Annotated in this window: 53 protein-coding genes (2 of these 53 running past the window's edge); 23 read left to right on the forward strand and 30 right to left on the reverse strand. The window is 58.4% G+C overall.

Features of this window, described 5'->3' with window-relative positions:
- The 7 genes from AC5S3R_RS10210 to AC5S3R_RS10240 form a co-directional block, all read left to right on the forward strand.
- Positions 1-1,608, forward strand: partial view of a SpoIVB peptidase S55 gene (locus AC5S3R_RS10210; protein ID WP_494266932.1) — the 3' portion only. Its footprint begins 177 nt before the window's first position; only the last 1,608 of its 1,785 coding nucleotides appear in the window; its start codon lies off the left edge, out of view; it ends in the stop codon at positions 1,606-1,608.
- 153 nt (positions 1,609-1,761) lie between these two features.
- Entirely contained in the window at positions 1,762-2,772 is a 1,011-nt protein-coding gene (locus tag AC5S3R_RS10215; RefSeq protein ID WP_494266933.1) for an NAD(P)-dependent alcohol dehydrogenase, read from the forward strand.
- A gap of 75 nt (positions 2,773-2,847) precedes the next feature.
- Positions 2,848-3,225, forward strand: coding sequence for an RNA-binding S4 domain-containing protein (locus AC5S3R_RS10220; RefSeq protein ID WP_494266934.1), 378 nt, complete (start codon positions 2,848-2,850; stop codon positions 3,223-3,225).
- 87 nt (positions 3,226-3,312) lie between these two features.
- A complete protein-coding gene (locus tag AC5S3R_RS10225) occupies positions 3,313-3,867 on the forward strand; it encodes a flavin reductase family protein (protein WP_494266935.1) in 555 nt (184 codons plus the stop codon).
- 18 nt (positions 3,868-3,885) lie between these two features.
- Positions 3,886-4,440 (forward strand): flavin reductase family protein, encoded by a 555-nt coding sequence (locus AC5S3R_RS10230; RefSeq protein ID WP_494266936.1) that lies wholly within the window; start codon positions 3,886-3,888, stop codon positions 4,438-4,440.
- A 118-nt stretch (positions 4,441-4,558) separates the two neighbouring features.
- Complete coding sequence (locus AC5S3R_RS10235) at positions 4,559-6,700, forward strand: NHL repeat-containing protein (protein WP_494266937.1); 2,142 nt, start codon at positions 4,559-4,561, stop codon at positions 6,698-6,700.
- Positions 6,701-6,708: 8 nt separating this feature from the next.
- Entirely contained in the window at positions 6,709-7,941 is a 1,233-nt protein-coding gene (locus tag AC5S3R_RS10240) for an FtsX-like permease family protein (RefSeq protein ID WP_494266938.1), read from the forward strand.
- Between the two features lies 1 nt (position 7,942).
- Here the strand turns inward: AC5S3R_RS10240 and AC5S3R_RS10245 are convergent, their stop codons facing one another.
- Complete coding sequence (locus AC5S3R_RS10245) at positions 7,943-8,146, reverse strand: hypothetical protein (RefSeq protein WP_494266939.1); 204 nt, start codon at positions 8,144-8,146, stop codon at positions 7,943-7,945.
- Between the two features lie 72 nt (positions 8,147-8,218).
- Here AC5S3R_RS10245 and AC5S3R_RS10250 point away from each other — a divergent pair, with 72 nt between their 5' ends.
- A complete protein-coding gene (locus AC5S3R_RS10250) occupies positions 8,219-9,109 on the forward strand; it encodes an HAD family hydrolase (RefSeq protein ID WP_494266940.1) in 891 nt (296 codons plus the stop codon).
- Positions 9,106-9,771 (forward strand): lytic transglycosylase domain-containing protein, encoded by a 666-nt coding sequence (locus AC5S3R_RS10255; RefSeq protein ID WP_494266941.1) that lies wholly within the window; start codon positions 9,106-9,108, stop codon positions 9,769-9,771. The genes AC5S3R_RS10250 and AC5S3R_RS10255 overlap by 4 nt, the downstream gene beginning before the upstream one ends.
- A gap of 42 nt (positions 9,772-9,813) precedes the next feature.
- On the opposite strand, the gene AC5S3R_RS10260 is transcribed toward AC5S3R_RS10255, so the two are convergent.
- From AC5S3R_RS10260 to AC5S3R_RS10270, 3 genes are all read right to left on the reverse strand, one after another.
- A complete protein-coding gene (locus AC5S3R_RS10260) occupies positions 9,814-9,990 on the reverse strand; it encodes a hypothetical protein (RefSeq protein WP_494266942.1) in 177 nt (58 codons plus the stop codon).
- A complete protein-coding gene (locus tag AC5S3R_RS10265) occupies positions 9,987-10,166 on the reverse strand; it encodes a hypothetical protein (protein WP_494266943.1) in 180 nt (59 codons plus the stop codon). Before AC5S3R_RS10265 ends, AC5S3R_RS10260 begins: the two co-directional genes overlap by 4 nt.
- A 61-nt stretch (positions 10,167-10,227) precedes the next feature.
- A complete protein-coding gene (locus AC5S3R_RS10270) occupies positions 10,228-11,217 on the reverse strand; it encodes a carbon-nitrogen hydrolase family protein (protein ID WP_494266944.1) in 990 nt (329 codons plus the stop codon).
- Between the two features lie 167 nt (positions 11,218-11,384).
- On the opposite strand from AC5S3R_RS10270, the gene AC5S3R_RS10275 reads away from it, so the two are divergent.
- Positions 11,385-12,326 (forward strand): helix-turn-helix domain-containing protein, encoded by a 942-nt coding sequence (locus AC5S3R_RS10275; RefSeq protein WP_494266945.1) that lies wholly within the window; start codon positions 11,385-11,387, stop codon positions 12,324-12,326.
- A 14-nt stretch (positions 12,327-12,340) separates the two neighbouring features.
- On the opposite strand, the gene AC5S3R_RS10280 is transcribed toward AC5S3R_RS10275, so the two are convergent.
- From AC5S3R_RS10280 to murC, 7 genes are all read right to left on the reverse strand, one after another.
- On the reverse strand, positions 12,341-13,780 hold the full coding sequence (locus AC5S3R_RS10280) for a nitronate monooxygenase (RefSeq protein ID WP_494266946.1): 1,440 nt from the start codon (positions 13,778-13,780) through the stop codon (positions 12,341-12,343).
- A 71-nt stretch (positions 13,781-13,851) separates the two neighbouring features.
- Positions 13,852-14,592, reverse strand: a complete 741-nt coding sequence (locus AC5S3R_RS10285) for a 3-keto-disaccharide hydrolase (protein WP_494266947.1) — start codon at positions 14,590-14,592, stop codon at positions 13,852-13,854.
- A gap of 120 nt (positions 14,593-14,712) precedes the next feature.
- Entirely contained in the window at positions 14,713-16,341 is a 1,629-nt protein-coding gene (locus tag AC5S3R_RS10290; RefSeq protein ID WP_494266948.1) for a formate--tetrahydrofolate ligase, read from the reverse strand.
- 69 nt (positions 16,342-16,410) lie between these two features.
- The gene (locus tag AC5S3R_RS10295; protein ID WP_494266949.1) at positions 16,411-16,809 is read right to left on the reverse strand and encodes a helix-turn-helix domain-containing protein; all 399 of its coding nucleotides are present in this window, start codon (positions 16,807-16,809) and stop codon (positions 16,411-16,413) included.
- Entirely contained in the window at positions 16,802-17,137 is a 336-nt protein-coding gene (locus AC5S3R_RS10300) for a type II toxin-antitoxin system RelE/ParE family toxin (RefSeq protein ID WP_494266950.1), read from the reverse strand. The genes AC5S3R_RS10295 and AC5S3R_RS10300 overlap by 8 nt, the downstream gene beginning before the upstream one ends.
- 115 nt (positions 17,138-17,252) lie before the next feature.
- On the reverse strand, positions 17,253-17,987 hold the full coding sequence (locus AC5S3R_RS10305; RefSeq protein ID WP_494266951.1) for a hypothetical protein: 735 nt from the start codon (positions 17,985-17,987) through the stop codon (positions 17,253-17,255).
- A 67-nt stretch (positions 17,988-18,054) separates the two neighbouring features.
- Positions 18,055-19,494 carry a UDP-N-acetylmuramate--L-alanine ligase gene (gene murC, locus AC5S3R_RS10310; protein WP_494266952.1) on the reverse strand — a complete coding sequence of 480 codons (1,440 nt, stop codon included), beginning with the start codon at positions 19,492-19,494 and terminating at the stop codon, positions 18,055-18,057.
- A gap of 209 nt (positions 19,495-19,703) precedes the next feature.
- Here murC and AC5S3R_RS10315 point away from each other — a divergent pair, with 209 nt between their 5' ends.
- Both AC5S3R_RS10315 and AC5S3R_RS10320 read left to right on the forward strand, forming a co-directional pair.
- Positions 19,704-20,024: a hypothetical protein gene (locus AC5S3R_RS10315; RefSeq protein WP_494266953.1), complete on the forward strand. Its 321-nt coding sequence runs from the start codon at positions 19,704-19,706 to the stop codon at positions 20,022-20,024.
- A gap of 833 nt (positions 20,025-20,857) precedes the next feature.
- On the forward strand, positions 20,858-21,442 hold the full coding sequence (locus tag AC5S3R_RS10320; RefSeq protein ID WP_494266954.1) for a hypothetical protein: 585 nt from the start codon (positions 20,858-20,860) through the stop codon (positions 21,440-21,442).
- Positions 21,443-21,633: 191 nt separating this feature from the next.
- Here AC5S3R_RS10320 and murG read toward each other — a convergent pair whose 3' ends face one another.
- From murG to dxs, 14 genes are all read right to left on the reverse strand, one after another.
- Positions 21,634-22,719, reverse strand: coding sequence for an undecaprenyldiphospho-muramoylpentapeptide beta-N-acetylglucosaminyltransferase (gene murG / locus AC5S3R_RS10325; protein ID WP_494266955.1), 1,086 nt, complete (start codon positions 22,717-22,719; stop codon positions 21,634-21,636).
- 23 nt (positions 22,720-22,742) lie between these two features.
- Positions 22,743-23,837, reverse strand: a complete 1,095-nt coding sequence (gene ftsW, locus AC5S3R_RS10330; protein WP_494266956.1) for a putative lipid II flippase FtsW — start codon at positions 23,835-23,837, stop codon at positions 22,743-22,745.
- Positions 23,822-25,228, reverse strand: coding sequence for a UDP-N-acetylmuramoyl-L-alanine--D-glutamate ligase (gene murD, locus AC5S3R_RS10335; protein ID WP_494267032.1), 1,407 nt, complete (start codon positions 25,226-25,228; stop codon positions 23,822-23,824). Before murD ends, ftsW begins: the two co-directional genes overlap by 16 nt.
- 98 nt (positions 25,229-25,326) lie before the next feature.
- Positions 25,327-26,460 carry a phospho-N-acetylmuramoyl-pentapeptide-transferase gene (gene mraY / locus AC5S3R_RS10340; RefSeq protein WP_494266957.1) on the reverse strand — a complete coding sequence of 378 codons (1,134 nt, stop codon included), beginning with the start codon at positions 26,458-26,460 and terminating at the stop codon, positions 25,327-25,329.
- A gap of 72 nt (positions 26,461-26,532) precedes the next feature.
- Positions 26,533-27,417 (reverse strand): subclass B3 metallo-beta-lactamase, encoded by an 885-nt coding sequence (gene bla, locus AC5S3R_RS10345; protein ID WP_494266958.1) that lies wholly within the window; start codon positions 27,415-27,417, stop codon positions 26,533-26,535.
- Between the two features lie 18 nt (positions 27,418-27,435).
- On the reverse strand, positions 27,436-28,839 hold the full coding sequence (locus tag AC5S3R_RS10350) for a UDP-N-acetylmuramoyl-tripeptide--D-alanyl-D-alanine ligase (RefSeq protein WP_494266959.1): 1,404 nt from the start codon (positions 28,837-28,839) through the stop codon (positions 27,436-27,438).
- Positions 28,836-30,362 (reverse strand): UDP-N-acetylmuramoyl-L-alanyl-D-glutamate--2,6-diaminopimelate ligase, encoded by a 1,527-nt coding sequence (locus tag AC5S3R_RS10355; RefSeq protein ID WP_494266960.1) that lies wholly within the window; start codon positions 30,360-30,362, stop codon positions 28,836-28,838. Before AC5S3R_RS10355 ends, AC5S3R_RS10350 begins: the two co-directional genes overlap by 4 nt.
- Before the next feature lie 40 nt (positions 30,363-30,402).
- Complete coding sequence (locus tag AC5S3R_RS10360) at positions 30,403-32,679, reverse strand: penicillin-binding protein (protein WP_494266961.1); 2,277 nt, start codon at positions 32,677-32,679, stop codon at positions 30,403-30,405.
- Positions 32,680-32,721: 42 nt separating this feature from the next.
- Positions 32,722-33,225 carry a cell division protein FtsL gene (locus tag AC5S3R_RS10365; protein ID WP_494266962.1) on the reverse strand — a complete coding sequence of 168 codons (504 nt, stop codon included), beginning with the start codon at positions 33,223-33,225 and terminating at the stop codon, positions 32,722-32,724.
- Positions 33,226-33,381: 156 nt separating this feature from the next.
- Positions 33,382-34,308: a 16S rRNA (cytosine(1402)-N(4))-methyltransferase RsmH gene (rsmH, locus tag AC5S3R_RS10370; protein WP_494266963.1), complete on the reverse strand. Its 927-nt coding sequence runs from the start codon at positions 34,306-34,308 to the stop codon at positions 33,382-33,384.
- Between the two features lie 23 nt (positions 34,309-34,331).
- Positions 34,332-34,784: a division/cell wall cluster transcriptional repressor MraZ gene (locus tag AC5S3R_RS10375; protein WP_494266964.1), complete on the reverse strand. Its 453-nt coding sequence runs from the start codon at positions 34,782-34,784 to the stop codon at positions 34,332-34,334.
- Positions 34,785-35,230: 446 nt separating this feature from the next.
- Positions 35,231-35,731 (reverse strand): DUF2127 domain-containing protein, encoded by a 501-nt coding sequence (locus AC5S3R_RS10380; protein ID WP_494266965.1) that lies wholly within the window; start codon positions 35,729-35,731, stop codon positions 35,231-35,233.
- 56 nt (positions 35,732-35,787) lie between these two features.
- Entirely contained in the window at positions 35,788-37,233 is a 1,446-nt protein-coding gene (locus AC5S3R_RS10385; protein ID WP_494266966.1) for an amidohydrolase family protein, read from the reverse strand.
- Between the two features lie 61 nt (positions 37,234-37,294).
- Positions 37,295-39,181 carry a 1-deoxy-D-xylulose-5-phosphate synthase gene (dxs, locus tag AC5S3R_RS10390; RefSeq protein ID WP_494266967.1) on the reverse strand — a complete coding sequence of 629 codons (1,887 nt, stop codon included), beginning with the start codon at positions 39,179-39,181 and terminating at the stop codon, positions 37,295-37,297.
- 272 nt (positions 39,182-39,453) lie between these two features.
- On the opposite strand from dxs, the gene AC5S3R_RS10395 reads away from it, so the two are divergent.
- From AC5S3R_RS10395 to AC5S3R_RS10415, 5 genes are all read left to right on the forward strand, one after another.
- Entirely contained in the window at positions 39,454-40,011 is a 558-nt protein-coding gene (locus tag AC5S3R_RS10395; protein WP_494266968.1) for a YybH family protein, read from the forward strand.
- Positions 40,012-40,147: 136 nt separating this feature from the next.
- Positions 40,148-42,028 carry an APC family permease gene (locus AC5S3R_RS10400; RefSeq protein ID WP_494266969.1) on the forward strand — a complete coding sequence of 627 codons (1,881 nt, stop codon included), beginning with the start codon at positions 40,148-40,150 and terminating at the stop codon, positions 42,026-42,028.
- A 225-nt stretch (positions 42,029-42,253) separates the two neighbouring features.
- On the forward strand, positions 42,254-42,859 hold the full coding sequence (locus AC5S3R_RS10405) for a hypothetical protein (RefSeq protein ID WP_494266970.1): 606 nt from the start codon (positions 42,254-42,256) through the stop codon (positions 42,857-42,859).
- Positions 42,860-43,218: 359 nt separating this feature from the next.
- Positions 43,219-43,668: a hypothetical protein gene (locus tag AC5S3R_RS10410; protein ID WP_494266971.1), complete on the forward strand. Its 450-nt coding sequence runs from the start codon at positions 43,219-43,221 to the stop codon at positions 43,666-43,668.
- 265 nt (positions 43,669-43,933) lie between these two features.
- Positions 43,934-45,604 (forward strand): TIR domain-containing protein, encoded by a 1,671-nt coding sequence (locus AC5S3R_RS10415; protein ID WP_494266972.1) that lies wholly within the window; start codon positions 43,934-43,936, stop codon positions 45,602-45,604.
- 39 nt (positions 45,605-45,643) lie between these two features.
- On the opposite strand, the gene acs is transcribed toward AC5S3R_RS10415, so the two are convergent.
- Both acs and galE read right to left on the reverse strand, forming a co-directional pair.
- On the reverse strand, positions 45,644-47,629 hold the full coding sequence (acs, locus tag AC5S3R_RS10420; RefSeq protein WP_494266973.1) for an acetate--CoA ligase: 1,986 nt from the start codon (positions 47,627-47,629) through the stop codon (positions 45,644-45,646).
- A 94-nt stretch (positions 47,630-47,723) separates the two neighbouring features.
- The gene (galE, locus tag AC5S3R_RS10425; RefSeq protein ID WP_494266974.1) at positions 47,724-48,728 is read right to left on the reverse strand and encodes a UDP-glucose 4-epimerase GalE; all 1,005 of its coding nucleotides are present in this window, start codon (positions 48,726-48,728) and stop codon (positions 47,724-47,726) included.
- Between the two features lie 655 nt (positions 48,729-49,383).
- Here galE and AC5S3R_RS10430 point away from each other — a divergent pair.
- From AC5S3R_RS10430 to AC5S3R_RS10455, 6 genes are all read left to right on the forward strand, one after another.
- A complete protein-coding gene (locus tag AC5S3R_RS10430; protein ID WP_494266975.1) occupies positions 49,384-50,430 on the forward strand; it encodes an energy transducer TonB in 1,047 nt (348 codons plus the stop codon).
- 99 nt (positions 50,431-50,529) lie between these two features.
- Entirely contained in the window at positions 50,530-52,428 is a 1,899-nt protein-coding gene (locus AC5S3R_RS10435) for a M48 family metalloprotease (protein ID WP_494266976.1), read from the forward strand.
- A 123-nt stretch (positions 52,429-52,551) separates the two neighbouring features.
- Entirely contained in the window at positions 52,552-53,148 is a 597-nt protein-coding gene (locus AC5S3R_RS10440) for an outer membrane beta-barrel protein (protein ID WP_494266977.1), read from the forward strand.
- A 154-nt stretch (positions 53,149-53,302) separates the two neighbouring features.
- Positions 53,303-54,457 carry a PP2C family protein-serine/threonine phosphatase gene (locus tag AC5S3R_RS10445; protein ID WP_494266978.1) on the forward strand — a complete coding sequence of 385 codons (1,155 nt, stop codon included), beginning with the start codon at positions 53,303-53,305 and terminating at the stop codon, positions 54,455-54,457.
- Between the two features lie 71 nt (positions 54,458-54,528).
- Positions 54,529-54,879, forward strand: a complete 351-nt coding sequence (locus AC5S3R_RS10450) for an ArsR/SmtB family transcription factor (RefSeq protein ID WP_494266979.1) — start codon at positions 54,529-54,531, stop codon at positions 54,877-54,879.
- On the forward strand, positions 54,857-55,366 hold the full coding sequence (locus tag AC5S3R_RS10455; protein WP_494266980.1) for an SRPBCC domain-containing protein: 510 nt from the start codon (positions 54,857-54,859) through the stop codon (positions 55,364-55,366). Before AC5S3R_RS10450 ends, AC5S3R_RS10455 begins: the two co-directional genes overlap by 23 nt.
- Positions 55,367-55,439: 73 nt before the next feature.
- Here AC5S3R_RS10455 and AC5S3R_RS10460 read toward each other — a convergent pair whose 3' ends face one another.
- The 3 genes from AC5S3R_RS10460 to AC5S3R_RS10470 all read right to left on the reverse strand — a co-directional run.
- Entirely contained in the window at positions 55,440-56,228 is a 789-nt protein-coding gene (locus AC5S3R_RS10460; RefSeq protein ID WP_494266981.1) for a tetratricopeptide repeat protein, read from the reverse strand.
- Between the two features lie 3 nt (positions 56,229-56,231).
- On the reverse strand, positions 56,232-57,014 hold the full coding sequence (locus AC5S3R_RS10465) for a hypothetical protein (protein ID WP_494266982.1): 783 nt from the start codon (positions 57,012-57,014) through the stop codon (positions 56,232-56,234).
- Positions 57,015-57,134: 120 nt separating this feature from the next.
- Positions 57,135-57,522 carry the end of a TonB-dependent receptor gene (locus AC5S3R_RS10470; RefSeq protein ID WP_494266983.1) on the reverse strand. It continues 2,495 nt past the right edge of the window, so the window shows 388 of its 2,883 coding nt (coding positions 2,496-2,883); the start codon falls outside the window, past its right edge — the gene reads right to left on this strand; it ends in the stop codon at positions 57,135-57,137.

Here is a 57,522-nt window from a genome sequence, read left to right on the forward strand (position 1 = left end):
GACGTGGAAATCCTGGGTGTGCTGAAGGGCGGGCGTGGGCCGGGGCATGACCTGATTCTGGCGCGGCTGCATGGCACCAAGCCGGAATATACGGGCGTGGTGGCTGGAATGAGCGGCAGCCCGGTGTATATTGGCGACCGGCTGCTGGGCTCGCTTTCCTATCGAATTGGGCAGTTCAGCAAGGAGCCGATTGCGGGGATTACTCCGATTGCGCAGATGCTGGAGGTTCGGGATTTGCCCTCGAAATTAGGAGATGCGAGTCTTGCGGCTTCGCAGCCTCTTTCTAGCGAAACGACGGTTCAGGCTATGGAGACGCCGCTGGTCATGAGCGGTTTTGCTCCGGAAGCCGTGCGGCTGTGGCAGGACCGGATGAAGGGCACCGGGCTCGATGTGGTGTCGGCTGGTGGAATGAGCGGGGGTGCTTCTTCTGTCGCCGATGAGGATGCGGCGATTCGCAGCATTGTTCCGGGGTCGGCGGTAAGCCTGGAGCTGGTGCGCGGCGATGTGGAAATTGCGGCGACGTGCACGGTTACTTATGTGGACCCGAAGCAATTGCTGGCTTGTGGGCATCCGATTCAGCAGTTGGGTGCAATCAGCGTGCCGATGACGGCAACGGAGGTTGTAGCAACGCTGCCTTCTCCGCTAAACGCCTTCAAGATTGTGAATACAGGCGCGGAGATTGGCGCGTTTACGGAAGACCGCGATGCGGCGATTAAGGGCGTCTTTGGCGCGAAGGCAAAGATGATTCCGGTACACGTGAATATTCATGATGGCGCGAATACTCGTGCGGTGAATTTTGAGGTGCTGGACCAGAGCTCGCTCTCGGGGCAGGCTGTGCTGGTTTCGCTGTACAACTCGTTGCTGCAGTCGAATGCCAACTCCGCGGACACGAGCTATCACGTGACGGGAAAGATTTCGATGGGTGGCGTGGCTGGAGGCGATCCGGTAGAGGCTCCGATTGATGCGTGGGCGAGTGGTGGAGATGGGCAGCCTGCTCCGCTGATGGCTGCGCTGGGTGCTGCGATGGACTTTAACCAGTTCTATGCGAACAGTACGCGGCAGGAAGCGGTGCGGAGTTTGAATCTGGATGTTGAGGTGATTCCGCGGCGCGTAGCGATTGAGCTGTCTTCCGCGCGCGTGGTTTCCAATAACATTGCGCATGCGGGCGATACGGTGATGATTGAAGCGACGGTGCGGCCCTATCAGCAGCCAGAGCGGAATGTGCGGATTCCAGTGACGCTGCCGGGAAGGCTACAACCCGGCTCGGTGCGCGTGCTGGTAAGCGATGCGGGAACGCTGGATAGAACGCTGAATCCTCCGAAGCTTTTTGCCAAACCGGACAGTGTTGATGCCGTTCTTGCAGTGGCAAAAAGCCAGCATGCGGCAGACCGCATTTATGTGAGCCTGCTGACGCCTGAGACGCAGGCGGGAGTTTCCGGGCAGACGCTTGCGAGCCTGCCGCTTTCGATGGCGAATGCGCTGGAGACGCTGCGCGCGGGGCAGGAAGCCTCACTGAATGGCGAGAGCGCCGTGGTTGCCGCAGATGCGCAAGCCGGCGGCCTGCTGACGGGCTTTCAGATACTTACACTGCAGATTGAAGCGAATTGATACAGATATGTGAATTCAACAGGGGTGCCGGACAGGAAATGCCGGGCGCGGTAAACTAGGACATATTTGTTTCGTCTTTAACCGAACTTTCGGGTTCTTTCAGACTGTATTTTTTCGTCTGTATCAGGCACTCCTGCGAGGATACGCGTCATCATGGCACAGATTCACGGATTAGCAGCGCATGCAGCCGGCGCCGAACTTCTGCCTTTCCACTATGAGCCGGGCGAGCTTGGCGCTCACGATGTGGAAATTGCAATTACACACTGCGGTATTTGTCATAGTGATTTGCATTTAATTTCAAACGACTGGGGCGTGAGCACGTACCCGTTTATTCCTGGGCATGAGATTATCGGCTCCGTAAAGACAGTTGGCTCGCATGTAAGCTCGCTCAAAGTTGGAGAGCGCGTGGGGCTGGGATGGCAATCGAACTCGTGCGGCGAGTGCGAGTGGTGCATCCAGGGGAAAGAAAATCTTTGCGCGAAGATGGAAGGCACCTGCGTTGGCCGCCACGGCGGATATGCTGACCGCGTGCGGGCCAATGCGCGGTTCGTCGTGCCGATTCCTGAGGCGCTGGTGAGTGAGGATGCGGCCCCGCTGTTGTGTGGCGGCGTTACGGTCTACAATCCGCTGCGCGAATACAAGGTGAGCCCGGCATCGCGAGTGGGCGTAATCGGCATTGGAGGGCTGGGGCACATGGCCATCCAGTTTGCGAAGGCCTTTGGCGCGGATGTAACGGCGTTTTCTACTTCCGCGGAAAAAGAGAAGGAAGCGCGGGCACTCGGCGCTCATCACTTTGTGAATACGCGAGAGACGCGGGCGCTGAAGGAAGTTGCGGGCAAATTTGATTTGATTCTGAATACCGCGAATGCGGATCAGGACTGGAACATCTACATCCAGGCGCTGCGACCGACCGGGACGCTGGTATTTGTAGGCGTGACGCCGGGCATAATTTCACTGGGGCATGTGTCTTCGCTTATCGGCGGACAGAAGGCCGTTGCAGGCAGCCCGATTGGTAGCCCGGCGCGGATTCGCGAGATGCTGGATGTGGCTGCGCGGCATGGCGTGAAGGCCCAGGTTGAGGCCTTCCCGATGAAAAAAGCGAACGAGGCAATTGAGAAGGTGAAGAAGTTCAAGGTTCGCTACCGGGCAGTGCTGGCGAATTAGGAACGAGTGACGAAGGACGAGGGGCCGCTTGTGCGGCCCTTTTGTTTTAAGTAAGAAATGTTTTAAGGTCTGGGGATGAGTGTTCGGATTGATAAGTGGCTTTGGGCTGCGCGGTTCTTTAAGACTCGGGCGCTGGCATCGAAGGCTTGTGAACTGGGACGGATTCGGATTAACCATATCGAGGTAAAACCGGCGCGGGAGGTTCGCACCGGCGACATGCTTTGGGTAAAAAACGAGGGCGGCGAGTTTGAACTGGAAGTGCTTGCGATAAGCGAAGTGCGTGGGCCCGCTTCGGTGGCGCAGGGGCTGTATCGCGAGACAGACGCCAGTAAAGAGCGCCGGGCGCGCGAGGCCGAAGCACGCAAAACGATGCAGGCTATGATGCCTGTGTCGGAGCGGAAGCCTTCCAAGCGCGACAGGCGGCTGATTCATCGTTTTCGCGGAGATTATTGAGCACCCGCGCTTTTTGTGTAGGATGTGAATGCCGACGGCAGAAAGAAAACGCCGCCACCGGCACTCTGCAACCGCGAGGACTCCTCCATGCAAAGTTACCCCACAGCGAATGTCTATCGGCTGATTGAACCGGGGCCGGTTCTGTTGTTGACGACCTTTCACGAAGGCCACGCCAACGTGATGACGCATTGCTTTAATACGATGATTCAGCATGAGTCTCCCACATTGATTGCCTGCGTGATTGGTTCGTGGGATCACAGCTTCAAAGCGCTGCAGGAGACTGGCGAATGCGTGCTGGCGCTGCCGGGCGTGGACCTGATTGAGACGACCATCGACATTGGGAATAGTTCCGGCGCAAAGATGGACAAGTTCAGCGAATTCAACCTGACCAAGCTCCCGGCAACAAAGGTAAAGGCTCCACTGATTGCGGAATGCCTTGCCAATATCGAATGCAAGGTTGTGGATACGTCCATTGTGGAGAAATACAACCTGTGGATACTGGAACCGGTTGCGGCGCACATCGACCCCGACCGCAGAGAACAGCGAACCTTTCATCACTCCGGCGACGGAACGTTTGTGATGGACGGCAAGGTGATTGACCTGCACAAGCGCATGCACAAGTGGTGGAAGCGGTCCATCTAAGCGGCTGAGGAATTGCGAATGCAAAAATTTCCGCTTGGCCATGTCTATCGGTTGATTGAGCCGGGGCCGGTTTTGCTGGTGACTACCTTTCACGAAGGCCAAGCCAATGTGATGACCATTGGTTTTCACATGATGGTTCAGCATGGTCCGCCGCCGCTGATTGGCTGCATTCTTGGGCCTTGGGATCATAGCTACAAAGCGTTGCGCGAAACTGGGGAATGCGTGCTGGCCGTGCCGGGCGTGGATTTGGCGGAAAAGGTTGTCGATATCGGGAACTGCTCAGGCAGCGATGTGGACAAGTTCGAGCGCTTCCGGCTGACGCAGGCCGCGGGAGAGCGAGTAAAAGCTCCTCTGGTGAAGGAGTGCCTTGCCAACATTGAATGCAAAGTGGCCGATACGCGACTTGTGAAGGACTACAGCCTGTTTATTCTGGAAGCTGTGGAAGCGCATGCAGAGCCGGGGCGCAAAGAGCAGCGGATCTTTCATCATCGCGGCGATGGGACTTTTTCTGTGGATGGGCGGATTCTGAATCTGCAGGAGCGCATGGTGAAGTGGAAGATGTTTCAGGACTGAGGCGGGCGCTGGCCGCTAAGTCGCTGCGTCTAGTAGACTCAACGGCAGCATGATGCGTGATTTTTACCGGATTTTTCGCTGCCGAACCTTCCTGTTCCCCACTGTAATGAGCGCTGCTTTGGCGGCAGGTATGCCTGCGGTTGCGCAGGGAACGCATTTGTGGACGCAGTCGCGCGCCGATGAGTTTGAGAAAGGCTCACCGGCGGGGGTGGCCATTGAGAGCGACGGCAAGTTGCGCGAAGCTCCCGGCGTTCATGAACTGCTGACTACTCCTTCCACCTTTGTGTGGTCGGTGGCCGTAGATAAGTCTGGTACGACGTATGCCGCGACCGGTTCGCCTGCAACGGTGCTGCGGCTGGGGCATACGAAGGACGAAAAGCCTTTCACGCTATTTGAGGCTAAGGATTTGGCCGTGCAGGTAGTGCGCGTGGGGCCGGATGGTTCCCTGTATGCCGCGGTAATGCCGAGCGGAAAGGTTTACAAGCTGAATCCGGCAGCGACGACGAAGCAGGATGAAAGCTCGGCAACGGTAGTCTTCGACCTGGAAAAGGCAGGCAAGAACAGCGCGGCGAAGGACGGAGCCCGGTACATATGGGACATGACCTTCGACAGCGCCGGGCGGCTGTACATTGCGACGGGCGGACCGGGCGCGGTGTGGCGCGTGGATGTGACGAAAGCCGGCGCGCAGGCAGAGGAGTTTTTCAAGAGCGATGAGGCTCATATCCGCTCGCTGGCGTGGGATGCGAAGGGGAACCTGATTGCCGGCTCAGACGGTTCGGGGCTGGTATATCGCATTGATGCCAGTGGAAAAGGCTATGTACTGTTTGAAGCTCCGCGCCGCGAGATTACTGCGGTTGCAGTAGGCACGAACGGCACAATCTATGCGGCCAGCGTGGGCGATAAGAGCCACAATCCGCTGCCTGCGCTACCTGTGCAGGGAACAGGCACGGTAACAATCACGATTGTGCAGCCGGGCTCTGTTTCTGCGGCCAACGCGAGCGCTTCCCTTCCCGAAGGCTCGGAGATTCATGCGCTGAGCGAAGGACAGGCACCGCGTAAAATCTGGATCGGCAAGGATGAGGTGGTTTATGCGCTTGCCGCACAGAGCGATGGCTTGCTGGCGTTGAGCGGCAACCGCGGACGCGTCTTTAAGATTCGTGCGGACGAGAGCTACGCGGATATTGCGCATCTCGAAGCACAGCAGGGTCTGGCGCTGGCGGCCACCAGTGGCGCAACTGTAATTGGCACGGGAAATACGGGCAAGGTGATTGCGCTTGGCACGACAGACAAGCACGAGTACCTGAGCGACGTACTGGATACCGGTGCGATGGCGCGCTTTGGTCGCGTGGAGATTGATCCGGGCTCGGCTGGATACACAATTCTGACTCGCAGTGGGAATGTGGAGCAGCCAGTGCGTGGGTGGAGCGAGTGGACTGCGCTGAACAACGGCTCGGTTGCTTCTCCGGCGGGGCGTTATTTGCAGTGGAAGGCTGTGCTGGCAAATGGCGGCGTGCTGGGCGGCATAGGCGTAAATTACCTGCCGGTAAATGCTGCTCCAGCTATCGAGGATCTGGTGGTTGTTCCGGGAGCGCGGTGGTCGCCGCAGAGCCAGAGCTCCAGCAGCCAGACAGTGAACATCAGCTTCCCTTCCGCGAGTTCGGGCGTTACGGTGACGTATGATGGCTCCTCGAACGGGCCGCTGAATGCGACGAAGGATAAAACATCTGTAACGGCACGATGGGCTGCGCATGATGACAATGGCGATGATCTGACTTACTCGCTTTATCTCCGCGGCGATGGCGAAAAAACATGGCGGCTGCTGAAGGATGGCATTACCGAGAAGGCGTACAGCTTTGACCAGACTCTGCTGCCAGATGGCGGATATGAGCTGAAGATTGTGGCTTCGGACTCCCCTTCCCATACGCCGGGTGAGGCCTTGAGCAGCGAAAAAATCAGCGAGCGGTTCGAGCTGGATACTACGCCGCCGGTTGTCTCCGGGCTTACCGTGAATGGGCTGAGCTTCCGCCTGGACGCGGAGGATGCGATTTCTCCGATTGAAAAGGCGGAGTACTCCGTAGATGCGGGACCGTGGCAGTACATTGAGCCGGTGGGTGGATTGTCTGACTCGAAGCGTGAGCACTACGAGATTACGATTCCGGCTTCCGCAAATCTGAAGCCTGGCGAGCACCTGCTGACGGTTCGCGCTTACGACCGGCATGACAATGTTGGCGCGTCAAAAACCGTCTTCACGACGAAGTAGATATATTCATGCGTTTTGAACTTTTTATTGCGGCTCGATACCTGAAGGCCCGGCGGAGGCAAGCCGTTGTGGGCGTGGTTACGGCTATCTCCGTGGCGGGCGTGGCGGCGGGCGTGGCGGCGCTGATTCTTGCGCTGGCAATCACCAACGGCATGCGGCGCGACCTGCAGGACAGGCTTGTGGATACCAGCGCGCATGTGCAGTTGATGCGCGTGGAAGGCGACGGTATTCGCAACTGGCAGCCGCTGCTGGAAAAGCTGAAGACAGTGCCGCATGTGAAGGCTGCTGCGGGAGAACTGGACGAGCAGGTGATGGTGGCGCACGGGGCACGCGCTGGCTTTGCCTTGGTGGAAGGCATTGTGCCGAAAGATGAGCGCACCGTAAGCAAGATGCTGGATAAGGCTACGCCGGGCGCGCTTGCGGTACTTGAGCCGACAAGTGAGGTTGATACTGTTCCGCCAATTGTGTTGGGAAAAGAGCTGGCCGATTCCGTTGGTGTTTCTGTTGGCGATACGGTGATGCTGGTGAGTCCGCAAGGGGGGCTGAGCCCGTTTGGAATGCTGCCGAAGTATGTGCATTTCAAACTTGTGGGAACGTATCACACAGGGTTTTATCAGTACGATTCGGCGTGGGGTTATGTGCGGCTTGCCGACGCGCAGCGGCTCTATGCGGAACCGGACTTGCTGAGCGTCATCAGCTTCAAGATTGATGATCTGAACCATGCGCCGGAAGTGGGCAAGGCTATTGAGCAGGCGGCTGGCCGCGGCTTTATGACAACAAACTGGATGGAGCAGAACCGCGAGCTCTTCCGGGCGTTGAAGCTGGAGCAGTACGTCACGTTTATCGTGATTGCGCTGATTGTGATTGTGGCAGCGCTGAATATTTTGATTGCGCTCACGATGATGGTGATGGAGAAGACACGCGATATTGCCGTGCTGATGAGCTTTGGCGTGGAGCCGGGGCAGGTGCGGCGAATCTTCCTGATGCAGGGGCTGCTGATTTCCGTGATAGGCACGGCGATTGGGCTGGTGCTGGGCTACGTGGGTGCGTGGGCCGGGGCGCATTACCCGATTGGGCTTTCGGCGGAGGTCTACTCGATCGACCATCTGCCGTTTGCGCCGCGAGCGCTGGATGGCGTGGTGGTGGCTGTGGTGGCGATTGGGATTTCTCTGCTGGCTACGCTCTATCCCTCGCAGGCGGCGGCGAAGATTTTGCCGGCAGAAGCGCTGCGGTACGAGTAGCTTACTGAGGCGTGATGATGCCGCCAAGGGCATGACGGCGCGGCAGAACAATGCCGCGGTGGTCTACTTCCGGCTTGGCTGCTGCGGTAGGGGATAGCTCAGGGTTTGTGGCGCGCTCAACCAGGGCTCCGCCACAGGCCGGGCACCAGTCTGTGACAGTCTCTTCGGCCACTACAGCGTGGCATTGGGTGCAAAGGCGCTCCATAACCCCAGCTTAACAAATCCGGATTAACGCACGAATCACGCGCGCAGCCCTGCCGCTGGTTACACTGGAGGTATGCACCTTCCTGTTCGCCTTGTGGCGATTGACGTGGACGGCACGCTGCTGCCGAGCTTTGCTCAAAAAATCAACCCGAGAACTGCGCAGGCGCTCAAAACCGCGCAGGCGGCGGGAATTACGGTTGCGATTGCGACCGGGAGGCGGCAGGCCTATGTTACTCCGCTGCTGGAGGGGCTGAGTCTGCGAGCGGATATGCCTCTGATTACGTCGAATGGTGCAGTGACGCGTACGCTGGGCGGCGAAGCGATGGACCGCTGCCACATGCCTGCGCGTGCGGCTCGCGGATTATGCGGGCTGCTGCGAGGATTTGGCGCGGTGGTGTTTACCTTCGACAAAACGGGGCCGGGCGAGCTGGTGCTGGAGAATTTTGAGCAGGCGCATGGGCGCATCTCACTGTGGGTAGAGCAGAATCGGCAGTCGATTCGCGAGGTGAAGCCGCTTGAAGATGCGCTGCCGGATGGGAACGACCCGATCCAGGGAATGGTCTGCGGCACAATTGACCGCATGCGGCAGGCCGAGAAGGCGCTGCGCGAGAGCAAGTGGATCACGGACTGCGAGGTACAGCGCACCGAGTATCCGGCGCGGGATTTGTCGATTGTGGACCTGCTGCCTCTTGGCGTCTCCAAAGGATGGGCGCTCGAACGGCTTGCGGAGCGGCTTGGCGTAGGACAGCTTGAAACCATGGCCATTGGCGACAACTGGAACGATGTGGACATGCTAGAGTGGGCCGGGCAGGGCGTGATGATGGGCAATGCCGCAGGGGAGTTGCGCACGATGGCCAAGATGCGTGGATGGAAGCAGGCTCCGCCGAATGACGAAGATGGCGTAGCGCAAGTGCTGGAGCGGATTGTGGCTCGGCAGGCGCAGCAGGCAGCGGAGGCGCGATGAAGCGGGCGCTTGCGCTGATGCTGACAATGGCCGCGCCCGCCTTTGCCGCCGAGCGCGTAACACTGGCCAATGGCTTCCTGATGAACTGCCATCATCATGCGCTAGTGGACGGCAAGATGCGGCTCTACACCGAGGCCGGTGAAAAGAACTACATCGAACTGGCTCCTGCAGAGGTTGCCGGATTTGAAACAGTGCCGGATATAGTTCCTGCGGCTGACGTAAAGACGGCTGCAACAACCCCGCCCGCTTCCGGGGATTGGCATGAGGCAATGGCCGATGCGGGGCATGTACACAACATTGACCTGGCTCTGCTGGCAAGCGTGGTGCAGGCGGAGAGTGGCGGAAATCCCAAGGCCCGAAGCCGTGCTGGAGCGCAAGGCCTGATGCAACTGATGCCGAAGACCGCAAACGACCTCGGCGTATCGGACAGCTACCAGCCGGAGCAGAATGTGCGCGGCGGAGCGGCGTACCTGGATGCGTTGCTGACGCGTTATCACGATGATTTGCCGCTGGCGCTGGCGGCTTACAACGCGGGACCTGCGGCGGTGGACAGGTATCACGGCATTCCGCCGTATCACGAGACGCGGGTGTATGTGGCGCGGGTGATTCGGGAGTTTAACCGCCGCGTGCACAATCGCCTTACACAACGCGGCGGCCAGTAGCGGCAGGAGGCCTGAACTACTGCCGCTAATCTGCGGCTGGCGCTAGCTTTCCTTCCAACGGGAACGTAGCCAGTTGTACTCACGCATAAAGTTGTGGCGCGCCTCTGCCCAGCTCTTTGGCTTCTTCAGGCCAAACCAAGTTGTAATCAACGCCATTGTGATGATGTGACTGATGGCAAAAGCCGTCACGACTATGTCAAAAACCAGATTCGTGTTCATCGAATGTGCCCCACTAACAGCAGGAAAATACAGGCTGCTACAACCAGAATTCCTGCCAGCATGAGAGTGATATAGAGCGTAGCAAGCCGCTCCTTGCCGGGGCGCGGGCGGGTAATGCCGACAGCCCAGATGAAGCTCTCGCTGACAAAGTTCGCAATGCTTGTCATCTTTTTCATGACCTCACCTATCAGTATGCTCAGAGTGCGGCAAAGAGATATGCAATTCCTGCGGTGAGTTTCATGTCTGGGCCGGAAGCGGCTCCGGGAGGGTGGCAAACGCCTTCTCTTGCACGGGTGTGTCTGCTCCGTGCGCCACTGCATGTTGCGCTGTTTCATTCACTTGCAGGCGGAAGATATCCGGGCGGGCGTAGTGGCCGGTCACGTCTAGGTCGTACTTGCCGCGAATGGTATCGGCGAGGTCAATGTCTGCCGTCAAAATGGCTTCCCTGCCGTAGATGGGACCGGCGAGCACTTCGCCTAGCGGGCTGATAATAATGCTGCCTCCGCGAATCAAGACCGTCCCGGCATCGTTTCCCTGGATGCAGTCATACGCCTCTGGTGCATCGGCGCGAGTGAGATACTGGCAGGCGCTCAGAACGAAAGTGCGCCCCTCGTAGGCGATGTGGCGCATGGAGGACTGCCAGATATCGCGGTCGTCCACCGTGGGCGCACACCAGAGCTGGATGCCTTTGGCGTAATAGCTTTGGCGCAAGCTGGGCATGTAGTTTTCCCAGCAGATGGCCGCGCCGATTTTGCCGATGGGAGTGTTGAAGACAGGCAGCGTGGAACCGTCGCCCTGCCCCCAGATGATGCGTTCGCTGGCCGTGGGGACCAGTTTGCGATGCTTGCCCAGCAGTTCTCCCGTGGGGCTGAAAAAGAGCGCCGTGCAGTAGAGCGTTCCACCGCCGCGCTCAATTACGCCAACAACCAGATGCGCTTTCATGCGAGCGGCAAAGGAGCCAATGCGGGTGGTCTCCGGGCCGGGGACTTCAATTGCGGCATTCCAGTAGCGGAGAAAATCGTCGCGCCCAGCAGCGCTGCGGGAACCGACGCGGGCACCAAAATCAAGCCCTTTGGGATAGCCGCCGATGTAAGCCTCCGGAAAAACGACCAGTTCCGTGCCATCGGAAACGGCCTCTTCGCAGTGCGCCTTCATGCGCTCCAGTGTTTCCGCTGTGCTGAAGAGGCTGGAACCTGCCTGAACGACAGCTACACGCTGCATTGCCATGACGCTGCTCCTTAAAAACGCAAGAACTGGAAAACTTTAGGGTTACACACGCAAAAGAAATAAAGACCGTCGCGCGGGGATTTTCTACAATCTAAGTATCAAGTTGCTCTGTGGAATTGCTGCCAGAAACAGCATGCAATTCCTGCGGAGATTTGGGCGGTTCCATCATGGCTCGGAAGGCGAACAATACGGCGGTGGCTGGCGTGGAGCAGACTCCCGAGCGGATTTCTGTTCTGCGCAACGGCGAGATTGTGCCGTTGATGCCGCTGGTTCAGGATGGCAAGCCTGCCGGATCGAAGAAAAAGCAGCCGTGGTCGGGAATTTTGATTGAGCAGCATACCGTGCTGCCAAGCGAGGTTCCGGCGCATGAACACATGGACCTGTGCCTGCACCTGCAAACGGGCGGCGAGGCGGGCTTTGAGTGGTGGTCCGAACAGAAAAATGAAATGGTGCGTTCGCGGCCGGGGTCGATGATTCTGATTGCGCCGGGAACCGCTGACAGGCTGGTGTGGAACGGCGCTTCTGAGCGGTTGATTGTGTCGGTTCGGCCGGAATGGCTTGGGGATTACGCGGAAAAACTCGATGTGAAACGGCCTGTCGATTTTGCAACACGCTGGGATTTTCGTGACGCTTCCATCGGCTACCTGATTGCCGAAATGGGGCGCGAGGCCGGGCAGGACTGGCCACTGGGGCAGCTCTATGCGGAGCTGCTGGCAATGGGCGTGGGCTCGCTGCTGTTGCGGCGGTATGCCTCTGATGCAGTTGCCGCGCCGGGCGCAAAGGGCGGGCTAAGCCTGGGCCAGCTTCGGCGGGTGATGGAGTTTATGCGCGAGCATCTGGCCGAGGATTTGCGGCTGGAGCAGATCGCGAACGAGCTGAACCTGAGCGCGTTTCACTTTGCGCACGAGTTCCGCAATACTACAGGAAGCACGCCGTATCAGTACCTGCTTGACCAGCGCATGGAGCGCGCCAAGGAGCTTTTGCAATCAACGGCATTTTCCGTGCAGTCGATTGCGGGGCTTGCAGGCTTCCGTACGCCGACGAATTTTGTGCGAGCCTTCCGCGAACGCGTAGGCGCAACGCCGGGCGAGTGGAGAAAGAGCGCCTAGTCCGCGCTAACTTCCTAAGCGTCGGTGTCCTTTCGAGTGCCGAGTAGCGTATCAACCACATCCGCAGCCGTGTAAGACGTTGCTCCCGGAGCAAGAAATTGTACTGCGGAGCTGAGGTCATCTCCGATCGTTACCAGCGCCTGCTCAACAGAACCATCTTTGCGCAGTTGCGGATAGCCGACGTTAGCCAGCAACGCATTGCACAGGCATTTGCGGCCTCCGGTGTCTTCCACCGCGCCGCCTTTTGCCACGTAGTTATTCACTGGCTCGGCTGCGCAGCGGTAGTCAATGGTTCCGTTAGCCGTTACGTATGCTTCGCGAAGATAGCCAAGGTCGCAGACGCGCTGCCGTGCTTCATACACCGCCGATTCAGAGAGGGTTCCCTCTGCTTGCGCCACTTTGAAGGGGAAGCCGGTGGGAGAAGCCAGCGGGTCGGTCAGAACGGAGCTATCTCCAGCAATGGCCTGCGCCATAAACTTCTGCTTCAGGTCTTCACGCAGCCCGGATTCCTCACTCAGCGCAAAGCCTGTGCCTACCTGTATGCCCGCAGCGCCTTCCTGCAAGGCCTCCTGCAGCTTGTGCGGGCTGCCGTAGCCTCCGGCAAGCCAGAACGGCTTGCCAAGAGCGCGCATTTCGGCCAGGTCCACGCGGTCCCGCTCGCCGTAGATGGGTTCGCCTGCTTCGTTGAGCTGCATCTTGCCGCGCGGCGGCGCATTGTGCCCGCCCGCTGTTGGGCTTTCGATAACAAAGCCATCGACCACGCCAGAGGCGCGCCGCAGCATGGTTGCGGCCAGCGTGTTCGACGATACGATAGCCAGGAAGCTGGGCCGCGTCAGATGTGGGAGTGGGCCTTCAATATAGTCCGCCGGGTTGAAGCGCATCTTCGTATCGAACTCCGGCGAGGAGCCTGCCACCGCGAGCTTGTACTCGCCGGGCTGCTGCGCTGCGTAGGCGTCCAGCACGCCGGGGATGTGCAGCGGGATGCCCGCGCCCATGAGCACGTAGCTGACACCGGCCAGCATGGCTCCGTAAATGGAAGGCAGATGTGGAAGCTGTACTTTCTCCAGAAAATTGATGCCTACCGGATTGTCATGGCCTTCGCGTGCGAGAAAAACCTCCGCGAAGTTGGCTACGATGCACAGCTCAACCAGCTTGCGTGACGGCTGAAACCTGTGATTTGGCGCGTGCCGGAAGGGCTTGTCTACGCTCTTGCCGCCGGAGATGAAAAATTCATCCCATATCCGCTGTGCCATCGCCGGAAAAGGAAACGCATCGAGAGCGCGGCGCATGGCTCCGTTCCTGTCGCCATCGGCAAGGCGCCGCGCAAAAAGCGTATCGAGCGCTGTGCCTGACACTACGCCAAGCTGCTTGAGCCGCGACACGGAGTGTGCCAGACGCCAGTTTGACACTCCAACACCCATACCGCCTTGAATAATCCGAGGAAGCTGAAACATTCATAAATTGTTTCATACCCGGACCGGGGTGTGCTGTGACAGCTAGTACCGTGCCGCACCTCACAGCATGATTACTTCAGCGGATACAGCACCATGTTGCGGAAATAAATCTCTGCGCCTTCGGATTGGAAGAGAATTTTGCCGCTCAGCGGAAATGCATCCGTCCCTTCGTTGGCCAGCTTGCCGTTGACGTATTGCCAGATATGGCCGTCGCGGTTCACCAGTTCCACAACGTTCCATTCGCCGTGCGGTTTTTCCAGCTCATTCACCGGGTCGCGATAGCCGGCTACGTTCTGGACAGGCCCCTTGTTGAAGCGATCGATGTTGAGCGCCTTCCCTTCCGGTCCCGTTACGCGCTTGCCGTCCTTGCCGGTCAACGCTCCTCCGTCGGTCATCCAGAAGTCGCCCGTGCAGGCTTCGTTAATCTGGAATTCAACCGAACGAGGCCATACCTTGTTCGGTCCCTGGATGTTGTAGAGAATGCCGCTGTCGCGCGCTTGCCCCTTGCGTGAGCCGAAGGTGCCTTCGCCCCATTTGAACTCGGCGCGGAGATAGTAGTTGGAGTACTCCTTCTGCGTAATGAAGTAACCCATCTCCGTACCAGAGACATGCACTACGCCGTTCTCCACGGTGAAGACGTGCTTGGGGTCGGAGTTCAGGCCTTCATCGGTAATGAAGGTATCGAATCCTTTGAGGTCCTTGCCGTTAAAGAGCTTGATGCCGTGGCCGTGCCTGGGAATATCCGGTGCCTGTCCTACTGCCATCACTGCACTCAACAACCATGCCGCACCTACTGCGCCTGCAATTCGCATTCGTTGTTCCGCCTCTTTTTGAGTTGCGAGAATTATCGTCGCGGCTGGCGGATGTAGGCAAATTACAAATGCAATGTGAGTGAGGACGAAGGTCGATTGCTTCAATCTTCGTCCTGACAGCTATGACATGCCTGTGATTTCGCCGTCTTCGTCTACGTCGATTGCCAGTGCGCGGGAGACTTTGGGCAGGCCGGGCATAAGCATCATTGCGCCGGAGATGACGACGAGAAAGCCTGCGCCGGCGGAAAGCGCGATGTCCGTGATGTGAAGCGTCCAGCCTGTGGGCGCACCGAGACGCTTCGGGTCGTCACTCAGCGAGTACTGTGTTTTTGCGATACAGATGGGCAGTTCACCAAAGCCCCAGCGTGTGAAGCGGGCAAGGCTTTCCTTGGCACGCTCGCTTAGCTCCACATCATCCGCGCCGTAGATTTTCTTTGCCACCTTGGTGATTTTTTCGAGCACTGGGTCGTTGAAATCGTAGGTGGTCGTCAGTTCAGGATTAGGGTTGGCTTCGAGGACTTCGACGACCTTCTGCGCTAACTCCACTGCGCCTTCCGCGCCCTTGGCATACGCCTCGGAGAGCGCGAACTCCGCCCCGTGCGCCTTGCAGAAGGTGCGTAGCGTGTCGAGCTCCGTTGCGGTGTCATTGGGAAATTGATTGATAGCGACTACTACAGGCAATCCAAAGCCGCGCACAATGGCGATGTGCTTTTCGAGGTTCGCGAAGCCTTGTTCGAGGCTGCCTTCGCCTTGCTGCTTCACGCTCTGCACCGTGGTTACAAGCACCGCCGCGGAAGGCTTGATGCCGGAGATGGGGCTTACCAGGTCCATGTACTTTTCAAAGCCCAGGTCCGAAGCGAAGCCGGTTTCGTTCACTGCATAGTCGGCTATCTGCATGCCCATCTTTTGCGAGACAACAGAGCTGGTGCCATGCGCGATGTTAGCGAACGGGCCGCAATGCACCATGGCGGGCGTGCCTTCGGTGGTTTGCGCAAGATTGGGCAGCAGCGCTTCATGCAGCAGGGCCATCATGGGACCGGTGGCATTCAGGTCGGCGGCACGCACTGGGTTTCCTTTGCGGTCCTGACCAATGACGATGCGTGCGAGGCGAGCGCGCAGGTCTTCGCGGTCTTTGGCAAGCGCGAGGATGGCCATGATCTCCGAAGCCGCCGTGATGAGGAAGCCGCTGGGGCGGTTGCTGCCGTCGCGCTGCTTCTTGCCAGGTTCTGTAACGCCGACGGTGATGCGGCGCAGGGCGCGGTCGTTCATGTCCAGTGTGCGCGGCCATGTAATGCCGTCCGGATCGAGGTCCAGCTCATTGCCGTGAAACATGTGCGAATCGATGAGCGCGGCCAGAAGGTTGTGCGCGGAGGTAATCGCATGAAAGTCGCCGTGGAAGTGGAGATTGATCTTCTCCGCTGGCTCCACTTGCGAGCGGCCGCCGCCGGCTGCGCCGCCCTTCATGCCAAAGACCGGGCCAAGGGACGGCTCGCGGGAGGTGAGCACGGCGCGCTTGCCGATTTTCTCGAGGCCCTGCGCCAGTCCAATGGAGGTAACGGTTTTGCCCTCGCCGGAGACGGTTGGCGTAGTGGCTGTTACCAGCACCAGCTTCCCGTTGCGGCGGAACTGCGGGTCTTTGAGCAGGTTCAGGCTGAGCTTCGCGCTAACCGGGCTGCGCTTTTCGTAGAGGTCTTCCGTCAGGTCCAGCTTGGCGGCTACTTGTTCAATAGGGAGCAGGGATTTCTTCACTCTATATCCTTCGAGGGGTTCAACAAATGCACTGCTTTAAGGATATCTGTTGCGTGCGGGGTTCGGAGATCAAGCGGCGGTACGCTGCTTGTGCGCTTTTGCGGCTGCAACTTCTTCCACGGTTAATCGGCCTCTACCGGATGCCGCTAAATGCTGGTTCGTTGGCAATTTCGTGCGTGCTTTGCGATGGGGTTTAATGGTGATAGATACGTCTTGACCAAGGCTGAGGAGAAACCGCATCAGCTTCTCGATGGAAAAACGGGAAAGCTGGCCACAGAGCAGCGCGGAAACCTTGGGCTGGTCCACTCCCAGCAGTTCCGCAGCCTGTACTTGCGTGAGCCGCCGCGCACGGAGGATATCTCCGATTTTCTGCGCGAGTTCGGCCTTCGCCAGCCGTTCTTCGGCGTCGGCAAAACCGAGATCGGCAAAGACATTCGCGCTGCCTTCGATGTAGTCGCGTTTAGGCATGATGGTTCTCCTCTCCATGCATTTCGATTGCGCGCTTGAGACGTTGTTTCACCAAGTCCATTTCTGACTTTGGTGTGGCGATGCCGGATTTCGATTTCTTCTGGAAGGTGTGCAGGACATAAACCTTGTCTGCCAGCCGAACGGTATAGACCGCTCGGAAAGTATCTCCTCTGTGGTCAGATACAACTTCCAAAACACCTGTACCAATGCCCTTCAATGGCTTTGCTTTCGGATGCTTCTTGCCTGTCTGCGCTTGAAAAAGCGCGAAGCCGATCTCATCCTTCACGTCTTCAGGAAAGCTCTGCAGAGTGTCGAGCGAATCACCCATCCAGACAAGCGGCTTCGGCCCGGATTTGTCCGTGGGTGGCATTTCTGCCAGCTTATGCCAGTTTTGGAATAGATGCAATTTGCAGTGCTATCCCACCCGGAACAGCCCTTTCAATTCAAGTGATTGACAGCTGAAGAAGGCTATTACCTATCGGCTGATTGAAATGAGTTTTGCGATAGAAAACATCCGACTCTTCTATCCTGCCTAACATTTCTCCCACAATCGGGAACAGGTTCAAATAAAAGCGAAGCCCACAAAGTCTAAATGAACCCATCGCAAGATGTGAGTCGTGCGCCTTTGCAACATAATTAAAGTGGTCATCAAAATCTAAAGTTTCCCCTTGCCTGAACGCTATATAGATGCCGCGCCCGGCATCGAACTCTTCAAGGCCAAAGGCAACTCTCGCTAGTTCGACGGGAACCGTCCCCGGCTCGTGCGCACCGGGACCGATGATTAGGTTTCTACCGAAGCTAAAATTGAGCAGCGTCTTGAGGCACCATCGCTCTAGTTTGCGACTGTCAACCGTGAGCTGTTTGGGCGCCCAATTTATGTATGGCATCTTTTCGCGGTCAGTCTTTGTCCGCGCAAAATCCCGAACGGCATCGAATGCGCCACCCGCTTCGGAATCTAGCTCGCTCAATGCGGAGTTGTGATCCTTGCAAAGTATCTTTGCGGTCAGCGTTTCTATGCGGACTTCTTTGGGTTCGTCAAGACACCAATCGAGCCCCTTCACGAATATCGACTGATCTGAGAACACGCATTTGGATACAAGATGCTCATGGCTGATGCCACCCCCGCATCCGCCGAGCGAAGCTGCCCAACATCCGCCGCTGTTAACTGCTCTCCCCATCTATTTGCTTATGCCGATCTTAATAGCATCACCGGCGGGTCACGCTTTCGCTAGCTTACTTCTTAACTTACTCTGACTCCCCCAATGCATCCACAATCTGCGGGGCTAGTTGGCTTACGTTGCCTGCGCCTAGCGTTAGGATTAAGTCGCCTTCAGCGGCGGCTTTAGTTACGGCTGCCAATGCTGCGGGGAAATCTGCTACGAACTGTGCTTTGGGGCTGGTGATTCGAGTAGCTAGACTCTCTGCTGTTATGCCTGCGATGGGCTCTTCGCTGGCGGCATAGATGGGGAGTACGAATACGCTGTCGGCTGCGCTAAAAGCTCCAGCGAAGTCGTCAATCAGGTCGCGGGTGCGGGTGTAGCGGTGCGGCTGGAAGACTACGTGGATGCGCTTGAAGCCGCATTGGCGGGCGGCTTGCAGGGTGGCGCGGATTTCCGTGGGGTGGTGGCCGTAGTCGTCTATTACTGTGATGCCGCGGACTACGCCGCGCTGCTGGAAACGGCGGTCTACTCCGCGGAAGTTGCGGAGGCCTTCGGCGATTTTTCCTGCGGGGACTTCCAACTGGTGCGCGATGGCCACTGCCGCTGTCGCGTTGAGGACGTTGTGGCGGCCGGGGACGTGCAACTCGAATGGGCCGAGGATGGTTCCGGCAACGGTGACCTGAAAGCGGCTGAGGATTCGGTTTGGTCCGGGGCTGAAGCCCCTTGCTCCCTCCGTTGCGGCTCCATCGGAGTCATGGATGAGTCCCGCTCCATCCGTGGGCAGCATTTCTATACGGTAATCGGCTGAGGCGCTTTCGCCGTAGGTGAGCACGCGGCGCTGGACGCGGGGCAGGATTGCCGCCAGCTGCGGGTTGTCCGCACATGTTGTTACGGCGCCGTAGAAGGGCACCTTGTTCATGAAGTCCACGAAGGCTTGTTCCACGTCGGCCATGTCGGCGTAGGTGTCCATGTGCTCGCGGTCGAGGTTGGTGACGACGGCGAGGATGGGCGAGAGCTTGAGGAACGAGCGGTCGCTTTCGTCGGCTTCGGCTACGAGATACTGCGTTGTTCCCTGCCGGGCGTTGGAGCCGAGGGCGTCTACGCGGCCTCCTACGACGATGGTCGGGTCGAGGCCGCCGGCGGTTAGAGCGCTGGCAACCATGCTGGTGGTCGTGGTTTTGCCGTGCATGCCGGCGATGGCGATGCCGAATTTGAGGCGCATCAGTTCGGCCAGCATCTCCGCGCGCTGGATGACGGGGATTTTGCGAGCACGGGCTTCTACCACTTCAGGATTGGCGGGGCTGACGGCAGAGCTGGTCACTACTACCGTTGCTCCGGCGATGTTGGCGGCGTTGTGGCCTTCATAGATGGTTGCGCCGAGTTTTTCGAGGCGGTCGGTGACGGCGGAGCGCCTGAGGTCGGAGCCGGAGACTTTGAAGTGCTGCGTGAGGAGGATTTCGGCGATGCCGCTCATGCCGATTCCGCCAATGCCTATGAAGTGTGCGTGCTGAGAGGTGGCGAACATGGTTTGGTATCAGGGTACAGGGGAAGGCGCGGCTAACCCATGCTTTTGGCAAAAGTTGTGGGGAATATTTTTTCGGGAAGACCGCAACATCTTTCCGAAACTGCTGTTTAGCTGAACGTAACCGGAATGGCTTTGAGGCTCCGGTAGAAGGAAGCCTCAAAGGATGACCGGACGGCTTTTTAGATTTAAGACCGTGGAAGGGAGAGGTTATGAAAACGCTTGGAAAATGGGTATTGGGTGCGGCGCTGGCCGCGGCAACGCTGGGTATGGGAACGGCGAAGGCGAATGCGGCCCGTGTTCATGTAGCGGTTGGCTTCGGTGGCCCGGTGGTGGCTCCGGTGGCTTATATTCCTCCGAGCCCTGGGCCGGGATATGCGTGGGTTGCTGGCTACTATAACCCCTATCGCGTGTGGGTTCCGGGCTACTGGAACTACGTGGGCGGCCCGGTGGTGGTGGGACGCTGGGGTGGTCATGGGTACTACGGCGGATACCACGGATATCGTGGCGGATATCGCGGATGGCGCCGCTAAATGGCGGTGATTGCGTTTGCAAGTCCGATCCCCCTAACTTTGCGTCGATCGGAAACGGCCTCTCCCGAACGGGTCCTGGGAGAGGCCGCTCTTTATTTGAGTACCGCTAATTGCCGGGGATAAATTCCCCCGGCCTACCCTTGCGGTCCATTTGATCCAGCACCACCGAATCCCATGTAACATTTTGAAAATTAAATAGATAACTACGGTATTAAGTATTTACCTTTTCGTTAATAGGTCGGCGAAAAGTGGTTACTTTGCGGAAAAATAAAAATTCTTTCCTTTTTTTCTGGCTTGGATTGTGGGTCTACAGTCTCACAGTCCCAGTATTAAGAGGGGGGGAGGGGGGTACCCTCTTCTGGTCCTTAAAACAGAACGGCCCGATTCCAATGGAATCGGGCCGTTTCTGCTGCTCATTGTTAGTGTGGCACAAAAGGGGTTAATTGAGCGCAAGAGTTATCCACAGATTTGGAAATTATTTTGGGAAAACGGGATGGGGAGAACTTTCGGTATGAGTATCCCCGGTCCCCAAATGCTAGGGACCGGGGGCACCCGCTTGATTTTGCGGGAGAACCGGAGATGGGGTGCCAGAAGAGATATTTTTGCGAATGCCCGGTTTTGCGCTCTTGCAGAGGTTTGCTGCATCTATATATACGTACGGTTACTTGGAGGAAACGGCAGAAAAAAGGAAATTAGAAAGCGCACCGCAACTAATTTCCGCAACTGCTGTTTGAACAAGTGAAGGCCGGCACAGAAGAACGTGACGGCGGTGCTGAGACTAAGCGGAGGACAGCCTCCGGGACCCAATGAGGGCAGCACGAGGAGGGTTTGTTATGAAAAAGTTTCGCCTAGTTCTGGCAGCGGCTCTTGTGGCGCTTGGATTGACGGCAGCAGCGCCCAAGGCTAACGCACAGATCGCTGTAGGCGTAGGCTTTGGCCCGGCTGTTGTTGCCGCTCCTTATGCCTATGGACCTCCGGTCTGCGACTACGGATATTACCCCTATTACCCGTATTCCTGCGCTCCTTATGGCTACTACGGCTCTGACTGGTTCGCGAACGGCATCTTTATCGGCGCCGGCCCGTGGTACCGCTGGGGCTACGGTGGCTGGGGCGGCCGTGGATGGTACGGCGGCTATCGCGGCGGCTACGGCTATGGATACCGCGGTGGATATGGCTACGGCGGACGTCCGGGCTACGGCTACGGCGGCGGATATCGCCCCGGATACGGTGGACGCCCTGGCGGCGGCTACGTTGGCGGCGGTAACCACTTCGGTGGTGGCAACTACGGCGGCGGCCATGTGGGTGGTGGTGGCTTCGGTGGCGGCCATATGGGTGGCGGCTTCGGCGGCGGACATGCCGGCGGATTCGGTGGCGGCGGCCACTTTGGTGGTGGCGGCCATGGCGGCGGACACCGCTAAGCCCTGAACCCCTTGGGGTTAATCAAAAGGCCCGTTTGCTTCGGCAAACGGGCCTTTGCTTTTTTGGGATGTATTTTCAGGCTGGCTTTTGAGGTATTCCACCCTTGCGATAGAAAAAATCGCAAGGATGGGGCACGGAAGATGCGTGGAGCTGCATCCCACGCCTATTCCCTATTCCCTATTCCCTATTTTCAGGCTTGGGCGAGGGTGGCTAGGCGATCTGCTATCTTCGCGGCGGCGTCGGGGTGGGCCTGTGTCTTGGCGGCCTGCGACATGGCGGCAAGGCGGGCCGGGGATTGGAGCAGGCCCACCAGGCTTTCCAGCAGGCGCGTTGGTTCGCTTACAAGCTCCGGTTCTTCCAGCAGCTCTGCGGCTCCGGCCTGTTCCAGGGCTTCGGCGTTGCGGAGCTGGTGGCTATCGGCAGCGGCGGCGAAGGGGACGAGCAGGGCTGGCTTTCCGGCGGCGGCCAGCTCGGCTACGGTGGAGGCTCCGCTGCGGGCCATGACGAGATGAGCGGCTGCAAAGCGCGCGGGCATGTCGTCAAGAAAAGGGAGAACGGACCAGCGGGAGGGGTCGGCTCCGGTGGCTTTGTAGGCTGCTTCGGTGGCTTCGCCATTTTTGGCTCCGGCCTGGTGGAGGATGGTGAGACCGGGAACGGCTTCGAGCAGCGCGGGAGCGATTTTTGGCAGGGTGTTGTTGAAGAGGCGTGCGCCCTGCGATCCGCCGAAGATGAGCAGGTGCGGCAGCTGGGACGGCGGGGGGGCGAGCGAGAAGAACTCCGGGCGGACGGGGATGCCGGTTACTTCCGCGTTGTTGAACCATGCAGCGGCCTGCGGGAAATTTACTGCAGCGGCCTGTACGCGCTTGCCGATTTTGCGGTTGGCCATTCCGGGCATGGCGTTGGGCTCAAAGACCATGGTGGGGATTTTGAGCTGCAGGCCGGCGATGGTGCCCGGACCGGAGGCGTAGCCGCCGACGCCGAAGACGGCGTTGGCGCGGAACTCGCGGAGGATGCGCTTGCAGTTGGAGATGGCGGCGGGCAGGCTCATGAGCGTGCGCAGGCGCGTGAGGAGAGAGACGTTGTTGAGCGGGCCGACCTGAATGAGCCGCAGCTTGAAGCCTGCAGCGGGGACGAGACGGCTTTCCATGCCGCGCGGTGTGCCGACGAAGAGCACATCTGCCTGATAACGCGTTACAAGCTCATGCGCAACAGCGAGAGCGGGAATGATATGGCCGCCGGTTCCACCCCCGGCGATAAGAACGCGTACCTGGCCCAAGGTTTACCCTTTCTTACTCGTCTTTAATCCACTTTACGTGAGATATTCAGCAAAATGCCGATGCCGGCAAGGGTGAAAAAAACCGATGTGCCCCCGGATGAAATGAGCGGCAGCGGAATTCCCTTGGTTGGCACAAGCGAAAGCACAACACTGATATTGAAAAACGCCTGCAACAGCAGGGCTACTGTAATGCCAAAGGCGGTGAGGCGCGCAAATGGGTCCTGCACTTTGAAGGCGACGCGCAAACCGCGATAGGCGAAGAGCACGAAGAGCAGGACGATGGCGATGGCGCCGATGAAGCCTAGCTCTTCTGCAATGTTAGCAAAGATGAAGTCGGTGGAGGATTCCGGGAGGTAGAAGAGCTTCTGCATGCCTTCCATGAATCCGCGCCCGGTGAGGCCTCCCGCGCCCACGGCAATGAGCGACTGGTTGATGTGGAAGCCTGCTCCTTGCGGGTCCGAGTCCGGATTGAGGAAGGTGAGCATGCGCTGACGGCGCCACGCTACCTTGAAGAGCAGTATAAAGAGACCGGGGAGTGCGGCGACGATGCCGGCGAGAAGATATTTCCACTCCATGCCGGCGAGGATGAGCATGAGCGCGGTGACGCCGGCGAGAACGAGCGCGGTGCCGAGGTCGGGCTGCTTGACGATGAGCAGGATGAAGACGACCGGGACGATGGCGGCGCGCAGGAGAGTGTTCTTCCAGTCGCGCATCTTGTCGAGGCGCGTGGAGAGAAACCATGCGAGGAAGAGAATCAGGACAGGCTTGGCGATCTCTGACGGCTGGAAGGTGAACTGTCCTCCGAAGCGAATCCAGCGGTGGGTGTTGTGCGAAGCGTGCATGAAAAACACCAGCACCAGCAGGACCGTGGAGAGGCACAGCGCGGGAAAGATGAAGCGCGGGGAGTTGTAGTGGGAGTAGTCCACGCGCATGAGGATGACCATGGCGAACATGCCCGCGAGTGCCCAGCAGGCTTGGCGCACGGTATCAATGTACGGGTTGTTGTAGTGGGCTTGCGAGACGACGGCAGACGCGGAGAAGACCATTGCCAGTCCCACGATGACCAGCAACAGCGTGGTGAAGAAGATCCACTTGTCAGCGCCTACGCGTTTTGCCATACCTTGGGGTCCTGACTGGGATTCTGGCCTGCCCACGCTTTGCGTTCAAAGACGAGTTCCTTGAAGACGCGGCCGCGCTGCTCGTAGTTCTCGAACTGGTCAAAGCTGGAACAGGCGGGGGCTAGCAGTACGATTTCTCCCTCTTTGGCCGCCTCGGCTGCTGCTGTCACCGCCGCACGCAGGAGTTCACAGGAATGTATCGGCAACACGCCGCGAAGCTGTGATTCAATTTTCTGCGCGGCGGAGCCGATGGTGTACACAGCCTTGACGCTTTTGCGCAGGTAGGGCTCAAGCTGCGTGTAGTCGGAGTTCTTGTCCTTGCCGCCGAGGATGAGATGGATGCCGCCGGAGAAGGCCGAGATGGCCTTGATGGTGGCGTCCACGTTGGTGGCTTTCGAGTCGTTGTAGTATTCGACACCCTTGATGGTGGCGACGTATTCGAGGCGGTGCTCCACGGCGTGGAAGTGCTCGATGGTCTGGCGGATGGAGGCCACCGGGGCTCCGGCAAGGCGCGTGGCACAGACGGCGGCGAGAATGTTTTCGACGTTGTGCGCGCCCTTGAGCGGGATGTTGTTGAGCGGCAAGATGGTTTCGACGGGCGTGTTTTTGGCGGAGCGGAAGACAACCTGGCCTGACTCGACCCATGCGCCTTGCTCCACTTTCTGCTCCAGCGAGAACCAGTAGACATTCGACCTGGCGCGCTTCGCGGTTTCGGCGGCGCGGGCGTTGTCGGCGTTCAGAACGAGGAAGTCTTGCGCGGTCTGGCGCGTGAAGATGCGCTCCTTCGCCAGTGCGTAGTTTTCGAGCGTGCCGTGGCGGTCCAGGTGGTCGGGCGTGATGTTCAGGATGACAGCGATCTCCGGATGAAACTCCTGAGTGCTCTCAAGTTGGAAGCTGGAGACTTCGAGAACGGACCATGTTTCCGGCGTGCTTTCGTCGATGAGGGCAACGACCGGAACACCGATGTTGCCGCCCACGAGCGTTTGTAGACCGGCGTCTTTCAGAATTTCGCCGACGAGCGTGGTTGTGGTGGTTTTGCCGTTGGAGCCGGTAATGGCAAGCGCCTTGCCTTGCAGGAAACGGGCGGCCAGCTCCAGCTCGCCAATGATGGGGCGGCCAATGCTGCGTGCCTGCACCAGTTCCGGCGTGTCGAGCGGAACACCGGGGCTGACGACAATCAGGTCCTGCTTGCGGAAGGTCAACAGGCCATGCCCACCGGCTTCTACGTTGATGCCTTCTTCCAGCAGCGCGGGGATGTCCTTGGCCAGCGCCTCGGCGCTGCGAACGTCGGATACCGTTACCTGCGCGCCACGGCGGCGCAGAAACAGCGCCGCCGCAAGCCCGGATTTCCCCAGGCCCACGACCAGGACTTTTTTGCCTTTCAGGTCCATTCCCGTCTCGTCTGTCATGAAACTTCTCCGCATGCCGGCTGCGGTTGCCGGGTGCCGATGAATCTATTGTCTACCGCGCCAGCTATGGCGCGAGGAAACTAACGCAATTTGAGCGTGGTGAGTGCAAACAGTGCAAACACCAGCGCGCCAATCCAGAAGCGCGCAATCACTTTCGATTCCGCCCAGCCTAGCTGCTCAAAGTGGTGGTGGATGGGCGCCATTTTGAAGATACGCTTTTTGCGCAGCTTGTAACTGCCCACCTGGAGCATGACGGAAAGCGCTTCGATGATGAAGATTCCGCCGATGAAGGGCAGCAATAGCTCCTGCCGGATTTCAATGGCGACGGTGCCGATGGCTCCGCCGAGTGCGAGCGAACCTACGTCGCCCATGAAGACTTCTGCCGGATGCGCGTTGTACCAGAGGAAGCCAATGGACGCGCCAACCATGGAGCCGCAGAAGATCGTCAGTTCGCTCACCAGCGGCATGCGCTGCAGTTCCAGATAGTCCGCGTAGACAACGTGACCACTGACGTATGTGAGCACGGTGAGCGCGCCGGCGGCGATGATAGTGCAGCCGATGGCGAGGCCGTCGAGGCCGTCGGTCAGGTTGACGGCGTTGGACGAGCCCATGAGCACGAAGACAACCCACGCAGCGAACGGAATGAAGCCAAGCGCGGCGAGATGCGGAACCGTGAGCGGCCAGTGCCATAGCAGGTCCGGACGCCAGCTCTTGATAAACGGCACGCTCAGCGCCGTGGAAAACATGTGGAATTGCTGCAGGACGGCAAGCGCGGCAACGACAAGCAACGCGGCGATTCCCTGCCCCAGCAGCTTGGCGCGGCCTGTGAGACCGAGATTGCGGCGCTTGACTACCTTGATGTAGTCATCCGCAAAGCCCACGGCGCCAAAGGCCAGCGTGGAGAAGACCGTAATCCACACCAATGGGTTGGACGGGTCGGACCAGAGAATCGTCGGCAGCAGAATGGCGATGACGATGAGCAGGCCGCCCATTGTCGGCGTGCCGGACTTCTTCTGGTGCGACTTGGGGCCTTCTTCGCGAATGTACTGGCCAATCTGGAACTCGCGCAGCTTGTTGATAACGTACGGCCCGATAAAGAGCGCAATCAGCAACGCCGTGCCCGTCGCAAAGGCGGTACGGAAAGTGACGTAGCGAAAGATGCGGAATGGGTGAAAGAACGGATAGAGCTTTTGGTAGAGCAGCCAGTAGAGCAAAGTGCCTCCAGAGGGGGCTATAGCGAGTTTCAGCTTGATTTTACAGGGTGCGGCGCTGCCCAGGCTGTGAATTTAAGGGCGGATTTGCGCAGTGGATTGCCTTTGAAGGTTCGTCTTGAAGGTCTGCTCCCTTTCGGCAACAAAGCTGGTGTATCCGGCGGGGTCCACAAAGGCGTTTTTGTCGCCCTTCTGAAAGCGCGCATATTTTTCCTTCAGGTCAAAATAGCTGCCGTGCGCACCGAGAAAAATATCGCAGGGCAGGGATTTGAGCACGGCGAACTGGTGGAGGAAATCGTCTGCGATGTGCGGGTAGGTTTTGTTGCCGATGAGTTTGTAGCTTTCAAGCACGCTGGGGCTGCCTACGATGACCACATGCAACGTTTTGCCGGCTTCCGTTTCGTCGAAGGTATAAGTCACCGTGCCGGGCGTGTGGCCTGCGGTGAGGTGCGCAACGAGCGCGGTGTTGCCGAGGCTGATGGTGTCGTTGTCATGCAGAACGCGGTCCACGTGCGCGGGTGGGAACCACATGGACTTATCGCTGCCGAAGCGGAAATCCGTGCGGCCACCGGACTCGACGGAACGCACATCTGCATCCATCACAAAATACTTTGTGTGCGTCATGCGAAGGATTTCCGCGCTCCCTGCTGCATGGTCGGAATGCGCGTGGCTGATGAGCAGTATCTTGATGTCGCTGAAGGGAAAGCCAAGCGCTTCTACGCTGTGCTTGATTTGCTGAGGCGAAGAAACAAGGTTGCTGTTGATGAGAATGTTTCCCTGCTGCGTGACGAGAAGGAATGCCGCCAGGTCTTCACTACCGACGTAGTAGAGATTGCCTGCGATGCGGAAGGGCGGAAGCGGGCGCGTCCATTCGGGCTGAACAGCGAATGCGCCTTGCGAGAAAGCAGGCGCGCAGAGGCATAGCAGGAATGCAGCAAGCAAAGAACGAACGAAACGCACGGGACTACTCCTGATGGATTACTGCTGCACGGGTGCTGCTCTGAGGATTTCGATGGCGCGCTCCAGATGCACGCCGCGCGAGCCTTTGATGAGGACGACATCGCTTGGCTCCAGATTTGCGGCGAGCCATTTTCCGGCGGCTTCTGCATCGGGAAGGAAGACCGCGGGAACGCCCGCGGCGGCGGCGGCGGTTACAAGATGCTCCGCGTTACCGCGCACGCCCACTACGAAGTCGAGCCCTGCTTCGGCTGCGGCCTTGCCGCATGCGGCGTGCAGTTCCGCGCCGTGCTCGCCAAGCTCCAGCATCTCTCCCGCAACAAGAATGCGGCGGCGGCCTGGACGCGCAGCGAGCGTGCGAATCATGGAGCGCAACGCTTCGGGGTTGGAGTTGTAGCTGTCGTTGAGAATGGTTGCGTCGTTGATTTCGAGGATTTCTCCGCGCTTGTCTCCGGCGCTGAGTGTGCCGAGTGCTGCGACGGCTGCGCTTAGCTCGACGCCTGCTTCGAGTGCAACGGCAAGACCTGCCATTGCGTTGAGCGCATTGTGCGCACCGAGCAGATGAAGCGTGAGGTCGGCTTCGTCTGCATGTGCGCGGAGATGCACGTGCACGCCGTCTGCGTCTTCCCTGGAAGAGAGGATCTGCGGATCGGCGCAGGGGCCTGCTCCGTAGTAAACAACCTTGCCGGAGAAGTCGCGGCCAAACTGCGAGACATACGGGTCATCGCAATTGAGGAATGCTGTGCCGCTGGAAGGCAATGCGGTAATCAATTCGAGCTTGGCGCGGGCAATGCCGGACTGGCCATCGGTGAAGTTCTCAATGTGCGCGGTGCCTACGTTGGTAATGACGCCCCAGTCCGGCGCGGCGATGCGCGCAAGGACTTCGATTTCGCCGGTGTGGTTCATGCCCATTTCAATGACGGCGATTTCATGCTCGGGCTCAAGCTTTAACAACTGCAGCGGAAGACCGTAGTTATTATTGAGGTTGCCTTTCGATTTGTGAACGTTGAACTTTGCGCCCAGCGCTGCGGCAACTGCTTCCTTTGTGGTGGTCTTGCCTGCGGAGCCGGTGATGGCGACAACACGCTTGCCCCACTGGCGGCGCACATGCGTTGCGAGCGATTGCAGTGCGGGCAGTGGGTCTTCTGCAATGAGCAACGAGATGGAAAGCGCCTTGTCTGACAAGGAGGATAGCTTCGATTTCGAAACAACTGCTGCGACGGCTCCGCGCTCTACTGCGCCTGCAATGAAGTCATGGCCGTCGAAACGCTCGCCGCGTACAGCGAAGAAGATTTCGCCGGGGGCGATGGTGCGCGAGTCGATGGAATAGCCCTGCGCGACAAGCGCTCCTGCATTTGGAATGCTCGAAGGGGCTTCCAGCACCGCGCCCGCGCCAATTGCGGCTTCCGCCAAGGTGAGTTTCATTGGGTTTCTCCGTTACTTAAACCTGCAGGGGAAGCGAATTCGGCGAGAGCTTTGCGGGCTACTTCCGAATCGTCAAAAGGAATGGTGCGGTCGGCGAGGATCTGCTCCTTCTCGTGGCCCTTGCCTGCGAGAAGAACGACGTCGCCGGGTTTGGCTGCTTCGATGGCGAGCTTGATGGCGGCGGCGCGGTCAGGCTCAACTATATAGCGCGTGCCGGTGGCTTTGAGCGCGGGCTCGATTTCGGCAAGGATTGCCAGCGGGTCTTCGGAGCGTGGGTTGTCGCTGGTGGCAACGACGAAATCGCTTCCCTCGCCAGCGGCCTGGCCCATCTTAGGGCGCTTGGTGCGGTCGCGGTCGCCGCCGCAACCGAAGAGCGTGATGACGCGGCTTCCGTTGCTCACACTCTTGCGAGCCAGCGCGGTGAGATTGCGTAGCGCATCATCTGTGTGCGCGTAATCGACAATCACACTGAAAGGCTGGCCTGCGTTCACTGACTGGAAGCGACCGGGCACTGGCTGCAATTGCGGAATGGATGCGACGAGCTGGTCGAAGGCAACTCCGCGTGCGTGGGCCGCAGTGAATGCGGCGAGCAAGTTGAGAATATTGACTTCGCCCGCGAGTGCGGATTGCACAGTTGCTTTGCCTGCGGGGGTTTCGAGTTCGATGGTTGCGCCGCTGGGAGTGAGCGTGTAGCTTGCAGCACGCCAGTCTCCCTGAGCTATGCCATACATGCGGACTTCCGCGCCTGCTTTACGTGCGACGATGGCGAGTTCTTCCGCGTGCGGGTCGTGCGCGTTGATGACGGCGACACGCGGAGCGGGATAGCGTGTGCCATCGAAGAGCAGACGCTTCGCTGCGAAATAATGCGCCATCGTACCGTGATAGTCGAGATGGTCGCGTGTGAGGTTGGTGAAGACTGCTACGTCAAATGCAACGCCGATTGCGCGGCCCTGATCGAGGCCGTGGCTTGAGACTTCGGTGACCAACTCGGTTGCGCCGCGCTCTGCGCCTTCGGCCATTAGCTCAAAGAGGTCGCGGGATTCAGGCGTGGTGTGTATCGATGGGCGAACTTCCCCGGCGATGTGGCATTCAATGGTGCCGACGAGAACTGTTTTGCGTTGTGCGTGGTTCAACAGCGATTCCGTTAAGAAGGCTGTTGTTGTTTTGCCGTTGGTTCCGGTGATCCCGATGGCTGCAAGCTTGTGCTCCGGATGGTGGAAGAATGCGGCGGAGGCTTGCGCGAGTGCGCGGCGGCCATAGTTCACTTCCAGAACCGGCAAGCCTGCGTTGTAAACAAGCAGATGGTCAAAGGTCTGCGAGGAATCGGTAATGATGCCGAGCGCACCGGAGGCAATCGCCTTCCCAACAAAGCGGTTGCCGTCGGTTGTTCCGCCGCGCATGGCGACGAAAACTGAGCCGGGGCGCACACGGCGCGAGTCGTATTCGATGCCGGTAATCTCCGCGTCTGATGAGCCTGCGGAACCTTCCGACGAGAGTTCTGCGATTAGGTCGTTCCACTTCATGCTGTGCTCGATTGTAGAGGGCTTATTTCATTCTGCACAGCTAACGCGTACAGCGCACAACAATCTTTGTGCCGGGTGTGACCATGGTTCCGGCGGCGGGAGCTTGTTCGCGAACGGTACCGCTGCCTGTGAACTGCACCTCAAGCCCGGCGCTGCTGGCGGCTACGATCACCTGGCGCATCGACATGCCGACGAGAGATGGCACCTTGAGGCTGTGCTCCGTGGGGACGACTACGGAAGCGGATTGCTGCGGAGTTTTTTGCGCTGCGGGCGTAGTTGCTGGCGGAGCGGCTGTTGTTGCTGCGGGCTTTTGCGCCACCGCAACAGTGTTTGCTGCGGGTTTTGCGGGCTGCGGTGCTGGCTGGGTTTGCTGCGGCGCGGGTTGCTGACGCAACGGGTCGTCGCTGGGGAGGTCATTCACCGCGGCATAGAGCTGGTTCACGTCCTGATCGTCGCTGTGGTCGTCTTCTGCAAGGGCCTTGCCCGTAGTAACGGGCGTCTTCTGCGCCCGCAACTGCTCGTCGTGCGGCACGCCGAGATATTCCAGCACTTCCTGGCCGATTTCCTGAAAGACAGGGGCCGAAACCGCAGCGCCATAGTAGGACCCAGCCTTGGGGTTGTCCATGACAATAGCCACGGCGATGACAGGATTGTTGACCGGCGCGATGCCGGCGAACGAGGCGACGTGCATCGTCTTGGAATACCTGTGCGTGGCGGGGTCCACCTTTTGCGCGGTGCCGGTTTTGCCACCGGAAGAGTAGCCATTCAGTTGTGCGTCTTTGCCGGTGCCGTAGAGCACTACGCCTTCCATCATCTGGCGCATCTGCGCGGCGGCCATCGTTGAAATTACGCGATGCGCGCCGTTCGGCAGCGGATTGGGAAGCTGGCTATCTGCTTTGAAGGGAGTGGCAACAGGCGATTCCCCCGGCTTTGGAGCAGGCATGAGGATGTGCGGCGGAAGATATGTGCCGCCGTTGGCGATGGTCGAAACCATGGAGACGAGCTGCACAGGGGTTACCGCAATTTCCTGCCCCATGGCGATGGAGCCAATCGACGACGGGCCCCACTTGTTCACGGGACGCAGCAGACCGCGTGTTTCACCGGGCAGCTCAATGCCAGAGCGCGAGCCGAAGCCGAAGGCGCGAACGTATTGGCTGTAGCGGTCCTGTCCAACCTTGAGGGCCATCTTGATTGCGCCTACGTCGCTGGAGATTTCAAGCGCCTTGTGTACCGGAATGACGCCGGGATGCTCGCCCTGGTTGTCGTGAATGACGCGGCCCGCGAGAGTAATCTGGCCGCCCTGGCAATCGACCATGTCATCGGGCCTGGCAACGCCCGCATCGAGCGCAGCCGAATATGCAACAAGCTTGAAGGTCGAGCCGGGCTCGTAGACATCGCTTACAGCGTGGTCGCGCAAGAGCGCAGGCGTCGTGCGGCGGAATTGATTTGGGTTAAACGTGGGCCGGATGGCAAGCGCGAGAATCTGCCCGGTGTGCACATCCTGAATTACAACCGTGCCGCTGTCCGCATGGGTGCGGTCCATCACGTGGTCGAGAGCGCGCTCGGCCATGTACTGAATGTTTTCGTCAATGGTGAGAACAAGATTCTGCCCCGGCTGCGGTTCGCTTTCTGTGGAACCGAGGACGTGGCGGCGCGCATCCATAGCGGTGAGCATGTGACCCGGCACGCCATGCAGTTGCGCTTCGTACTTCTGCTCCAAACCGCCGAGGCCTGTGTCATCGATGCCTACGTATCCAAGCACCTGCGCGGCAATCTGGTTGTCAGGATAAGAGCGCTGAAATTCCTTCTGGAAGTAAATGCCCTTGAGATTGAGAGCGTGGATTTTTGCCGAAACCTCCGGGGAGACACGGCGCGCAATCCATGCAAAGCCGTTGTTCTTTGCGAGGCGCGCAGCAATCTGCTCTTCGCCTGTTGGCACATCCGTCGCATCGACATGCACAATTGAGGCAAGCGTGGCGGCAACCTGCTTCTTGTTTTCAATTTCCGTGGGAACGGCGTAGATGGAATCGACCTGCACGGTCATGGCCAGTTCACGCAGGTTGCGGTCATAGAGCACGCCGCGGCGCGGAGCTACCTCAAAGGTGCGCTGCTGCTCCTTGGAAGCCCGTTCCGCGTATTCATGATGTCGAACAATCTGCAGCCAGAAGAGACGTCCGCCGATGGCGCTGAGCCAGAAGAGAAAGAAGAGGCAGATGAGCCAAAACCGCGCCCGCCGCAAGGGAATCGATCGCGGAAGAAAATCATTCCGTGACGTGTAGCGGTTGGGGGCGCGGTTGGAAAAAGCGGCTGTCTGCATCAGGGTCGTGGCTCCTAAAATCAGGTTAGATGCAGACGCCAACTACTGCATAGGCGCTGTAACCTGCGCCATGGAAGGCGCGGAATTCGAGTTGTCAACAGCGGCGTTGGGATGTACCACCTGGCCAGGCTGTGGAGCGGCAAGGCCGTAGGTCTTCGCCATGGTGTCGATGCGCGAGGGCTGCGTCAGTTGCGCCTCTGCGAGGCGAAGCTGGCGGTTCTCTTCGCGCAGCGCGTTGAGCTGCTGCTTTTCGCTCTCCACGCGGTAGGACTTCTCAATGGCGCTGAAGTGCTGCAGGCCGTAAATCATTACCAGCGTAAACAATACGGTGACAGCCGCCGAGAAGACACGCATCTCGCGGGCACGCACCGGGTCCGGCGCCTTGACGAGGCGCGAGTTGTCAAAGTGCTTGGAGAAGTAGAACTCAGGCGTGCGAACGCCGCGGCGGCGCGCCGGCTGGCTGGCCAGCACTTCCATGTTGCGCTCTGCCGCGCGTGACTTCACGCTGCGGCCGGTCTCGAAATAAGTGGTTGCTGCTGCCGCCATAGTTCACCTCAGCTTTCGCCGAGAGCTTTTAGCTGTTAGCTATTAGCTCTTAGCTTGTTCTTGCTTTAACTTTCGACCTCAAAATTTCCGAGGCTGTTTTCCTAACTTCCAAAACTTTGTTTCCGCACTTCCGAGCTAAAAGCTAATGGCTAATAGCTAACGGCTGCTTTTCGTTCTTTCTGCTGCTCTTAACTTCGCGCTGCGTGAGCGCGGATTACGTTCCGTCTCTTCTTCACTTGCCGTTACCGGCTTCTTCGTCAACAGGTTCCAGATTCCCTTGTGTGCTCCGTCGCGCAGACTGTCTTTTACGAGGCGATCTTCCAGCGAATGAAAACTTATGAGGGCTACTCTTCCGGAGGGCTTAAGCAACTTTGGCGCGGCCTCCAGCAAGTCCCGAATTTCGTCCAGCTCGCGATTGACCACAATGCGTATCGCCTGGAATGTCCTCGTTGCGGGGTGAATCCTGTCTTGTTTCATCGCCGGGGCGGCCTGCCGCACAATCTGCGCCAATTGCGCTGTTGTTGCGATGGGCCGCCCGCGGACAATGGCTCTGGCGATTCTCCGCGACCTCCTTTCCTCTCCGTATTCGTAGATGAGGTCGGCAAGCTCTCGCTCATCGAACTCATTTACCACTTGTTCGGCGGTAAGCCCGCTGCGCGTATCCATACGCATGTCGAGCGGACCGTCCGCCATAAAACTGAATCCCCTGGGTGCTTCGTCGAGCTGCATGCTGCTTACGCCGAAGTCCGCAAGCAAACCATCGAGCGTGCCCGGCTCAACGTGCTTCTCAATCGAGCTGAAGGCCTCGCCTATCAGCGTGATTTGCGGAGCCTTGTCGCCAAGCTCGCTGCAAACTTCGTCGAGCCTTGCCTTGGCCAGCGCCAGCGCCGCGGGGTCGCGGTCGAATGCAATCAACCTTCCCTTTGGCCCCAGCTTCTTCACAATTTCGGAAGAATGGCCAGCGAAGCCGAGCGTGCAATCGGCAATCGTGCTGCCCTCTCGCACCTGCTCCGAAGACACCTGGAGATAATCCAATACCTCTGTCAAAAGAACCGGCACATGGCGTTTGTTCTGGCTCGTCATGTGTTCCCCCTGGGGGAAAACCCTTAATCTTTCCGGCGGAGCAGTTCCGCCATTGCCTTGCGATCGTCTGCGGTGAACGTGTCCGCCAGCATCGCCGCTTCAAACTGTTGGCGGTTGTGGACCTCAAGATGGTCCCGCATGCCAATCACCGTTACTTCCACGTCATCCAGACTGGCCGACTTACGCAGCAATTGCGGCAAAACCAACCGGGCCTGCGAATCCATCTCTACCTGCTGGCCCCAGTAGCTGGTCCGTGCCAGGTACTTGCGGGCCGCTTCATCAAACTCGCTCGACGCGGCTAGCTGGTCTTCACGCTTTTGCCACTCAGGCAGCGGCCAGATTTCCGCGTTCTTGCCATCGATGCTGGTGACGTAAAACTCCTTCACCTCGGAGGAATCCACCAGCGCCTTGAAGGCAGAAGGGAGCTTAAGCCTACCCTTCTCGTCAATCTTGGCCGGATGGTTTCCGCGAAACATCGTTTTTCCCTCTGCTCTGGTCCACTGGGCTCCACGTCTGGGCCCCTTTTGAAGCCGGCTAGGGTGCCGGTCTAACTTCCCTTGCTTTAAGTCACCCGAAAAAATTGGGTGTAATTTCTACAATCGTCGTATTCTTGTGTTGGAAACAGAGTGTTCTACTCCACTACACTCCATTTCGCTCCACTTCGTTGATATTAGCTTAGATTGCAAAAACAGCAAAAGGGAAAAACAAAAGCTTCCACAGGCGGAGTCAAGCAGGGGTATCAAGCCGGACAACTTGTGTAGTTTTATTTTGGGAAATACAAGATATTGTGTTTATGGATTTGGTTCTCTAAAAATAGGTCACCGCAAAAAGCCCCTTGCGGGCTCAGAGCACACCATTTATATGGCAAAGGAATAGCGAAAGTGCTCGCTGGACGGCTGAAAAACCTGCAAAACCGATGGGTTTAATGGGCGCTGCGCTTTTTCCGGTGCCGCTCCAGGACCACCGTCACAAGGTAGAGCAGGACGATGACGTTGATGGCGAAGAGGCTGAGCCGCATCCAGGTGAGGCGGTGAATCAGCTCGCGGATTTCGAGCGGCAGGAAAGAGGCCGTGATGATGAGCGTCAGGTACTCGCCCCAAGCCTTTTCGAGATAGAGGCCGATGCCTTCAAGAATTCCCAGCGCGGCGTAGCAGAATGCCGCGAGGCCGATGCGGCGCAGCATAGGGTCGTTTACCAGCTCGGCCTTGTCGAGCACGAAGTTGACGAAGCGCGACTCGGGGTTGAAGCGCAGATCGGCGGCGAGATTGCCGAGCACGTCACCCACGTCCTTGCCGATGAGGTGCAGGGCGGCAACGCCTACGGAGGCAAAGACAAGCGAAATAAGAAACTTGTAGGCCGCAATGAGGACAAGGCCTTTATCGTGGCGTTTGCGGGCCGTCGTAAGCTGGGTGGAAGTCGTCATCGGGGAACTGGGGCTTTCTTCATTGTACGGACTGGACCTCTGCTGCCTGCGAACGGCTAGTGTTTTGCATTCAGCAATGCCTCACGATCCAGTACGTTGCCATCCACAATCAGGTTCACGATGCGACGCGCGTTCCAGACGTTGGTGGTCGGGTCGGCGTCGAGGACCAGCACATCGGCGCGGCGGCCGGGAGCAATCAGGCCCAGCTCATACCAGTGAAATTGCAGCTCATAGTTGTTGGTTGCGGCTGCCAGCGCCTCGCGGGGCGTGAGCCCAAGGCGAACCAGCATCTCCAGCTCCGTGTGCAGGGAGATGCCGGAAAAAGAGCCCGTGACGGGAGCGCCGCTGGCGGCCAGGTAATGCGGCTGCGCGGCAAAGAAGGCTTCATTCAGGTTCCAGAGCCGCATGGCGGACTGGTCGGCCTTTTTGCGCTGCCCTTCTTCCATCCAGCGCTGCGCCGGGCCGGGCAAACGGTGCGCCCACTGCGAAATCGGGTAAGTCATCTCGCCGGTTTTGCGGTCGGGAGGGTTGTACATGCGCGCCGGGTCGAGCAATGCCGCTGCGGGCTCTGTCCACAGGTTGCGGTGCCCAGGGAGCTGCAGGTAGTACGTGCTGAAGGTGGGCATGAGCGCAGCGTGATGCGAGGCCAGGAACTTTGCATAGTTACGCACGTGGATGTCGGTGGGGGGCAGGCGTTCCGAGTAATCGAGCGCGGTTGTTGCAGCCGAGCCAACGGGGTCTTCTACGAGAGGCTGCTGCAACTCATCGGGAATGAGGCCAAGCTCATAGCGGCCCATGTGCAAGAGCACGTCTACGCCAGCCTCAATGCCTACGCGATACGGCGTCGATGCAAACTCGCCGTATGTGATAAGGCCCATCTGGTGTGCGCGAGCGAGAATCCACTGCGTATTGGCGGCGGTAAGATTCGAGGCAAGCCACAGGACGCGTGTGCCCAGCTTGGCTGTGTCGGCAAGCTGGCGCTGCGTATCCTGCGGGTTCAGCTCCGTGGGACGCGTACCTTCATGCAACTTGTCTTTCCATGCGGGCTGGCTGGCAAGCAGGCTCCAGTCGTCGGCAATGCCGATGGAATCGAGCAGGTAGATATGCGGAGAAGGATTGGCGGTGAGAAGAACATGGCCGCGCTGCACATCAGAGCTTGCGACCACGGTTGTTACGCCCATGTAGAGGTTCGCGTTGGCTTCGCCCTGGCTGCCCATGCCGGCAAAGCCGTCGATGAGGCCGGGGATGATGAACTTCCCTGTGCAGTCAATTACGCGGGCATCTTTGGGAATGACAGTGGTGGCACGCGGACCCACTTCGGCAATCTTGCCATCGTGAATAATGACGGCCGCATCGGTGAGGTCTTTTGCGGAGCGGCCCCAGTCGGTGAGGTCCACAACGGTCCCGCCCACAAGCGCAAGCACCGGCGTCTGCGACTGGGCAGTCGCGACGCCAAGCACAAGAGTAAGAAGCATCACCAGAACGCAGCGGGAAATTCGCATAAGTCTTGCTTGTCTTGCAGTCTGATGAGGATTGTCGCACACGAACATGAAAAGACCGAGACTAACTCGCAACCAAAGTCTTTCGCTTGCGCGAGTTGAGCAGCGGTTGAAGCTGCGTCCAGGCCTCGTCTGCGCTTACGCCGTACTTTTTGCGCAGCGCATCCACCTTGCCGTGCTCAATGAACTGGTCAGGCCAGCCGATGCGAACAACGGGGACGTGAATCTCCATCTCTTCGAGGGCTTCCAGCACTGCCGAGCCGAAGCCGCCCATCTTTACATGGTCCTCAAAGGTGACAAAGGCCGCAACGCGTTGCGCATACTTTGCAAGCATCTCGCGGTCCAGCGGCTTGATGAAGCGTGGATTGATGAGCGCAGCCGAGTAGCCTTCATGCTCCAGCCGCGTGGCAAGCGCCTGTGCCAGCGGCATCATGCTGCCAAGGCCGAGGATTGCAACATCCGAACCATCCGCGATGACCTGCGCCTTGCCTACGGGCAGCAACTGCGGCTCAGCTTTACGCGCCACGCCCACAACAGCGCCACGCGGATAACGAATCGCACTGGGACCGGGAAGCTCCAGCGCGGTCTTCATCATGTCCGCAAGCTCGTCTTCATCTTTCGGAGCCATCAGCGTCATGTTGGGAACGCCGCGCAGATAGCTGATGTCGAAGAGGCCGTGATGCGTGGGGCCATCATCGCCGGAGAGGCCAGCGCGGTCCATGCAGAACAGAACAGGCAGCTCCTGCAGGGCCACGTCATGCACAATCTGGTCAAAGCCGCGCTGCAGGAATGTGGAATAAATTGCGCACACTGGACGATAGCCGCGTGTGGCCATGCCTGCCGCAAAAATCACCGCATGTTCTTCGGCAATGCCTACGTCGAAGTAGCGCTTGGGATGATGAGGCCGGAACAAATCAAGGCCCGTGCCGTTCGGCATGGCAGCGGTAATCGCTACAACGCGGTCATTCGTATTCGCAAGCTCCACCATCGTATTTGCGAATGCTTCGGAGTATGTCTGCTCGCCCTGCTTGGTCGTGCCTGTCTCCGGGTCATACGGTCCGAGCCCGTGGAACTTCTTCGTCAGATCCATTGCAGGCTGGAAGCCGCGGCCCTTCTGCGTCAGCACATGCAGCAGCACGGGGCCGTTTGCGTTCTTCAAAAATTTGAAGGTCTCCACCAGCAGCGGAAGATTGTGGCCATCAATGGGGCCGAAGTATTCGAGACCAAACTCTTCAAACAAGACCGAAGGCCACAGCATGCTCTTCGCAGCCTCCTCAGCACGGCGCATCACATTCACCGCCGTCTTGCCGCCAATCTTCTGCACAATTTTTTTCGCGGAGCTGTGCAGATTCTGGTAGTGCTCGTTCGTAACAATCTTGTGGAAGTACCGCGCAATGGCACCCACGTTGCGGTCAATCGACCACTCGTTGTCATTGAGTACGATAATGAGCTTCTTGGTCTGCTCGGCAACATTGTTCAGCGCTTCAAATGAAATGCCATTCGTAAACGCGGCGTCGCCAGCAACGGCAACAATGTTCTCGCTGCCGCCTGCAAGGTCACGCGCCACGGCCATGCCCAGCGCGGCAGAGAGCGCCGTGCCCGCATGCCCCGCGCCGTAGCTGTCATGCTCGCTTTCGGTGCGCAGCATAAAGCCGTTCAAGCCACCCGGCTGGCGAATGGTATCAAAGCGTTCACGGCGACCTGTGAGCAGCTTGTGCGTATAAACCTGGTGGCTTACATCAAAGAGAAACTTGTCCTCGGGCGTATTGAAAACGTAGTGCATGGCGAGCGTAAGCTCCACCACTCCGAGGTTAGGACCAAGGTGGCCGCCGGTCTTCGACAGCGATTGAATCAGAAAAGCGCGAATCTCTTCCGCAAGGGCCGCCATCTGCGCGTAATCAAGGCGCTTCAGATCGGCAGGAGAATTGATTGCGTCTAGCAGTGCTTCCATGAACGTCCTTCAGCCAGGTGATGGCTTGAAAAATCTTGCAAAGAGCACATCCCTGCACGTTTAGATGCACCGGAGGGCTATCTTTCAGTATATCAACGAGTGAATTTTCCCGTAATGCCCGCCTGTCTCTCAGAAATTAGACGCAGCTGCCGCCAAACGGATGGACAAAATGGCATTCGCAGGGAACGAAGAGAAGGCGTAAGTTCCCTCGACTGCACTGCAACATCCTTCGCACACCGGGGTTTACGATTGAGTCAGAGCATGGGTTGCAGATGAAAACAACAGGCACACGGCAGTTTCTACAGCGATTTCTTTTTGCGGCAGCGATTGCATACGCGCCGCAGCTTCACGCACAGTTGCTTACGCCACCAACGCAGCAAAGCGTGGCCAATCCGCTGGACCCTACGATGAAGCCCGGCAAGGCTGCACTGCTTGACCTTGAAGCCAAGTTTGCAAAGGATGTTGCCGAGCGCGGTGGCGAGGGCTTTGCCTCATGGTTTGCCGACGACGGCACCGTACTGAGCAACGGAGCCGCGCCCATCATCGGCAAAGTTGCCATTGCAAAAAACTCGAAGTGGCTTGCGAAGGATTATCAACTTACATGGACGCCGACTGACGCTGTGATGGGACCATCCGGCGACATGGGCTACACATGGGGCCACTATGAAGGCAAGGGCCATGACAACAACGGCAACCCCGTGCTCACCTCTGGCCGCTACATGACCATCTGGCGCAAAGGAAGCGATGGAAGCTGGAAGGTGCTTCTCGACGCGGGAGCAACCGAACCACCCGAGGCCGGCGACTGCTGCAAGCTGCCCGGCACAAACTAATCACAAACGAGTTCGGGGGCAATCTATTTCCCAGCTTTTGATAGAGCCACCGCAGAATCCTTACAAGACGCCGTGAGAGAATGCCTGCACGGCGTCTTGTCTTTGACTCGAACCGCTGTGCACCACCTATTTCCCTATGTCCTTTACAGGAAACGCACTGAATCTGCTCTTTGGCCGCCCGCTTGCCACAAGCGAGGAGCGCGCGGAGCACATTGGCCCCATGGCGGGCATCCCTATCTTCGGTCTTGACGCTCTGAGCTCCGCCGCGTACGGCCCTGAGGCCGCGCTCACGCTGCTCCTTCCGCTTGGCCTTGCAGGCGTGCACTACATTCTGCCCATCAGCATGGCGGTCATCGTGCTGATGACGATTGTCTTCTTCAGCTATCGGCAGACGATTGAGGCTTATCCGCAAGGCGGCGGCTCTTACACCGTCGCGACGGAAAACCTTGGCGACAACGCGGGGCTGCTTGCCGCCGCAGCGCTGATGATTGATTACATCCTCACCGCTGCCGTCGGCATCTCCGCGGGCATTGGCGCGCTCATCTCCGCAGTGCCAAGCCTGCAGCCGCACACGCTGGAGATGTGCCTCATTGTGCTGGTGGTCCTCACGCTGATTAACATGCGCGGCGTGCATGATACGGGCGTCGTCTTCATGATTCCCACGTATCTCTTCACCGGCTCGCTGCTCCTCATCATCGCCGTGGGCGCGTGGCATATTCTGTGGACCGGCGGGCATCCGCATCCGGTTACTCCGCTGCCCATTGCGCCGCCTGCTACGGCAACGCTGAGCTTATGGCTGCTGCTCAAAACTTTTTCCTCCGGCTGCGCGGCCATGACCGGCGTGGAAGCCGTCAGCAACGGCGTAATGGCCTTTGGCGAGCCGCGCCGCAAGAACGCCAAGATTACGCTCACCATCATCATTGCGCTGCTGGCTATTTTGCTGGCGGGCATGGCGTGGCTCTGCCGCGAATACAACGTTGCCGCAACTGTGCCTGATACTCCCGGCTATGAGAGCGTGCTCTCCATGCTGACGCGCGCCGTGATGGGGCATGGATGGTTCTACTATCTTTCGACCGCCTCCGTACTACTGGTTCTTGCGCTCTCTGCCAACACGGCCTTTGCGGATTTCCCTCGCCTTACGCGCTCCATTGCGCTGAACAACTACATGCCGCACATCTTTCTGCTGCGCGGACGCAGGCTGCTTTACTCGTGGGGAGTCTATGTACTCGTTGCGCTCACCGCGCTGCTGCTCATCATCTTTGGTGGAGTAACGGACAGGCTCATCCCGCTCTACGCCATCGGCGCGTTCCTGGCTTTCACGCTCTCGCAGGCGGGCATGGTGGTGCACTGGAAGCGTGTAGGCGGCTCGCCGCTGAAGATTGCTGTCAACGGACTGGGTGCATTCGCAACAGGCATCACCACGCTGGTTGTGCTTGTGACCAAGTTTGCCGAAGGCGCATGGGTCACCGCGCTGCTCATCGTCCTCATGATTCTGATGATGCGCGCCGTACGCCGCCACTACCGCCGCGTGGCAAAAGAAATTGCGCTGAATAAGCCGCTCTCGCCCGAGGAAATTGTCGAGCCCATCGTGATTATGCCGGTGGACCAGTGGACGCGTATCACAGAAAAGGCGCTGGCCTTTGCGCTCTCCATGTCCAACGACATTCGCTGCGTACACGTGCAGACAACCGACGAGCCGGACATCATCTGCGATATATGGGAGAAGGAAGTGGCCACGCCGCTGCGCGATGGCAACAAGTGCGTTCCCCGCCTGGAGGTGCTGCACTCGCCTTACCGCACCATTATTCAGCCGGTGATTGATTACATTCTGAAGATTGAGGAAGAGACCAGCCCGAACCGCAAAATCTGTGTGCTGGTGCCGGAACTGGTGGTCAAGCACTGGTGGGAAAACCTGCTGCACAACCGCCGCGCCGACATGCTCAAAGTGCTTCTGCTGGTGCGCGGCACGGAGCGCATCATCGTCATCAACATCCCGTGGTACCTGGAGCGTGGCTGATTCTTCCCTGCCCCGGCTATCATTCCGGCCCGGAGAACGTCCTAATCCTGACCTGTTACAAAACCGCTCCGGGGTAAATTTGGCCCCGGAACAGCTTCATGGAAGCAGGGGTGACGGGATAGTCTAGGTATGTACCGGATTCCACGGATTCACCCCGGCCTCCTGTAATGGAGTCCGGCGCCGTGTGCCGCAAGTTTTGTGTGAAGTTTTGAGGAGAATTGCCTTTTGAACAGGAAGTGGTTGATTTCCTTTGCGGCTGCCGCCCTTGCCGCGCTTTTGCCCCTGGCCGCTGCGGCCCAGATTGCCCCGGAACGTCCTGCCCGCCCGGAAGACCCTGATGCCGCTCTCAAGTGGAAGGGCTACGTTGGCGTCAGCTACACGGCCCTGAACCAGGTGAACCAGTCGCGCTACGGCCTCATTGGCGTCAACGTAGGCGTCATTCGCGACTTCGGCCGCTTCTTCGGCGTCGATGCGGAAGGCTCCTTTTACCGCTGGTCTGCCGGTTCCGGCAACCCCGGCAACCCCACGGTAACTTACGTCCTTGCCGGACCGGAAGTCCACGGCCCCATCTTTGAGCGCTGGAACCTGTTTGGCCGCGCACTGCTGGGCGGCGCGCACACCGGCGGAACCGGCCAGAACCCCGACATCTCCTTTGCCGGCGGCTTTGGCGGCGGTGCCGAGTATAAGGTGAGCCGTCGCATCTTTGCCCGCGTCTATGGCGACAATATTGCCTCGGCCTTCACACTCACCGGCGCAAATTCAACGAACGGCTACTCCACGCACGAGCGCTGGAACCCCCGCGGCGGCATCAGCGTTGCTTACCGCTTTTAGCAAAGCCAAAATCGTTTCAAAAGAAACAGGCGTGCATGGATCATGCACGCCTGTTTCTTTTTCGTTAGCAATGAATAAAGTGACCTGCACAAAATCAGCAATGCGGCTCACAGCCTGCAGGGATTTTTCCGCTCCATCAATCTATCTTCGCTAACACAGGCAAGCCGACACAGCCCTCTGCACAGAGTTAAATGCTTTAGCCCGGTGTTCAATCACACTCAAAAATAACTGTCTGAAATTGCCGCACATTCCCGCTCGCAAGTAGTAAAACAGTTTCGACCGCATCCATCCTTATGGAAGTTTGACGTGCTAAGCGCTTGCATCTCCTATAAACTCTCAGGCGGAGGTCTTGAGAAATCATGACACGCTGGAAGTCATTTCTGTTCCTTGCTCTCACCCTTGTTCTGGTGAGCAGCGCGTCCACTAAATCCCCCGCTCAGGTTTCCATTGGCGTCAACATCGGTGCTGCACCGGTGTGCCCGTATGGCTACTTTGATTACGCCCCCTACAACTGCGCTCCTTACGGCTACTACAGCCCCGACTGGTTTACCAACGGCATCTTCATCGGCGCAGGCCCGTGGTTCCATGGCCCCCGCGGCTTCTACGGCCACGTGGATAACCGCTGGGACCCGCACTACGGCTATCATGGCCCGTTCCCTGACCGCGGCGTTCGCCCGTTCAACCACTTCGTCGCCAATGAAGCCCGCGACGGACGCGGCCACATCGGCAACGCTCCGCACGATGGCGGACGCGAGCATTTTGGCGGCTTCTCCGGCCACGGCCCCGCTGGTGGTGGTCACCGCCGCTAGTGCGCAACGCTGCTGAACATAAAAAGCCCGCTTCTGAGAAGCGGGCTTTTTGCATTGCTATCCTCTAGGCGCATAGCATGCTTGCTGCTTTTCAGGCGCCCGGGACAATGTGGCAAATGGCTTGCAGAAGCCTAACAAAGCATGGCCTTACCAGAATTTTTTCTAACAAGGCAGTCTTAGACAATAAGAAAATATATGCGGTTTTTCGACTTTTGAGCTATTATTCTGTCCACCCCCGGAAATCCAAGAAAATTAGGAGCAAGCCGTGATAGGCAAGCCCAAGATATTTGTCAGCTATTCCTTTAATGAGCCATCTCTAATGGAAGCGCTCAAAAGCAGGCTTGAAAAAACTGGGTTTGCCGTCCACATCAACACGGGCGTACCCCACACAGATGATCTTCACCGTGCGATCTCGGCTAATCTGGGCCAGTCTGATATTGTCATTCCGATCATTTCATCTCACTGGCTTGAGTCACATGAGTGCCGTGACGAATTGGTCCGTGCGCATGAACGGAAGAAGCTTATTGTTCCGTTTGTGGATCGCTCGGTACTCCATGACTCCTCACATCCTATGCCGTGGTACATAAGAAGTATCCTGCAGGTGGAATATACCAGCAGGGACTGGGATCGCGCTCTCGATGAACTCGTTGAAAAACTAAATAATATGAAGCTCGATTCGTGGAAGACTAAATGCTATAGTGACATTCAACTCATTAGTGACAACATTAAAACATACAAGGGAAATGCACCGATATGGCAATCCTCGTTGTGTCAACGAGCTCTGTCACTCGCGGAAGAGCAAATACACAACATCCTTGCGACCAACAAGTGCAAATTTGAAGTAGCTTACGAACGAGCGTACCTGGATTTTGCACAGCCAATTTTCGGTCAGGCAAAATCAATTATCGCAATCTGCATTGCATCCACCTCCACCTATTGGACAAATCCATCCTTTCGAGCAGATGCCGCCGACTATCTCGAGCAGCAAAAAAACTCAGCAGATTCCATCATGCGATTATTTGTCTTCAATTCGCTTAATGAACTGACAAAGTTTCGACAGACACTTAAAAGAAATTACGAGGCTTATGGCAACCCAAACAAAAACCGGAATCGGCAAAAAAATGGGATATTTCTCTGTTCCACAAACTCATATGCCGAACTATTAAAACGTTGGGCTCTCGTTTCCAATACTCTCGAACAGGACTTCGGGTTGTTGTCGTTTGATGACACGGATATACGCATGTACGCAACACTGGACAAGATCTACTTTGAGTATCTGACCTACAAAGAAAACGACAATACCTCTACGAGGTATCAGTTAGTAAATAAGTTTTTCAGGGAATTACAAAATTTAAAGGCCGGAGCGTTCCACGAAGAATCCTGTGTAGTCCGGTGGCATCCTGATTGGTCACACGATAATGCCAAACTACACAGAGCAGGAACAAAATTATTTGAGGACAGGCACCAGCAAGCAAGACATACCGTACTAATTAAGGCAGAAACGGATTCAGAGGACGTATCAAATTATCTTCGTCAACTCGCTTCGCTCTTTGACCAGAAAAAAGACGACCTGAAAATCAGAACAATTAGCTTGAAGAAGCGTAGTGACATGGCACCTACCGACGGAAGATATGCAGCATCAATACTCTCAGAACAGAACTTTGATTACTGCCTGTCCATGACCTTTGCAGACGAACACGCTATGCGCCACTATTATGAGCATGAAATCCACTCAAGGGAACGTGAAAGACTCTACATATTCTTGAACCCAGCCACAAGGCCCCTTTTTGAACAAGCAGCAGCAATGCCAAGACATGACCGAACGGCCCGAGCTTTCGTATTCATGAAAATCGAAAAGATGATGCGTGATGGCGGCTACATCCAACGTATCGATATACGCGATGATGATTCGCTCTTTTACCCGTTAAACTGGTAATTCATTAGCTGTACAACAGGTTTCGCTGTCTCCCTAATCTCAGCCCTCTTCCGCTTCGCGCAGCTTGGAGATAACGCTGAAGTCTTCCAGCGTCGTCGTGTCGCCCTTGATCTCGCCATGCGTAGCGAGATCGCGCAGCAACCGCCGCATAATCTTGCCGGAGCGGGTCTTCGGCAGCCCCTCGGTAAAGCGAATATCATCGGGCCGCGCCAGCGAACCAATCTCCTTGGCCACCCACTTCTTCAACTCGGCCTTCAGCTCTTCGCTCGGAGTGTTACCGCTCTCAAGCGTCACAAACGCGGCAATCGCCTGCCCCTTCAGGTCATCGGGACGGCCAACAACCGCAGCCTCCGCCACCTTGGGATGCGCCACCAGCGCCGACTCCACTTCCATGGTGCCCAGGCGGTGACCGCTCACGTTAATCACGTCATCCACGCGGCCCATCAGCCAGAAATAGCCATCGGCATCCTGCCTTGCGCCGTCGCCGGTAAAGTAGCAGCCCGGAACATCCGTCCAGTAGCTCTTCTCATACCGCTCGGGGTCGCCGTAAATCGAACGCGCCATCGAGGGCCACGGCTTGCGAATCACCAGCAAACCACCCGAGCCAGCAGGCACCTTCTCAAACTTGCCATCCACATCCGGCTTCGTCACCACTTCCGGCAGAATTCCGAAGAATGGCCGCGTCGCCGAGCCCGGCTTCGTCGGCGTAGCGCCCGGAATCGGCGTAATCATGATTGCACCCGTCTCGGTCTGCCACCACGTATCCACAATCGGACACTTGCCATGACCAATCTTGTCGCGATACCACATCCACGCCTCAGGATTGATGGGCTCGCCTACCGTGCCCAACAAGCGCAGCGAATCGAGCTTGTACTTATCCACCCACTCGTCGCCCCACTTGATGAAGGCGCGAATCGCCGTCGGCGCGGTATAGAAAATCGAAACCTTGTGCTCGTCAATAATCTTCCAGAAGCGCGAGAAGTCCGGGAAGTTCGGTGCGCCTTCATAGAGCAGAACAGTAGCGCCATTCTGCAGCGGCCCGTACACCACATATGAGTGCCCTGTTACCCAGCCGATATCCGCCGTGCACCAGTACACATCGTCATCGTGAATGTCGAAGACATACTTCGTCGTCAGGTACGTGCCAACGGCATAACCGCCCGTCGTATGCACCAGGCCTTTGGGCTTGCCCGTCGTGCCGCTTGTGTAAAGAATGTAGAGCGGATCTTCGGAATCCAGCGGCTCCGCCGGGCACTCCGTCGGCGCATTCTCCACGAGAGAATGCCACCACCAGTCGCGGCCCGTCACCATCGTCACCGGAGCACCGGAGCGCTTCAGCACCACCACATGCTGCACCGTCGGGCAGCTTTCGAGGGCGATATCCACCGCGGCCTTCAACTGGATTTCAATGCCGCGCCTGTATGCGGAATCCTGCGTAATCACCGCTACGCACGACGAATCATTCACGCGGTCGGCAATCGCATGCGCCGCAAATCCGCCAAAGATAACCGAGTGCACCGCGCCGATGCGCGCACAGGCCAGCAAGGCAATCGCCAGCTCCGGCGTCATGCCCATGTAAATGGCCACGCGGTCGCCCTTCTTGATGCCCAGTTGTTTCAGAGCATTGGCAAACTTCTGCACCTCAACGTGCAGTTCCGCATAGGTCAGCTTGCGAACCTCGCCCGGCTCGCCTTCCCAGATGATTGCGGTCTTATTCGCGCGTTCACCCAGCGCATGACGGTCCACGCAGTTGTAGCTCAGGTTCGTCGTACCGCCCACAAACCACTTCACCCACGGCAGATTCCAGTCCAGAACCTTGTCCCAGAGCTTGAACCAGTGCAGCTCCTTCGCCACGTTGCCCCAGAAAGTCTCCGGCTCCTCTATCGACTGCTTATAAAGCTCCTCATACTGCTCGATGGACTGGATATGCGCCTTGGCGCTGAACTCCGGAGACGGGGGAAAGAGTCGATTTTCGCGAAGCGTGGAATCAAGTGCCTGGTTGGCATCGGCGGGCGTAGAAGACATGTATCGTTCCTCAAAGCGAAACTATCGTATCGGAGCAACTTTAAAGGCCGGGACGCACGCGCCGCAAGTTGGCGGCACCGTGCGCCCGTTCTCTCTACAAGTACCGCTTCTGATGCCAAGCCCAAGCCGTGCTCAGGATGTCATCCAACTGCGTATAGCGCGGCTTCCACCCGAGTTCGGCAATTGCCCGCTCCGAGCTGGCAACCAGCACCGCCGGATCGCCTGCACGCCGCGGATGCACCTCTGCCGGAATCGCGTGCCCGGTGACGCGCCGCGCCGACTCAATCACCTCGCGCACGGAGAATCCCTTCCCGTTGCCCAGGTTGTAAATCAACCGCTCTTCCGTAGGCTTCTCCAGTGCCGCAAGCGCCAGCAAATGCGCATCCGCCAGATCGGAAACGTGGATGTAGTCGCGAATGCACGTTCCATCCGCCGTCGGGTAGTCTTCGCCGTAAATCCGAATCGACTCGCGCCTGCCAATCGCCACATCCAGAATCAGCGGAATCAGGTGCGTCTCCGGCTCGTGCTCTTCGCCGCGCACCACGCCCGCCGCCGTCTCCGGCGCTCCGGCCACGTTAAAGTAGCGCAGCGCAGCCGACCGCAGCCCGTGAACGCGGTAGAACCACCCCAGCATGTGCTCCACCAGCAGCTTCGATTCGCCATAGGCGTTCGTGGGCTTCAGCTTCGCATTTTCGGGAATCGGCACAACCTCCGGCTCGCCGTACACCGCCGCCGTCGAGGAGAAGACCAGCTTCTTCACTCCCTGCGCCAGCATCGCTTCCAGCAGGCTCAGCGTGGAGGCCGTGTTGTTGCGAAAGTACTTCTCCGGCTTCTGCATCGACTCGCCGGCCTCAATCAGCGCGGCAAAGTGAATCACGCCGTCAAACGGCTTTCCCTCGGCCTTCGCATCCATGAAAAGCTTTTCAATCAGAGCCCGGTCAGAAATATCCGCTTCCACAAAGGCCACCCCCTGCGGAAGCGCCTCACGGCGGCTATGGCTAAAGTTATCCAGAATCACGGCTTCATGGCCGCGTTCCACAAGCAACTCCGACACGGTGCCACCAACGTAGCCCGCCCCACCTGTAACCAATATCTTCACAGAATTGTTCCCTCACCTGAACGGTTTTCGGTTAACCTGAGTCTATTACAGATAGCGATTGGCAGGTTTCCGCATTCCCAAGTGATTGTTTTTCAAGGTTCAGGAAGCTGCCTGCCCCAGCCGAGAGAAAACTCGCCGGCCCGACTCACCAGAACGCCCGGCATGCAAAACTGGAGCATTTTTGGATGTCTGTAATCGTAGTTCGGCGTAAAATGTCAGCAGGCAGTCCGGTGGCATGGCGAGAGCGTGCCGCGGCGGCTAAGAATATTGATAAGAACTATCGAAAGCATTGCTCTCTCATTTACATTGATAACATCGGTTGCGCTTGGCTGAAGAGTTTGTGGAAGAAGAATTATGCCCGTGGGGTTTTCGATTTGGGAAACATGCCCACTGCAACACAAGCAGCGCATCTTTTCCTTCCTCAGGGCTACGCAATTAGGCAAAACCGCATATATAGGTTGGTAGATACACATTCTATGGCATGGCTGAATCCGCGCTTACATCCCGCCCGGCTCCGGCGATGCGTTCAACAAGGCAGTAACGTTTCGCTTCGCAGTCGCTGTACACCGGAATCCACGCACCAACGCGTTTCTCCGCTGTCACACCGCTCCCGGCGAATCACCCAATCGTGAATTACGACGAGGAAATACTAGAAATGGACCCGAACCCGCTACCAATCCGAGCCGACTTTGGCCTTCTGCCTGAAACGAAGAAGAGCCCGGCATCGTTTGTGACGAGCGCGGTAATCAACGTCGCTGTCCTGGCCCTTTTCATCTACATCGGTCTTACCGCTAAAAAGGTTATCGAGGCACACAAATACGAGCAGACGGAGCTTGTCTTCCCCACACCGCCTCCTCCGGTAGTCAAGATTAAGATGCCGCCTCCGCCGAAGATTCAGCCTCCCAAGCCGCCGGAGGTCAAGGTAGAGCCGCCAAAGATTGAGCTGCCGAAGCCGACGCCGCCTGAGCCCAAGCCTATCCACATGGAGCAGCCCAAGCCGGCGGAGCTCAAGGCTGCCAAGCCGCAGGTCGTGCTGGCTCCGCAGCCCCATGCCGCGCTCCAGGCCGCCATGCCGGCGCAGGTTCAGCAGCCTCATCCTTCCACTGCCCCCGTGCACCTTGGCGAAACCTTCGGCGTTACGCCCAATCCCAATGCGAATAAGCCCGCCACCGTCGCCGCCATCGGCAATCCCAACGGCGCCAGCGGCGCGGCTGTTGCGCCCCACGGCGTAGTCGGCTCCGCAGGCATCGGCAACGGCACCCGTTCCGGCTCGAACGCCGGCAACGTTGGCCGCGTTGCCTCCGTAGGCATGCCCGGCGGAACAGGCACCGGCGCAGGCAACAGCCCCTACGGCAACAGCAAGGTTGGCTCCGCGGGTATTCCCGCAGTGCAAACGGCTTCCGTTCCCAGCCCCGCGGCTGCGGCAGCGCCCAAGTCCACCAATCTCGAAGTCATCTCCAAGCCTCCCGTTCGCTACACGGAGGAAGCGCGTTCTCTCAAGATTGAGGGCGACGTGGTTCTCCGCGTAACCTTCACCGCGTCCGGGCAGGTGGAAGTACAAGGCGTAGTGCGCGGCCTCGGCCACGGCCTCGATGAAGAAGCCCGCCGCGTCGCACAGCAGATTCGTTTCCGCCCGGCAACCCGCAACGGTCAGGCCGTGGATTTAACCACCAACATCACCATCAGCTTCCAGTTGGCTTAACATCAAAGAGATGAAGTTCTGGCAGTTTCTTTGAATCTCAGTTGCAGCGGCATTGCCTAAGGTTCAATCCGCGGAGACTAAAAAATAATAGGAGTTCCCATGAGTTTTCGGAAGATTCCCCTCGCGCTCCCGGTACGCACGTTACCGGCGCTCGCGATTCTGGCACTGGCGCTCAGCGCTCCTTCGGCCTTTGCCAAGAAGGACCCGAAGTTTGAGCAGCAGCACCAGTTGACGCCGGAGCAGGCTGCGCTTGTGCAGAGGGCGATTGCGCGCGAGAAGGTCTTAATCAAGAACATTCAGCAGCGCACTCCGCTGGTTGAAACCTACATTCAGGACACGCGGCCCGACCAGAAGCTCGGCGTCACTCCCGTCTCTGATACCTATATGCTGAGCCGCGTGGATTTCGGCAAGGGCTTCTTCGACAAGGACTACACGCCCCGCGCCGAAGAATCCAAGGACAAGAAGGGCTGGTTCAAGGGCTCGCTCTCGGCGCTCGGCGGCCTCAGCAAAGCTCTCGGCTTCGGCACCGGCGGCTTTGGTTATGTGGAAGGCGGCTTCCGGGACATGATGTTCCCCGACCCCACCTCCTTTGACCAGGAGCACTACGTCTTCAACTACGTCCGCCGCGAGTTCCTCGGCTCGGTCCGCACATGGGTCTTCGACGTGCACCCCAAGGAAATCCGCCCTGGCCACTTCTATGGCCGCATCTGGATTGAGGATGAAGGCGGCAACCTCGTGCGCTTCAACGGCACCTTTACCCCGCCGACCAATGAGGATGCCTCCGGCCTCTACTTCCACTTCGATAGCTGGCGCAACAACATCCAGCCCGACATCTGGCTCCCCGTCGCCGTTTACGTGGAAGAGTCGCAGCGCTCCGAGCGGGACAAGACCCTCGGCCTGAAGGCGCAGACGCACTTCTGGGGCTACTCGCTCCGCCTGCCGCAGCGCGAAAGCGAAAACGGCAACATCACCGTGGATAACGCCGATGACAAGAGCGCCGATTCGCAGGATGTAAGCCCGCTGCAGGCCTCGCGCCAGTGGGTCACGCAGGCTGAGGACAACGTCATCGACCGCCTCGTGCAGGCCGGCCTTGTTGCTCCCTCTACGCCCGGCGGATTTGAAGAAAAGGTGCTCGACCAGGTTGTCACCAACCTCGCCGTGCCCAACAACCTCGCCTTCACCACCCCGGTGCACTGCCGCATCCTGCTCACCAGCACCATTGAGGCCACCACCGTCGGCAACACCATTCTGCTTTCCAAGGGCCTCATCGATACCATCCCGCTGCACGAAGGAACGCTGGCCTCCGTCATTGCGCTGGAGCTTGCGCACGTTGCCCTCGGACACCACATCGACACGCGCTACGCCTTCAACGACCGCCTGCTCTTCCCCGACGAGTCCACCTTCCGCCGCATCAACATGTACCACAAGGATGCGGACAACGAATCGGCAGCGAAGACCGCCATGCAGTACCTGCAGGCCTCCATGTACAAGGACGAGCTGCCCAAGGCCGGCCTTTACTGGGAGCAGCTGGCCGACCGCGGCAAGGTTCTCAAGGCACTCAACACCCCGCGCCTCGGCGACTCCCTGCTCAAGCAGGACGGCACGCCGTGGATGGGCGAGCTGGCCCACCAGGCTCCCAAGCTCAACTGGGATGACCTCTCGCAGAGCCCCGCTCTGCCGCTGGGAAGCTGGCTCAAGGTCAATCCCTGGGATGACCGCGTGGCACAGTTGAACGTCAAGGCCTATGCACCGATGAACGCCCGCGAGAAGATGCCGATGGAAGTAACGCCCATCTACTACCGCCTGCAGCGGTACACGGATGCGGCTCCGATCCAGCCAGTGGCTGACCCCAACGCGGCCCCGGCGCCCGGCGCAGCTCCGGCGCAGAATCCTCCGGCAACGACTCCCACGACTGGCCAGCAGCCTGCGGACAATCAGCCGCTCGCTGTCCCGGCTCCAACGTCTCCAGCGCAGACGCCCGCGCCGCAAACTCCGTAATCGGACCGAAACAGGAAGGCCGGGACTGAAAAAGCTCCCGGCCTTCTTTTCTGCATTTTCCCCAGAAAAATCCCAGCGCCAATGCCCGCGCCGGTTTATTGTGGAAGGAAAGATTTAATGAGTATGAAAAGGTTTCTTCTTGCCTTGCTTGTAATGGCAGTTCCCGCCGCGGCAGCCAGCGCCCAGGCCGACTACGCCGCACGCCAGCGCCAGCTTTCTCTCTCCGCCGGCGTCATCGGTTCGGCCTTCAATCCCGGCTATTCGGAAGTTGACCCTGACGGCAACAAAATCACCAACTGGAAGTTCGGCCCCGGAGCTATTGCAGACCTTCGCATCACCCACTGGATTCAAATTGAGGGAGAGGCCCGCTGGATGCGCTGGAACGCCTATGTCGATGAGCCCCAGTCCGACGAAAAGCAGGACCACTATCTCGTTGGCCCCCGCGTTCCCATCAAGCGCCTCTTCGGTCACTACGACACCTACGGCAAGGTACTCTTCGGCGCCGCCAACATGGAAACCGACACCGCGGTCGGCTGGTTCAGCTCCATCGCTCTCGGCGGCACAGTCGAGCGCAAAGTCTCCAAGCATTTCGTTGCCCGGCTCGCGGACTTTGAGTACCAGTTCGACGGCAGCAACCGCGCCAATGCTGACGGCACCACCTCGCATATCAAGATTCACCCCTACGGCTTCAGCATGGGCGTAAGCTACAAAATCTTCTAACCACTTCTCCCTGACTGCCGCAGGCACCCCCCGGCCTGCGGTGTTCGCCTTTCCTCCCTTCCCCGTTCCATCCCCACAAAAACCATATAGACTCCATCCATAGCTTGCTGCGCCCCGGCAGCAGGGCCTGTTTCCGATTGGAGATTTCCAGAGAATGCCAGCGGACCCTTTGAAGAATCTCAACCCGTGGAGCAAAATCCCACCCCAAAACACCGCCATCTTTCTCGTGGCTGTCTTCTTCACCTTCGCGGCCATGGGGATTGTCAACGACATCGTCGGCATGGGCCGCCAGCCTCTTCCCCGTTTCCTCCTCGGAGTACTGATTACCGGGCTCTTCGCCATCTACTATGCCGGCATCAGCATTGCGCGGCGTGGACGCCCAATCCGCTGGTTCTGGCAGCTGTTTCTGCCCGTAGTGGTGCTGCAATTCCTCCTGATGGGCCTGGTACATTCCTGGTTTCCCGACACGCAGCCACCAGCCAAAGAAGATGCCGCCGCATCCCGCGTGCGCGACCGGCTCGGCATGGACGCGTTTGCCATAGCCATCGGCATCTCCCTCGGCTACGCCTGCTTCGTCATCGTCTTTGTCCGCGAAAGCCGCCGCCACATCCGCGTACATACGGAAAAAGCCGTCCTCGAAAGCGAACTGGAAGCCGCGCGCCAGATTCAGCAGGTCATCCTGCCCGGCAGCAGCGAGAACTTCCCCGGCTTCCACGTCGATTCCGCCTACGCCCCTGCACAGCAGGTCGGCGGCGACTTCTTCCAGATTCTCGCCGACGGCAACGGCGGCATCCTCGCCGTCATTGGCGACGTTGCTGGCAAAGGCCTCACCGCCGCCATGCTCGTTTCCATGCTCGTCGGCGCGCTGCGCACCATCGCCGAACAGACCACCGACCCCATCCGCATCCTGCGCACCCTGCACGAGCGCCTCATTGGCCGCGCCAACGGAGGCTTCTCCACTGCGCTCGCCGCACACATCTCTAGCACGGGAGCCGTCACCCTCGCCAACGCTGGGCACCTGCCGCCCTACCTCAACGGCGCGGAAATCCCGCTCTCCGGCTCACTCCCGCTCGGCATCGACAACAGCGGCGACTACCCCATAACAACCTTCACACTCGCTCCCGGCAGCCGCCTTACCTTCTACACCGACGGAGTAGTAGAAGCCCGCAACCCCAGCGGCGAAATCTTCGGCTTCGACCGCACGCAGGCCATCTCCACTGAGCCCGCCGCAAAAATCGTGGAAACCTCCGTCCATTTCGGCCAGTCCGACGACATCACCGTCGTCACCATCGAGCGAACCGCTTCTTAAGCTTTCCGACCTCAACATCAGAAATCGCAAATTTCATTTGACATTGCCCGATAATCCACTACCATTTGGTTGTGAATTCTCTGGATACAGCATTCGCGGCTTTAGCTGACCCAACCCGCCGCGCGATGGTCGAACGGCTCTCCCGCGGGCCTGCCTCAGTGCATGGACTAACGGAGCCGTTCGCCCTCTCGCAACAAATGATTTCCAAACACATTGCCTGCCTGGTTCGAGCGCGCATTGTCATCAAGACAAAACGTGGACGGGAGAGCATCTGCACGCTCAGGCCGGAGGCGATCAAGACCGTCAGCGACTGGGCCATGAGTTACCGCCAATTCTGGGAAGAGAGTTTCGACAAGCTGGACGCAGTTGTCAATCAAATGAAACAGGAGGAGATTGGACATGACAAAAAGCACGGTAAGTGAAACAGAGCGAATGATTGTCAGCAGAGTTTTTGATGCCCCACGCGAGTTGGTTTGGAAGGCGTGGACAGACCCGAAATACGTGATGCAATGGTGGGGACCAAAGGGCTTTACTTCGCCTCATTGCGAGATAGATTTTCGCGTAGGAGGAAAATTTCTCTACTGCATGAGAACGCCGGATGGACAGGATTTCTGGAATGCCGGGGAATACTTCGAGATCATTCCGCTCGAGAAAATTGTTTCCATCATGTACTTTTCCGACTCGAAAGGAAACAGGATTGAAGCCGCGGAACTCGGAATTGACCATGAAGCCATAGAAGGCGCGTATGACGTAACTCTCTTTGAAGACCTTGGAAACGGCCAGACCAAACTCACCTTCATGGGCAATGAAACCATGCAGAACGCAATCGAGAGCGGCCAGATGGAAGGCATCAAGCAGACACTCGATAAAGTTGCGGACGTTGTTGCGGAACTCGTGAAGGCAAAATAACAACGGCAACGCGGCTCTCTGGTTTTCAAACAAAAAGGCCGCTCGGTTGAGCGGCCTTTTTCACGCGTAAACCTTACGCATCGCGGTACTCCCGCTTCTTCAACTCACGCACTGCCGGCTCATATCCCTGCATCGCAGCCTTGCGAATCCAGTTGCGCGACCGCACATAATCCCTCTCCACGCCCAGGCCGACAGCGTAAAGATGCGCAAGCTGAAACTGCGCCTCCGCATTACCGTTATCCGCGGCCCTGCGATACCACTCCGCCGCCTTCTCATAATCAAGCGGAACGCCCGTCCCAAAGTAGTAGAGGTCCCCAAGCTTCTGCTGAGCCTCAACAAAGTTCTGCATCGCCGCCATGCGATACCAGTACGCAGCATCCGCATCGCTCTGCGGCACGCCCTCGCCTTTGCGATACATCAGCCCAAGGTTGTACTGCGCCCACGCCAGCTTGCTATGCGCCGCGCGCTGGCACCACGCAAATGCCTCGGCAAAATCATCCTCGGAGTAATAACGAAAACTCAAGTTCGCCTGCGCATACGCATGCCCCTGCTCCGCAGCCTTGCTCTCCCAGTAGGCAGCCTGCGCACCATCCTGCGCAATCCCCTGCCCCGCGTCATACATCGTGCTCAAAATGTACTGCGACTCCGCATGCCCCTGCTCGGCGGCTAACTGAAAGCTGGCCGCAGCCGCCCCGAAGTTCCGCGTGTTGTACTCCGCCATCCCCTGCAGGTAATGAACATTGGAAGCCGCATCCGCAGCCTCACGCCGCCCACGCGAAATGATTCCCGTACGCGAAGAGTGCCGCGATAACGCAGCGCCACCCGGAACATGCTGCAGTCCGCCTTTGTCTTTCTCACTCATGCGCTATTTTCTCTGCGCCCACACCTGGCGCTCCACAAACTCCAGCCTGTACTTCGCATCGGCAATCTGCTCGCGCACGCGAGTCGCAAGCTCCGTAAGCAGATCGCGATGCTCATTCGCAGCCGCCTCCGCATCCACATACAGTTGCGCAATCTCGCTCGCCAGCAACTCACTCTGCTCTGTATCCAGCGCGGCAATATCGCGCTCTCCATGCTGAATCTGCCGTGTGATGCGAAGAAGCTCCGCAGCCGCACCCTCCCCGGCAATCGAAGCATTGGCCTCGCGATAATCATCCAGAAGCCGCTGCAACATCTCTACATCGCCGCGCCGGTAAGCCTGGTTCGCACGCGCCATCAGCAACGTAAAGTGTTTCTGCTCCGCATCGTCACGCGCAAAATCAGGATGAATGCGCTTCGCCACATCGCGAAAGAGCGTCTTGAGACTCGGCGGCGGATCAAACTCCTCAGCCTCGCTAGCCTCGCCAAACGCAGCATCATGCGTGTCTTTCGCACGTTGCCGCGCTTCTTCCGCACGGTTGCGTGCAGAGTCTGAGTCATAGAGGTCAACTTCACGCTCCGCAATCCGCGCTTCTATGTCATCAAGCTCAGCGTAAAGAACGCCCACCTGCCGAAAATAACGCCCTTCAAAACTCCGCATCTGCGCGCGAAGCTGCGCAAGCTCCGCCTCGCGCTCCGCAAGCCTGCCGCGCACGGCAGCAAGCTGCTCACGCTTATCAAGCAGAGCAATGTGATCCGGACTTTGTTGAAGAATAATTTCGGCTGACATGTGGCTTCTATAACTCGAACCTATAGTTTATCGAAGCCTGAAGCAGTTTTCACAGACAAGCGCACCCTGCAAAAACAACACCGAAGGCCCATGCAGCGGCCTTCGGTGTTCACAACCAGCTTAGAAACTGAACATCACCTGCAAATCGATACTCCGGTTAGCAGCCGCCGACCCAAAGAACCCTCCCGCAGTTGCAATCGACTGGCCGAACGAAGAAGAGTTCAGCACACCCACCGGCGCAGCCAGGCTCGTGTGATTGAAGACGTTATGGCTCATCGCAGAAAACGTCAGCGAATAACGCCGCGGAGCCAACTGGTCAAGCCTCGGCGGCCCATTGCTGCCGCTCAGCCCACCAGGTCCCAGTCCTCCTCCCGGAGGCCCACCGCCACCGGGACCATGACCTCCGCCGCCCGGCCCTCCAGGTCCTCCTGGACCACCCGGCCCACCACCAGAACCGCCTACTCCGCCTTCCACGCGCGGCCCAATGCCAAAGCTCTTGGCCACGCGC

It is taken from the genome of Occallatibacter sp. FHG110214_02, assembly GCF_059115385.1.

Coding starts and splice junctions, on each gene's coding strand:
- AC5S3R_RS10355 (WP_494266960.1), bottom strand. CDS start 30,362: ATGAAGTGGAACGACCTAATCGCAGAACTCTCGTCGGAAGGTTCCGCA.
- AC5S3R_RS10220 (WP_494266934.1), top strand. CDS start 2,848: ATGAGTGTTCGGATTGATAAGTGGCTTTGGGCTGCGCGGTTCTTTAAG.
- AC5S3R_RS10350 (WP_494266959.1), bottom strand. CDS start 28,839: ATGAAACTCACCTTGGCGGAAGCCGCAATTGGCGCGGGCGCGGTGCTG.
- AC5S3R_RS10360 (WP_494266961.1), bottom strand. CDS start 32,679: ATGCAGACAGCCGCTTTTTCCAACCGCGCCCCCAACCGCTACACGTCA.
- AC5S3R_RS10315 (WP_494266953.1), top strand. CDS start 19,704: ATGAAAACGCTTGGAAAATGGGTATTGGGTGCGGCGCTGGCCGCGGCA.
- AC5S3R_RS10460 (WP_494266981.1), bottom strand. CDS start 56,228: ATGAGTGAGAAAGACAAAGGCGGACTGCAGCATGTTCCGGGTGGCGCT.
- AC5S3R_RS10265 (WP_494266943.1), bottom strand. CDS start 10,166: ATGAAAAAGATGACAAGCATTGCGAACTTTGTCAGCGAGAGCTTCATC.
- AC5S3R_RS10410 (WP_494266971.1), top strand. CDS start 43,219: ATGACACGCTGGAAGTCATTTCTGTTCCTTGCTCTCACCCTTGTTCTG.
- AC5S3R_RS10435 (WP_494266976.1), top strand. CDS start 50,530: ATGAGTTTTCGGAAGATTCCCCTCGCGCTCCCGGTACGCACGTTACCG.
- AC5S3R_RS10275 (WP_494266945.1), top strand. CDS start 11,385: ATGGCTCGGAAGGCGAACAATACGGCGGTGGCTGGCGTGGAGCAGACT.
- AC5S3R_RS10280 (WP_494266946.1), bottom strand. CDS start 13,780: ATGTTTCAGCTTCCTCGGATTATTCAAGGCGGTATGGGTGTTGGAGTG.
- AC5S3R_RS10400 (WP_494266969.1), top strand. CDS start 40,148: ATGTCCTTTACAGGAAACGCACTGAATCTGCTCTTTGGCCGCCCGCTT.
- AC5S3R_RS10365 (WP_494266962.1), bottom strand. CDS start 33,225: ATGGCGGCAGCAGCAACCACTTATTTCGAGACCGGCCGCAGCGTGAAG.
- rsmH (WP_494266963.1), bottom strand. CDS start 34,308: ATGACGAGCCAGAACAAACGCCATGTGCCGGTTCTTTTGACAGAGGTA.
- AC5S3R_RS10375 (WP_494266964.1), bottom strand. CDS start 34,784: ATGTTTCGCGGAAACCATCCGGCCAAGATTGACGAGAAGGGTAGGCTT.
- AC5S3R_RS10225 (WP_494266935.1), top strand. CDS start 3,313: ATGCAAAGTTACCCCACAGCGAATGTCTATCGGCTGATTGAACCGGGG.
- AC5S3R_RS10380 (WP_494266965.1), bottom strand. CDS start 35,731: ATGACGACTTCCACCCAGCTTACGACGGCCCGCAAACGCCACGATAAA.
- murD (WP_494267032.1), bottom strand. CDS start 25,228: ATGGACCTGAAAGGCAAAAAAGTCCTGGTCGTGGGCCTGGGGAAATCC.
- AC5S3R_RS10300 (WP_494266950.1), bottom strand. CDS start 17,137: ATGGGTGATTCGCTCGACACTCTGCAGAGCTTTCCTGAAGACGTGAAG.
- AC5S3R_RS10250 (WP_494266940.1), top strand. CDS start 8,219: ATGCACCTTCCTGTTCGCCTTGTGGCGATTGACGTGGACGGCACGCTG.
- AC5S3R_RS10255 (WP_494266941.1), top strand. CDS start 9,106: ATGAAGCGGGCGCTTGCGCTGATGCTGACAATGGCCGCGCCCGCCTTT.
- AC5S3R_RS10385 (WP_494266966.1), bottom strand. CDS start 37,233: ATGCGAATTTCCCGCTGCGTTCTGGTGATGCTTCTTACTCTTGTGCTT.
- AC5S3R_RS10270 (WP_494266944.1), bottom strand. CDS start 11,217: ATGGCAATGCAGCGTGTAGCTGTCGTTCAGGCAGGTTCCAGCCTCTTC.
- AC5S3R_RS10260 (WP_494266942.1), bottom strand. CDS start 9,990: ATGAACACGAATCTGGTTTTTGACATAGTCGTGACGGCTTTTGCCATC.
- dxs (WP_494266967.1), bottom strand. CDS start 39,181: ATGGAAGCACTGCTAGACGCAATCAATTCTCCTGCCGATCTGAAGCGC.
- AC5S3R_RS10305 (WP_494266951.1), bottom strand. CDS start 17,987: ATGGGGAGAGCAGTTAACAGCGGCGGATGTTGGGCAGCTTCGCTCGGC.
- AC5S3R_RS10295 (WP_494266949.1), bottom strand. CDS start 16,809: ATGCCTAAACGCGACTACATCGAAGGCAGCGCGAATGTCTTTGCCGAT.
- AC5S3R_RS10240 (WP_494266938.1), top strand. CDS start 6,709: ATGCGTTTTGAACTTTTTATTGCGGCTCGATACCTGAAGGCCCGGCGG.
- AC5S3R_RS10230 (WP_494266936.1), top strand. CDS start 3,886: ATGCAAAAATTTCCGCTTGGCCATGTCTATCGGTTGATTGAGCCGGGG.
- AC5S3R_RS10215 (WP_494266933.1), top strand. CDS start 1,762: ATGGCACAGATTCACGGATTAGCAGCGCATGCAGCCGGCGCCGAACTT.
- AC5S3R_RS10395 (WP_494266968.1), top strand. CDS start 39,454: ATGAAAACAACAGGCACACGGCAGTTTCTACAGCGATTTCTTTTTGCG.
- AC5S3R_RS10430 (WP_494266975.1), top strand. CDS start 49,384: ATGGACCCGAACCCGCTACCAATCCGAGCCGACTTTGGCCTTCTGCCT.
- AC5S3R_RS10445 (WP_494266978.1), top strand. CDS start 53,303: ATGCCAGCGGACCCTTTGAAGAATCTCAACCCGTGGAGCAAAATCCCA.
- murC (WP_494266952.1), bottom strand. CDS start 19,494: ATGTTCGCCACCTCTCAGCACGCACACTTCATAGGCATTGGCGGAATC.
- AC5S3R_RS10285 (WP_494266947.1), bottom strand. CDS start 14,592: ATGCGAATTGCAGGCGCAGTAGGTGCGGCATGGTTGTTGAGTGCAGTG.
- AC5S3R_RS10465 (WP_494266982.1), bottom strand. CDS start 57,014: ATGTCAGCCGAAATTATTCTTCAACAAAGTCCGGATCACATTGCTCTG.
- AC5S3R_RS10440 (WP_494266977.1), top strand. CDS start 52,552: ATGAAAAGGTTTCTTCTTGCCTTGCTTGTAATGGCAGTTCCCGCCGCG.
- ftsW (WP_494266956.1), bottom strand. CDS start 23,837: ATGGCAAAACGCGTAGGCGCTGACAAGTGGATCTTCTTCACCACGCTG.
- AC5S3R_RS10455 (WP_494266980.1), top strand. CDS start 54,857: ATGACAAAAAGCACGGTAAGTGAAACAGAGCGAATGATTGTCAGCAGA.
- acs (WP_494266973.1), bottom strand. CDS start 47,629: ATGTCTTCTACGCCCGCCGATGCCAACCAGGCACTTGATTCCACGCTT.
- AC5S3R_RS10320 (WP_494266954.1), top strand. CDS start 20,858: ATGAAAAAGTTTCGCCTAGTTCTGGCAGCGGCTCTTGTGGCGCTTGGA.
- AC5S3R_RS10245 (WP_494266939.1), bottom strand. CDS start 8,146: ATGGAGCGCCTTTGCACCCAATGCCACGCTGTAGTGGCCGAAGAGACT.